General features: G+C 65.1%; 54 protein-coding genes and 1 riboswitch (2 of these 55 running past the window's edge). Of the genes, 38 read left to right on the top strand and 16 right to left on the bottom strand.

Features of this window, described 5'->3' with window-relative positions; translation table 11 throughout:
* The 6 genes from CIK75_RS14155 to CIK75_RS14130 all read left to right on the top strand — a co-directional run.
* Nucleotides 1-381: the end of a DeoR/GlpR family DNA-binding transcription regulator gene (locus tag CIK75_RS14155; RefSeq protein ID WP_096224524.1), read on the top strand. Its footprint begins 411 nt before the window's first position; only the last 381 of its 792 coding nucleotides appear in the window; its start codon lies beyond the left edge, outside the window; it ends in the stop codon at nt 379-381.
* A gap of 46 nt (nt 382-427) precedes the next feature.
* Complete coding sequence (locus CIK75_RS14150) at nt 428-1,207, top strand: type II CAAX endopeptidase family protein (RefSeq protein WP_086996743.1); 780 nt, start codon at nt 428-430, stop codon at nt 1,205-1,207.
* A complete protein-coding gene (locus CIK75_RS14145; protein ID WP_096224523.1) occupies nt 1,204-2,448 on the top strand; it encodes an MFS transporter in 1,245 nt (414 codons plus the stop codon). The genes CIK75_RS14150 and CIK75_RS14145 overlap by 4 nt, the downstream gene beginning before the upstream one ends.
* On the top strand, nt 2,441-3,823 hold the full coding sequence (locus tag CIK75_RS14140) for an MATE family efflux transporter (RefSeq protein ID WP_096224522.1): 1,383 nt from the start codon (nt 2,441-2,443) through the stop codon (nt 3,821-3,823). The genes CIK75_RS14145 and CIK75_RS14140 overlap by 8 nt, the downstream gene beginning before the upstream one ends.
* Nucleotides 3,824-3,904: 81 nt before the next feature.
* Nucleotides 3,905-4,471: a DUF308 domain-containing protein gene (locus CIK75_RS14135; RefSeq protein ID WP_086996737.1), complete on the top strand. Its 567-nt coding sequence runs from the start codon at nt 3,905-3,907 to the stop codon at nt 4,469-4,471.
* Nucleotides 4,472-4,508: 37 nt separating this feature from the next.
* On the top strand, nt 4,509-4,814 hold the full coding sequence (locus CIK75_RS14130) for a hypothetical protein (protein ID WP_086996734.1): 306 nt from the start codon (nt 4,509-4,511) through the stop codon (nt 4,812-4,814).
* 10 nt (nt 4,815-4,824) lie between these two features.
* Here CIK75_RS14130 and CIK75_RS14125 read toward each other — a convergent pair whose 3' ends face one another.
* Both CIK75_RS14125 and CIK75_RS14120 read right to left on the bottom strand, forming a co-directional pair.
* Nucleotides 4,825-5,157 carry a hypothetical protein gene (locus tag CIK75_RS14125; RefSeq protein ID WP_086996731.1) on the bottom strand — a complete coding sequence of 111 codons (333 nt, stop codon included), beginning with the start codon at nt 5,155-5,157 and terminating at the stop codon, nt 4,825-4,827.
* A gap of 52 nt (nt 5,158-5,209) precedes the next feature.
* The gene (locus CIK75_RS14120) at nt 5,210-5,758 is read right to left on the bottom strand and encodes a CGNR zinc finger domain-containing protein (RefSeq protein ID WP_096224521.1); all 549 of its coding nucleotides are present in this window, start codon (nt 5,756-5,758) and stop codon (nt 5,210-5,212) included.
* Nucleotides 5,759-5,886: 128 nt separating this feature from the next.
* On the opposite strand from CIK75_RS14120, the gene CIK75_RS14115 reads away from it, so the two are divergent.
* The 4 genes from CIK75_RS14115 to CIK75_RS14100 all read left to right on the top strand — a co-directional run bounded on the left by CIK75_RS14115 (nt 5,887) and on the right by CIK75_RS14100 (nt 11,690).
* A complete protein-coding gene (locus CIK75_RS14115; RefSeq protein WP_096224520.1) occupies nt 5,887-6,831 on the top strand; it encodes a DMT family transporter in 945 nt (314 codons plus the stop codon).
* A gap of 188 nt (nt 6,832-7,019) precedes the next feature.
* On the top strand, nt 7,020-8,240 hold the full coding sequence (locus tag CIK75_RS14110) for a glycine cleavage T C-terminal barrel domain-containing protein (protein WP_086996722.1): 1,221 nt from the start codon (nt 7,020-7,022) through the stop codon (nt 8,238-8,240).
* A 34-nt stretch (nt 8,241-8,274) separates the two neighbouring features.
* Nucleotides 8,275-10,872: an FAD-dependent oxidoreductase gene (locus CIK75_RS14105; RefSeq protein ID WP_241895471.1), complete on the top strand. Its 2,598-nt coding sequence runs from the start codon at nt 8,275-8,277 to the stop codon at nt 10,870-10,872.
* A 56-nt stretch (nt 10,873-10,928) separates the two neighbouring features.
* Nucleotides 10,929-11,690 (top strand): IclR family transcriptional regulator, encoded by a 762-nt coding sequence (locus CIK75_RS14100; RefSeq protein ID WP_143413355.1) that lies wholly within the window; start codon nt 10,929-10,931, stop codon nt 11,688-11,690.
* 5 nt (nt 11,691-11,695) lie between these two features.
* On the opposite strand, the gene ilvA is transcribed toward CIK75_RS14100, so the two are convergent.
* Complete coding sequence (gene ilvA / locus CIK75_RS14095; RefSeq protein ID WP_096224518.1) at nt 11,696-12,949, bottom strand: threonine ammonia-lyase; 1,254 nt, start codon at nt 12,947-12,949, stop codon at nt 11,696-11,698.
* A 332-nt stretch (nt 12,950-13,281) separates the two neighbouring features.
* Here ilvA and CIK75_RS14090 point away from each other — a divergent pair, with 332 nt between their 5' ends.
* On the top strand, nt 13,282-14,703 hold the full coding sequence (locus CIK75_RS14090; RefSeq protein WP_096224517.1) for an MmgE/PrpD family protein: 1,422 nt from the start codon (nt 13,282-13,284) through the stop codon (nt 14,701-14,703).
* Nucleotides 14,700-15,536, top strand: coding sequence for a phosphosulfolactate synthase (locus CIK75_RS14085; protein ID WP_086996711.1), 837 nt, complete (start codon nt 14,700-14,702; stop codon nt 15,534-15,536). Before CIK75_RS14090 ends, CIK75_RS14085 begins: the two co-directional genes overlap by 4 nt.
* A 122-nt stretch (nt 15,537-15,658) precedes the next feature.
* Here CIK75_RS14085 and betT read toward each other — a convergent pair whose 3' ends face one another.
* The 7 genes from betT to CIK75_RS14050 form a co-directional block, all read right to left on the bottom strand.
* The gene (gene betT, locus CIK75_RS14080) at nt 15,659-17,686 is read right to left on the bottom strand and encodes a choline BCCT transporter BetT (RefSeq protein ID WP_086996709.1); all 2,028 of its coding nucleotides are present in this window, start codon (nt 17,684-17,686) and stop codon (nt 15,659-15,661) included.
* 239 nt (nt 17,687-17,925) lie between these two features.
* The gene (locus tag CIK75_RS14075) at nt 17,926-18,864 is read right to left on the bottom strand and encodes an NADP-dependent oxidoreductase (protein WP_198962453.1); all 939 of its coding nucleotides are present in this window, start codon (nt 18,862-18,864) and stop codon (nt 17,926-17,928) included.
* A gap of 25 nt (nt 18,865-18,889) precedes the next feature.
* The gene (locus CIK75_RS14070; protein WP_086996706.1) at nt 18,890-20,566 is read right to left on the bottom strand and encodes an MDR family MFS transporter; all 1,677 of its coding nucleotides are present in this window, start codon (nt 20,564-20,566) and stop codon (nt 18,890-18,892) included.
* The gene (locus tag CIK75_RS14065; protein WP_086996704.1) at nt 20,563-21,072 is read right to left on the bottom strand and encodes a MarR family winged helix-turn-helix transcriptional regulator; all 510 of its coding nucleotides are present in this window, start codon (nt 21,070-21,072) and stop codon (nt 20,563-20,565) included. The genes CIK75_RS14070 and CIK75_RS14065 overlap by 4 nt, the downstream gene beginning before the upstream one ends.
* 112 nt (nt 21,073-21,184) lie before the next feature.
* On the bottom strand, nt 21,185-23,446 hold the full coding sequence (locus CIK75_RS14060) for a heavy metal translocating P-type ATPase (protein WP_096224516.1): 2,262 nt from the start codon (nt 23,444-23,446) through the stop codon (nt 21,185-21,187).
* A gap of 25 nt (nt 23,447-23,471) precedes the next feature.
* The gene (locus CIK75_RS14055; protein ID WP_086996696.1) at nt 23,472-23,693 is read right to left on the bottom strand and encodes a heavy-metal-associated domain-containing protein; all 222 of its coding nucleotides are present in this window, start codon (nt 23,691-23,693) and stop codon (nt 23,472-23,474) included.
* Nucleotides 23,694-23,712: 19 nt separating this feature from the next.
* Nucleotides 23,713-24,054, bottom strand: a complete 342-nt coding sequence (locus CIK75_RS14050; protein ID WP_096224515.1) for a metal-sensitive transcriptional regulator — start codon at nt 24,052-24,054, stop codon at nt 23,713-23,715.
* Nucleotides 24,055-24,220: 166 nt separating this feature from the next.
* Between CIK75_RS14050 and CIK75_RS14045 the strand changes: the two genes are divergently transcribed.
* Both CIK75_RS14045 and CIK75_RS16370 read left to right on the top strand, forming a co-directional pair.
* Nucleotides 24,221-25,369 (top strand): peptidoglycan bridge formation glycyltransferase FemA/FemB family protein, encoded by a 1,149-nt coding sequence (locus tag CIK75_RS14045; RefSeq protein WP_241895470.1) that lies wholly within the window; start codon nt 24,221-24,223, stop codon nt 25,367-25,369.
* 92 nt (nt 25,370-25,461) lie between these two features.
* Nucleotides 25,462-25,629, top strand: a complete 168-nt coding sequence (locus CIK75_RS16370) for a hypothetical protein (protein ID WP_179204248.1) — start codon at nt 25,462-25,464, stop codon at nt 25,627-25,629.
* A 63-nt stretch (nt 25,630-25,692) separates the two neighbouring features.
* Here CIK75_RS16370 and CIK75_RS14040 read toward each other — a convergent pair whose 3' ends face one another.
* On the bottom strand, nt 25,693-25,992 hold the full coding sequence (locus CIK75_RS14040; protein WP_086996687.1) for a DUF4193 family protein: 300 nt from the start codon (nt 25,990-25,992) through the stop codon (nt 25,693-25,695).
* 194 nt (nt 25,993-26,186) lie between these two features.
* Nucleotides 26,187-27,671, bottom strand: coding sequence for an MFS transporter (locus tag CIK75_RS14035; protein WP_096224513.1), 1,485 nt, complete (start codon nt 27,669-27,671; stop codon nt 26,187-26,189).
* A 118-nt stretch (nt 27,672-27,789) separates the two neighbouring features.
* Here CIK75_RS14035 and CIK75_RS16365 point away from each other — a divergent pair, with 118 nt between their 5' ends.
* From CIK75_RS16365 to CIK75_RS13985, 10 genes are all read left to right on the top strand, one after another.
* Nucleotides 27,790-28,275, top strand: a complete 486-nt coding sequence (locus CIK75_RS16365) for a MarR family winged helix-turn-helix transcriptional regulator (RefSeq protein WP_198962452.1) — start codon at nt 27,790-27,792, stop codon at nt 28,273-28,275.
* Nucleotides 28,276-28,427: 152 nt separating this feature from the next.
* Entirely contained in the window at nt 28,428-29,735 is a 1,308-nt protein-coding gene (locus tag CIK75_RS14025; RefSeq protein WP_096224512.1) for a GAF domain-containing protein, read from the top strand.
* Between the two features lie 133 nt (nt 29,736-29,868).
* On the top strand, nt 29,869-31,392 hold the full coding sequence (locus CIK75_RS14020; protein ID WP_096224511.1) for an aldehyde dehydrogenase family protein: 1,524 nt from the start codon (nt 29,869-29,871) through the stop codon (nt 31,390-31,392).
* Nucleotides 31,393-31,472: 80 nt separating this feature from the next.
* Nucleotides 31,473-32,507 carry an alcohol dehydrogenase AdhP gene (gene adhP / locus CIK75_RS14015; protein WP_096224510.1) on the top strand — a complete coding sequence of 345 codons (1,035 nt, stop codon included), beginning with the start codon at nt 31,473-31,475 and terminating at the stop codon, nt 32,505-32,507.
* Between the two features lie 100 nt (nt 32,508-32,607).
* Nucleotides 32,608-33,012 (top strand): DUF779 domain-containing protein, encoded by a 405-nt coding sequence (locus CIK75_RS14010; protein WP_086996675.1) that lies wholly within the window; start codon nt 32,608-32,610, stop codon nt 33,010-33,012.
* 304 nt (nt 33,013-33,316) lie between these two features.
* Nucleotides 33,317-33,709, top strand: coding sequence for a VOC family protein (locus CIK75_RS14005; protein WP_096224508.1), 393 nt, complete (start codon nt 33,317-33,319; stop codon nt 33,707-33,709).
* Between the two features lie 119 nt (nt 33,710-33,828).
* Entirely contained in the window at nt 33,829-35,040 is a 1,212-nt protein-coding gene (locus tag CIK75_RS14000) for a hypothetical protein (RefSeq protein ID WP_096224507.1), read from the top strand.
* A 169-nt stretch (nt 35,041-35,209) separates the two neighbouring features.
* The gene (ectA, locus tag CIK75_RS13995) at nt 35,210-35,758 is read left to right on the top strand and encodes a diaminobutyrate acetyltransferase (protein WP_096224506.1); all 549 of its coding nucleotides are present in this window, start codon (nt 35,210-35,212) and stop codon (nt 35,756-35,758) included.
* Between the two features lie 89 nt (nt 35,759-35,847).
* Nucleotides 35,848-37,116 carry a diaminobutyrate--2-oxoglutarate transaminase gene (gene ectB / locus CIK75_RS13990; protein ID WP_086996792.1) on the top strand — a complete coding sequence of 423 codons (1,269 nt, stop codon included), beginning with the start codon at nt 35,848-35,850 and terminating at the stop codon, nt 37,114-37,116.
* 56 nt (nt 37,117-37,172) lie between these two features.
* The gene (locus tag CIK75_RS13985) at nt 37,173-37,574 is read left to right on the top strand and encodes an ectoine synthase (RefSeq protein WP_086996663.1); all 402 of its coding nucleotides are present in this window, start codon (nt 37,173-37,175) and stop codon (nt 37,572-37,574) included.
* Nucleotides 37,575-37,640: 66 nt separating this feature from the next.
* Here CIK75_RS13985 and CIK75_RS13980 read toward each other — a convergent pair whose 3' ends face one another.
* The 3 genes from CIK75_RS13980 to CIK75_RS13970 all read right to left on the bottom strand — a co-directional run bounded on the left by CIK75_RS13980 (nt 37,641) and on the right by CIK75_RS13970 (nt 41,224).
* A complete protein-coding gene (locus CIK75_RS13980; RefSeq protein ID WP_096224505.1) occupies nt 37,641-38,069 on the bottom strand; it encodes a pyrimidine dimer DNA glycosylase/endonuclease V in 429 nt (142 codons plus the stop codon).
* Between the two features lie 63 nt (nt 38,070-38,132).
* On the bottom strand, nt 38,133-39,641 hold the full coding sequence (locus CIK75_RS13975) for a DNA mismatch repair protein MutS (protein WP_096224504.1): 1,509 nt from the start codon (nt 39,639-39,641) through the stop codon (nt 38,133-38,135).
* Entirely contained in the window at nt 39,641-41,224 is a 1,584-nt protein-coding gene (locus CIK75_RS13970; protein WP_096224503.1) for a DNA mismatch repair protein MutS, read from the bottom strand. The genes CIK75_RS13975 and CIK75_RS13970 overlap by 1 nt, the downstream gene beginning before the upstream one ends.
* Nucleotides 41,225-41,266: 42 nt before the next feature.
* Nucleotides 41,267-41,328: riboswitch (Fluoride riboswitch) on the bottom strand.
* A 92-nt stretch (nt 41,329-41,420) separates the two neighbouring features.
* On the opposite strand from CIK75_RS13970, the gene CIK75_RS13965 reads away from it, so the two are divergent.
* The 14 genes from CIK75_RS13965 to CIK75_RS13900 all read left to right on the top strand — a co-directional run bounded on the left by CIK75_RS13965 (nt 41,421) and on the right by CIK75_RS13900 (nt 55,469).
* A complete protein-coding gene (locus CIK75_RS13965) occupies nt 41,421-41,945 on the top strand; it encodes a universal stress protein (protein WP_096224502.1) in 525 nt (174 codons plus the stop codon).
* A 102-nt stretch (nt 41,946-42,047) separates the two neighbouring features.
* Nucleotides 42,048-42,746, top strand: a complete 699-nt coding sequence (locus tag CIK75_RS13960; protein WP_143413354.1) for a VTT domain-containing protein — start codon at nt 42,048-42,050, stop codon at nt 42,744-42,746.
* 89 nt (nt 42,747-42,835) lie between these two features.
* On the top strand, nt 42,836-44,047 hold the full coding sequence (gene rlmN / locus CIK75_RS13955) for a 23S rRNA (adenine(2503)-C(2))-methyltransferase RlmN (protein WP_241895486.1): 1,212 nt from the start codon (nt 42,836-42,838) through the stop codon (nt 44,045-44,047).
* Between the two features lie 35 nt (nt 44,048-44,082).
* Nucleotides 44,083-44,922, top strand: a complete 840-nt coding sequence (locus CIK75_RS13950; protein WP_096224500.1) for an oxygenase MpaB family protein — start codon at nt 44,083-44,085, stop codon at nt 44,920-44,922.
* Nucleotides 44,919-46,124: an aminotransferase class I/II-fold pyridoxal phosphate-dependent enzyme gene (locus CIK75_RS13945; protein WP_096224499.1), complete on the top strand. Its 1,206-nt coding sequence runs from the start codon at nt 44,919-44,921 to the stop codon at nt 46,122-46,124. Before CIK75_RS13950 ends, CIK75_RS13945 begins: the two co-directional genes overlap by 4 nt.
* Nucleotides 46,124-47,665 carry a M81 family metallopeptidase gene (locus tag CIK75_RS13940; RefSeq protein WP_096224498.1) on the top strand — a complete coding sequence of 514 codons (1,542 nt, stop codon included), beginning with the start codon at nt 46,124-46,126 and terminating at the stop codon, nt 47,663-47,665. The genes CIK75_RS13945 and CIK75_RS13940 overlap by 1 nt, the downstream gene beginning before the upstream one ends.
* A gap of 121 nt (nt 47,666-47,786) precedes the next feature.
* Complete coding sequence (locus tag CIK75_RS13935; protein WP_096224497.1) at nt 47,787-48,734, top strand: ABC transporter ATP-binding protein; 948 nt, start codon at nt 47,787-47,789, stop codon at nt 48,732-48,734.
* Between the two features lie 38 nt (nt 48,735-48,772).
* Nucleotides 48,773-49,525, top strand: coding sequence for an ABC transporter permease (locus CIK75_RS13930; protein ID WP_096224496.1), 753 nt, complete (start codon nt 48,773-48,775; stop codon nt 49,523-49,525).
* Between the two features lie 11 nt (nt 49,526-49,536).
* Entirely contained in the window at nt 49,537-50,670 is a 1,134-nt protein-coding gene (locus tag CIK75_RS16595; RefSeq protein WP_158225976.1) for a histidine kinase, read from the top strand.
* On the top strand, nt 50,667-51,275 hold the full coding sequence (locus CIK75_RS13920; protein WP_241895468.1) for a response regulator transcription factor: 609 nt from the start codon (nt 50,667-50,669) through the stop codon (nt 51,273-51,275). Before CIK75_RS16595 ends, CIK75_RS13920 begins: the two co-directional genes overlap by 4 nt.
* Before the next feature lie 130 nt (nt 51,276-51,405).
* Nucleotides 51,406-52,446 (top strand): iron-siderophore ABC transporter substrate-binding protein, encoded by a 1,041-nt coding sequence (locus tag CIK75_RS13915; RefSeq protein ID WP_096224494.1) that lies wholly within the window; start codon nt 51,406-51,408, stop codon nt 52,444-52,446.
* A 76-nt stretch (nt 52,447-52,522) separates the two neighbouring features.
* Complete coding sequence (locus CIK75_RS13910; protein ID WP_241895467.1) at nt 52,523-53,503, top strand: iron chelate uptake ABC transporter family permease subunit; 981 nt, start codon at nt 52,523-52,525, stop codon at nt 53,501-53,503.
* On the top strand, nt 53,500-54,645 hold the full coding sequence (locus CIK75_RS13905; RefSeq protein ID WP_241895466.1) for an iron chelate uptake ABC transporter family permease subunit: 1,146 nt from the start codon (nt 53,500-53,502) through the stop codon (nt 54,643-54,645). The genes CIK75_RS13910 and CIK75_RS13905 overlap by 4 nt, the downstream gene beginning before the upstream one ends.
* Nucleotides 54,642-55,469 (top strand): ABC transporter ATP-binding protein, encoded by an 828-nt coding sequence (locus CIK75_RS13900; RefSeq protein WP_096224492.1) that lies wholly within the window; start codon nt 54,642-54,644, stop codon nt 55,467-55,469. Before CIK75_RS13905 ends, CIK75_RS13900 begins: the two co-directional genes overlap by 4 nt.
* Nucleotides 55,470-55,472: 3 nt before the next feature.
* Here CIK75_RS13900 and purB read toward each other — a convergent pair whose 3' ends face one another.
* Nucleotides 55,473-56,689 carry the 3' portion of an adenylosuccinate lyase gene (gene purB, locus CIK75_RS13895; protein WP_096224556.1) on the bottom strand. 193 nt of this gene lie beyond the right edge of the window, so 1,217 of the gene's 1,410 nt are visible here — the last part of the coding sequence; the start codon falls outside the window, past its right edge — the gene reads right to left on this strand; its stop codon occupies nt 55,473-55,475.

The raw sequence follows: 56,689 nt of genomic DNA, 5'->3' as shown, positions 1-56,689 counted from the left end.
CTGGCGGTACGCAACCACGTGAAGGTCATGGTCACCGGAGGGGTGCTCAACCCGCGGTCCTACGAACTCGTGGGGCCCTTCGCCGAGCAGACCTTGGGCCGGGTCACCCTGGACATCGCCTTCATCGGCGTTGGCGGCCTGCATCCGCAGGCAGGGGCCACCGTGGCCGATGAGGGGGAGGCCGCCGTGAACGAACTCATGGGGGCCAGGGCCCTGCGCAGCTACCTGGTGGTCGACTCCACCAAACTCGGGGTGCGCTCCTTCGCCTCGGTCTCCGGTGATGATCTGCGCCACGTCATCACCGACCCGGGGATCACCACGGAACAGCAAAACCGGTTGGAAGAGAGCGGATACAGCATCCTCATCGCCCCCGAAACCTGAGCCGACCGAAGGGGTCGTGAACCCCAACAGTCGCTAGGGTGGAAACATGCATCCCACCACGCAACCGGCCGCGCCGGGACCTTCCCCCCGTGCGCCACGGTCCCGCAGGAACCCGCGGTTCCTTCCGGGTGGCTTCCGGGTGGGGGATGCGGTGATGGTCTTGGCCTACGGAGTGCTCTTCGTCGCCGGGGCCGCCTCGTTGCTGACGCTCTTCCCCGGCTTCACCGACGTCTTCAGCACCGCGGAGACGGCCTCCGCGGCAGTGAACTTCATCGTCTACGCCGTCCTGTTCTGCGGCGCCATGATCATGGCCTTCCCCACGTTGAAGCATTCCTTCGGGACCTTCAAATTCAGCCCCTGGGCCAAGGTCTTCATGATCCCCGGAGCCTGGGTGGCGAACCTGGTGGTCACCACCATCGTCATCATGTCCCTGGGCGGAGGCGTGAAAAGCGAGAACCAGCTCGCCATCGAGGGAATGACCACCACCGTCCCGTTCACCACCATGCTGGTGATGGCCGTGGTGATGGGGCCGTTCGTGGAGGAGTACATCTTTCGGCACCTGCTGATCGGCAAGCTCAGCCGCAAACTCAACGTGTGGGTCTGCGTCGTCATATCGATCATCTTGTTTGCCGGCATGCACTTCCTGGGTTCCGGCTCGTTCGAGTTGATCGCCGCGGTGCCCTATCTCAGCCTGGGCGCCGTCATCAGCGTCGCCTACGTCCTGAGCGGCCGCTCTTTGGCCTATTCCTACCTGATCCACTTGCTCAATAACCTCATCGCCCTGACGGTGGCGTACTACCTGCTTCCGCTGGTGCCCCAAATATGAACGAAACCCTCCAGTTCCCGGGGCACCAGCGTGGTTCGGCCGGCTATCGGCGCATGATCCTGGCGCTCTTCGCGGCGGGGATCGCCACCTTCTCCCAGCTGTATTCCGTGCAAGGCGTCCTGCCGGCCCTGGCCCGATCCGAAGGCATCTCCGAAGCCCGGGCGGCACTCGGCGTCTCGGCCGCCACGCTGGGCCTGGCGGTATCGGTCATTGGCTGGTCGGCCGTCGCGGACCGGGTCGGACGACTCAAGGCCATGCAAGCCGCCGTCGTGGCCGCTGTCATCCTGGGGCTGCTCGTCCCGGCGTCTCCCGGATTCGAGGCCCTGCTGGGATTGCGCTTTCTGGAAGGGGTGGCCCTGGGTGGGATCCCTGCCGTCGCACTGGCCTACCTCAGCGAGGAAATCCACCCCCTGCACTCGGCCATCGCCGCGGGGACCTACATTTCCGGCACCACCCTGGGCGGACTCTCGGGCCGGCTGCTGGCCGGACCACTGAGTGAACTGGTCAGCTGGAGAGTCGGGACTCTCGCCGTCTCGCTGCTGGCCGCAGTGGCCGCGGCGGTCTTCATTGCCCTGGCACCGAAACCACAAGGTTTCATCCCCGTTCCTCGTCGAGAACCGGGGACCGCCGGGTTGGGCCGGAAACTGTGGATGAATCTGGCCAACATCAGGCTGCTGGCCCTCTACGCGCAGGGTCTGCTGCTCATGGGCGGCTTCGTGGCCGTCTACAACTTCCTGGGTTTCCGGCTCGAGGCCCCACCGTTCCTGATCCCCGCTTCGCTGACCTCACTGGTGTTCCTGGCCTACCTCTCGGGGACCTGGTCCTCCCGGCAGGCAGGGCGCCTCGTCGGGAAATTTGGCAGGCTGCCTTCCCTGCTGGGCTCCATCGCCGTGATGGCCCTCGGGTTGCTGGTCACCCTGGTCCCACAGATCGGCGTCGTGCTGGTCGGGCTGGTGATCTTCACGGCGGGCTTCTTCTCGGCTCATGCCATTGCCAGCGGCTGGGTCCCGCTGATTGGGCGCACGGGCCGAGCCCAATCAGCCAGCCTGTATAACCTTGCCTACTACACCGGTTCCTCGCTGTTCGGCTGGGCCGTCGGACTGGCCTTCGCCCCCTATGGGTGGGCCGGCGCCGTCCTGTTCGTTCTCCTGCTCCAGGGGATCGCCGCCGGCGTGGCAGCGATCTTCCTCCGGGCCTCCGGGGCACGCCTGCCCGCAACCGGGGTGCCGACACATGACTGAAGAACAGCGAAAGACCCCAGGTACAGGCGCGAGTCCCGGAGGAACGGTGCGCATCCCGGCCCGACTCGGACGTACCATCCTGGCCCTGGCAGTTCCGGCGCTGGGCGCCCTGATCGCCGAACCCCTCTTCCTGATGGCCGATACCGCCATCGTGGGACACCTGGGGATCAACGAACTCGCGGGAGCAGGACTGGGCACCACCGTGCTGCAAACCGCCGTCGGACTCATGGTTTTTCTGGCCTACTCCACCACCCCTGCCGTCGCCCGGTGGCTCGGCGCCAGGCGTCTGGACCTCGCCCTGGCCGCTGGCCGTGACGGGGTCTGGCTGGCAGTGGTCCTGGGCCTCGTCCTGGCCGTCGCCGGCTGGTTCGCAGGCCCAGTTCTGCTGCGCGCGCTGGGGGCCGAAGGCCAGGTGTTGGGCTTCGCGCTGGACTATCTGCGCTGGTCGATGCCCGGTTTGCCGGCCATGCTCCTGGTCTTGGCCGCCACCGGGGTGCTGCGTGGGCTGCAGGACACGAAAACTCCGCTGATCGTTGCCGGTGCCGGCTTCGGGGTGAACATCGTGCTGAACTTCACCCTCGTGTATGGGGCTGGACTCTCGGTGGCCGGTTCGGCCATCGGCACCTCCATCGCCCAATGGGGGATGGCCGTGGTGTATCTGGCGATGCTGATCCCGCGGTTGCGTGCCGAAGGTGTTCCGTTGCGCCCCCATATCGGCGGGGTCCTCGGCACCGGGAAGGTCGGCAGCTGGCTGATGCTGCGCACCTTGAGCCTGCGCGCAGGGATTCTGGCCACGGTGTGGGTCGCCACCTCCGACGGAGCACTGACCCTGGCCGCACACCAACTGGTGTTCACCATCTTCGCGTTCATGGCCTTCGCCCTGGACGCCTTGGCTATTGCCGCGCAGGCGCTGATCGGCAAGGAACTCGGGGCGGGGGATCGGGCCACCGCTTCGGCACTGACCCGGCTGATGACCCGGTGGGGGATGCTCTTTGGGGTGGGCACCGGCCTCGTCCTGGCTCTGGTGGCTCCCGTCCTTGGCGCCGTTTTCACCTCGGATCCCGGGGTCCAACGGGCGGCGGCCATCGGCTTATGGGTGCTCGCTGCCTCGCAGCCGCTGGCCGGGCTGGTCTTCGTGCTCGACGGTGTTCTGATCGGTGCCGGTGACGCCAGGTACCTTGCCCTGGCAGGGGTCATAGCCCTCGTGCTGTATGTGCCGCTGCTGGCCGGGGCCGCCTGGCTGCCACTGGTGCCGGATCTGCCGATCCTGTGGCTGTGGTGTGCCTTCGGCGTCGGATATATGGCCTTGCGGGCGGGGACCCTGCTGTGGCGGATCCGCAATGACCGTTGGATGACCGTCGGGGCGCCGTCCTGATCCTGCCCCGCAGGGGTGCCGGGCGCGGCACTCAGGCGGTGGGTGGAACTGGGCATCGCCGATTCCTATTAGGATCGTAGGGTGCCTGTCATCACCACACCCCCTGAAGAAGCCTCCGCCGTCTGGAAGCCGGTCATGTTCCGGGCCGTCGTGGCGACGGCCTTCGGAGCCCTATCGGTTTTCTGGCAGCAACCCAGCGAAGCCGTGGTCGCCTATATTTTCGCCGGCTTCCTGGTGCTGACCGCGAAATCCGTTTGGGATTTCGCCGTGGCCCGTATCGTGCCGTTCCCGGTTCGTGGTCTCCTCGGGGGCGCCGCGATCGCCTGGTCGCTCAGCGCGGTTTTCATGCTCGTTTTCGCCAGCACCGCTGCCGCCTCGATCGCCGGAGGCATCGGCCTGGCCGTTGCCGGCCTTCTGGAACTCACCGTCTATTTCCGCCACCGTGGGGATCTGGTCCCGGTGCGGGACTTCCTGATCACCGGCGCAGTTTCCTTGGTCACCGGTGTGCTCCTGTTGGCCTGGCCAGGTCTGGACCAGCATGGGGTCTTCGGCGTCGCCGGTGGCGGCTCCATCATCGTTGCGGTCTTCTTGCTCATCGCCGCCTTTGGGTACCGGCACGATGCACGCGAGCGGGCCACTGAGCGTTAGACTGGAGTCGTTCCACATTCTTTCAGGAGGCATCCCCGTGGGTTCCAACCCGTCCCAGCCGAAGCCCACATGGCAACAGAGCATCAAGTCGCCGTTAATCTTCTCGCTGATCGCAGGGATCATCGCCGCCGTGGTCGCGTCGATTTCCGCCACTGGCGGTGGAGACAACCCGTTGCGCGTGGATATCGGACTCATTGCCTTTGGGGTGGCGTTCGTCGCCAGCCTGGTGGTCATCTCGGTGCTGGCCATGGCCAGCAAAGAGAACCCGCGTGAACTCAGTGAAGGTTCGGGAGTGAACCGGGCCTCTGATCAGCCGACCCAGAAGCAGCCCGGCCAGAAGTAGCCCTCGGGGCTCAGTCGGCGGTCTCCACGCCGTCCTTGCCGTTCCATTCCTCCAGGAACTGTTCGCGCGTCATCTCCGCCAGGTCCTTGCGCAGCAACGCTGCCAAGCCCTCTGCCTCGTCGATATTGTTCCCGGTCACCCGCAGGATCTCGGCATCGTTGTCGAGGCGACGCACCACCGCAGTGGCGCCCATCACGTCCGATCCGTCCCCGCCCAGAACCGCGTCCGCCAGTCCGACGAACCAGCGTCCGGCCGCCTTCAGCGTGCCGTCCGTGGCATGCTCGAGATCTACTTCGTAGTTCTCCGAGGCGTGGTGCTCCTGGGGTTGTTCAGAGGTGTTCACGATCTCTTCCTTTCCGACGCCGATGCCTGCGACCGTGCAGCTTGTGACCAGTCTAGGGCCGCAGGGCCGCCCGGCGCTGGCGGTAGGCGCGCACATGCTCGCGATTGGCACAGTTACCCGTCTGGCAGTAAAGCTTGGACCGGTTGCGCGAGAGGTCCAACACCGCTGCCTCGCAGTCCGATCCCGCGCAGATTCGCAGGCGCTGCTTCTCCCCCGAACGCAGCACATCCACGATGGCCATGGCAGCTTCGACGGCCATCCGTTCGGCGAGGGGTGCCGCCGGGCTGGTGGCGTGCAGGTGGTAGTTCCAATGGTCGTGCTTGACCAGCTGCGGCAAAGCACGGGCATTGCGCAGGATGTTGTTCACGATGACCACCGCCTCGTCCTCCCCGGCGATCCAGAGCGCGCGCAGAGTCTCGCGCAGATGCCTGACGCTACGTAGTTCGGCCTCGTTATGGGTCCGGGCGCCGGTGTATTCCTCGCGAGCTACGAATTCATCCAGGTCGGCCCCGGTGAGGAGCCCGTCGACTTCGGACAAAGCGGTATTGAGTAGGTGCACGACTGTCTGCAAAGACGTCTCAGTGTCAGGGGCAAACTTCATGTGACTCCTTCTACCACCCGCCATTCCTGCGGCGTATAGTGAGTCACTAGTATAGCGAGTTTCACTCATGACGCGTTTGGTGGGGAACGCAGAATTTCCAACCGCCCGATATCATCCCGAGGAGCAGCATGACCGAGCAGGTTGACAGCCGGCCACGGACCTTGGCGCACCCGGGGATTCCGGGGCTGTGGATCGCCTTATTCTCTTCGGCGGTCTTTGGGATTTCCGGTTCCTTTGCCAGCTCCCTGCTGGAGGCGGGGTGGAGCAGCGGTGCTGCCGTGGCGGCGAGGATGTTCGGTGCCTTCTTGGTCCTGTTGGTTCCGGCTGTCCTGGCCCTGCGTGGGCGCTGGAGTTCTGTGCTGAGCAACTGGAAACCCATCCTGCTGTTCGGGGTTTTCGGTGTCGGCGTGTGCCAATTTGCCTTCTTCCAGGCAGTTGGCCGCTTGAGCGTGGGGGTGGCTCTGCTTCTGGAGTTCATGGCTCCGGTGCTCATCGTCCTGGCCCTGTGGGCCAACAGCCGGCGTATGCCCAAGCCCCTGACCATCACCGGCACGCTGCTTTCCCTCGGCGGGCTGATGTTGGTCCTGGACTTGGCCGGGCCGCAGAAGATCGACGTCATCGGAGTGTTGTGGGGGCTCGGCGCAGCGGTCGGCTTGGCCGTGTACTTCTTCGTCACGGCCAAGGCCAACGAGTCGCTGCCCCCGCTGGTGCTGGCCACCGGCGGACTGCTGGTGGGGGCCCTGCTGATGCTGGTGTTCGGGGTGACCGGCCTTTTGCCGTTCACCGCGACCTTCGGCGCGGTGGGTTTTGCGGGGTTCGAAACCTCTTGGTGGGTCGCCTTGGCCGGGCTGGTCCTGCTGTCCACGGTGTTGGCCTATGTCTCGGGGATCATGGCTGCCCGGGCGTTGGGTTCGAAGGTTGCCTCGTTCATCTCGCTGACGGAGGTCCTCTTTGCCGTGGTGTGGGCCTGGCTGCTGCTGGGTCAGCTGCCCGCGCCGATTCAGCTTCTGGGAGGGGTCGCTATCGTCGCCGGCGTGCTGTTGGTGCGCGCCGACGAGCTCAAATCGCCCTGACTTAGTCTTTTCCGTCGATCCCGGTTCCTGTGCTCCACGGGGCGAGGAGTCCGTGTTTCGAGGCAGTGAGCAACCCTTGACCCCGGCCTGATCTCGGGTCACACTTGTTGCATATAGCGCAGTGTTGCGCATCATGCGCAACAATCGGCAATGGGGCCGGCGCCGGGGGGCCAGATCAAGGAGTGATCATGTCCGAGAGCATCGACACCGGCACCATCGACACCATCCACACGGGTTCCCTCGTCAATCCGCATCCTGCGGTGACCCTGTATACCCGACTACGCAAGTCGCCCTATTTCTGGAAGTCCCGCGAACACGGGGTGGCTGCCTACAGCGTCTACAACCACACCTACCACCCCCGCCACTACGGCGATCCCGTCTCCGAATACTGGTCACTACTCAATGACGTCACCCTCTGGGACGTCGGGGTCGAACGCCAGCTGGAAATCAGTGGTCCCGACGCGTTTGCCTTCACCAACTACCTGATCCCGCGCGATCTGCACCAATGCGCCGTCGGGCAGTGCAAATATGTCTTCATCACCGCAGCCGACGGCGGGATCATCAACGATCCGATCCTGCTGCGGGTCGAGGAGGATCGGTTCTGGCTCTCGCTGGCCGATAGCGACGTCCACCTCTGGGCGATGGGTCTGGCCCATGCCGGCGGCTGGGACGTCTCGGTGAAGGAAGTCGACGTGGCCCCGATCCAGATCCAGGGCCCGAAAGCCAAGGGCCTGATGGTGGACCTCTTCGGTGAGGACATTCTTGACTTGGGCTACTACTACCTGACCCGCAGGACCCTGGGGGATCTCTCCGTCGTCGTCTCCCGCACCGGGTACACCGGGGAAACGGGATACGAAATCTACCTGGAGAACGCCAGTCGCGACGGCGGCAAACTCTGGGACCTAGTCTGGGACACCGGGCAGGCCCATGACCTGCGCGTCATCGGCCCCTGCCATATTCGCCGTATCGAGGCAGGAATGCTCGCCTACGGATGCGATATCACCCTGGACACCAACCCGCTGGAGGTCGGCTACGACTACAACTGGATGATCAACCTGGATCAGGAAGCGGATTTCGTGGGCAAGGAGGCCTTGCGTGGAATTCGCGCTGCTGGCGCCACGCGTCTGATGGTGGGCCTACAGATCGACGGGCCTCCGCTGGGCAGCTACAACGACGGTTCCATGATCGAGCCCTTCCCGGTATCCGAGGCAGGCGGCGACGAGCTCGGCCAAGTCACCAGTGCCTGCTTCTCGCCGCGGCTGGAACAGAACATCGGCTTGGCGATGGTCCCGATCGGCCTCAGCGCCGAGGGGACCACCATGGTGGTGCATACTCCCGAAGGCGCCCGGCGGGGGACCGTGGTGCGCAAACCCTTCATCGACCCGACCAAGGAGACTCCGAAGGCCTAAACGCACCCCGAAACAGGAGCTGACAGGAGCATCAGTGAACCAGCCGACGCAACCGAAACCACCGCCGGGTGACGGGACGGTCCGCCCCGTCGCACCGTCCTGCGGGGGCCTGCCAGGCACTGCCGACGTCGTCATCATCGGCGCTGGCATCGTGGGCAGTTCACTGGTCAAGCACCTCGCCGAGGCCGGGTGGCGGAACATGGTCCTGTTGGACCAGGGCCCGCTACCCGATCCGGGCGGATCCACCGGCCATGCCTCGAATTTCATCTTCCCTGTGGACCACCAACGCCATGTGACCGCACTGACCGTGGAGTCGATGAACCAGTTCAGGGACCTGGGCACGCTGACCACTTGCGGTGGCATCGAAGTCGCCCGCAACGACGCAGGCCACAACGAACTGCGCCGCCGGCTGGCTTCGGCCAAATCCTGGGGTGTCGACGCCGAACTCATTGACCCCCGTCGTATCGGCGAACTCGCCCCGCTCATCGACACCTCGCTGCTCACCGGAGGATTCCACACCCCCTCCGCAGCCGTCGTCGACCCCCTCGCCGCCGGGGAGCTGATGCGCCAAACAGCGTTCGACGCCGATGCGCTGCACGTTTTTCCTGACACCGAAGTCACCGGGTTGCTCACCGAGCCCGCGGCGAGAGGTGGACCGGCACGTATCGCCGGGGTGCGCACTAGCGTGGGGGACATCGCCACCGACACCGTCGTCATCGCTTGTGGGGTCTGGTCCCCAAAGATCGGCGCGATGGCCGGTGCCGCCCTCCCGCTCACCCCCGCAGTGCACCAGATGATCAACCTCGGTCCCATCCCCGGGTTCGAAGCCAGCGGAGTGGAGATCGACACCCCGATCATCCGCGATATGACCGCCAAGATGTATGAACGCCAACGCTGGGACGAACTGCAGATCGGCTCCTACGCCCACCGGGCCATCCTGCATGAGGCTGAATCGCTGGCCCGCGTCGGCACCGCCGCATGGTCCCCGACCCAGCTTCCGTTGAGCGAGGCGGACTTCTCCGAACCGCTCGAACACGCCCGGCAGTTGTTCCCGATGCTGCGCGAACCCGGGCTGGAGCGCACCCTGGCGATCGATGGGCTGCTCTCGCTGACCCCCGACGGAGGGGCCCTGCTGGGGCCCACTCCCGAGGTCGAGGGGTTGTGGTCAGCCGCGGCGGTGTGGATCCGCGAGGCGCCAGCGGTGGGGAAGTACCTGGCCCAATGGATGAGCGACGGCTCGGCCGAGGTCGACCTGCACGCCGATGACATCGCCCGGTTCCACCCCTCCCAACGCACCCGCTCCTATGTGCGGGCCCGCGCCGAGGAAGGGTTTCCGAAGACCTACGGGATCGTGCACCCGCGCGAACAGTTCCTCAGCGCCCGCGGCCTGCGGCGCTCGCCGATCCACGGGCGGCATATCGATAACGGTGCCGAGTTCTTCGAAGCTGCCGGATGGGAGCGCCCGCAATGGTTCGCCTCCAATGCCGATCTGCTGGCCGAATTCGGTAACGCGGTACCGCAGCGGACCCACGAGTGGGATGCCCGCTGGCATTCGCCGATCAGTGTCGCCGAACACCTCTGCCTGCGGGAGCGTGGGGTGATGATCGATCTCTCGGCTTTCGCCCAGTTCGACGTCGCCGGGCCCGGTGCCATGGACTTCCTGCAGTCGCTGGCCATGGCCCAGGTCGATCGACCCGTCGGGCGGGTCATCTATACCCCGTTGTTGGATCCCCGCGGTGGATTCCGATCCGACCTCACCCTGGTCCGCCTGGGGATCGGCCACTATCGCGTCATCACCGGTGCCACCGATGCGGGACGTGATATCGCCTGGCTGCGCAGCCACCTTCCCACCGATGGTTCCGTTCATCTCGCGGATCTGACGGCGGCTACGGCGACCATCGGGTTGTGGGGGCCCAGGGCCCGCGACGTCCTGGCCTCGGTCAGCGCCAACGACGTTTCCGATGCCGCCTTTGGCTTTGGCAGCGCGGCCCACATCAGTGTGCGCGATATCCCGGTACTGGCTGTGCGGATCTCCTATGTCGGGGAACTCGGCTGGGAACTGCATACCGACGTCGACCAGGGGATGCGACTCTGGGATGTGATCGCCGACGCCGGCCGGCCCTTCGGCGTCCGCCCGGCAGGAATCGGCGTCTACGGGGGCTCAGCGCGACTGGAGAAGGGCTACCGGCTGATGGGCGCCGAGCTTTCTGCCGACTACAATCCGGTGGAGGCAGGACTGGCGTTGCCACGGGTCAAGGACGCCGGGTTCGTCGGCAAACCGGCCTACCTGCGGGCGCGTGAGGCCGAACCCGTCACCGTGTTGTGCACGCTGGGAATGGACGCCCCGGTAGCCGGTGAAGGGCCAGCAAGGTACCCCAGCGGCAGCGAACCAATCCTCACCCTCGAGGGGGAAGCCATCACCGACGCCGGAGGCCGGCGATCCTTCGTCACCAGTGCCGGTGACGGACCCTCGGTGGGCCGCTACCTCCTCATGGCCTACCTCCCGCCGGAACAGGCACAGGAAGGCAACCACTTGCTGGTCGAGTATTTGGCAGAGCATCACCGGGTGACCGTCCTCAGTGCCGGCCGCACCCCGGTGTTCGACCCCGAAAATCTGAGGATGCGGACGTGAGTGATGAAGTTCCCAACCAGCCTTCAGCCGAAAACCGTACTGGTAGCGTGAGCGCCATGACGGCACCGAGCGAACGCATGGCCAGAGGAAGCATCCAGTCCGTCGACCGTGCCGCCATCGTCCTGGAATTCCTCGCCAGTGAAGGGGCTAGCACCGTCAGTGCCGTCGGCCAGGAACTCGATGTGCATAAGTCGACGGCCTTCCGGATCCTGAACACCTTGGCCGACCATGGTCTGGTCGAACAGCGCTCGGACAGCTCGGAGTACCAATTGGGCCACGGCCTCGTCCGACTGGCCCAAACCGTCCCGACGACCGCCAGTTTCAGTCCTCAGGTGCACCAGGCGTGTGTCTGGTTGGCCGGCGAATGCCTGGAAACGGTCACCCTGAACGTCACCGAGAGTGGGGAGTCGGTGACCATCGACCAGATCCTGCCCGCTTCCTCGGTGGTCGGACGCAGCTGGCTGGGTCGCCGAACCCCCCTGCACTGCACATCGCCCGGCAAGGTGTCGCTGGGCTTCCAGCCCTCCTCAATTCGTGAGCAGCTACTACGCAGGACGTTGAAACGCTTTACCGCCTCCACCATCACCGACCGCAAGACACTGGCCTCCGAAATCACGACGACGGCGCAGCGCGGCTACGCCCTGTCGCTGGAGGAGTTCGAAGCGGGACTGACCTCGGTAGCGGCACCGGTCTTCGGTGCCGACGGGGTCATGATCGCCCAGATCGGTGTCGCCGGCCCGTCGTACCGGCTGGGTGGGGAGGCGTTGGAAATGACGATCGCCCTGGTCCAGGAAGCCGGCCGCCGGGCCTCTGTGTAGGGGCCTCAGGCGTTTTCGAAAGCGGGGTAGGAAACCTCGTAGCCAAGCCGTTTGAGTTCCGCAATGATCTCCGTCTTGTGTTCCTGGCCTTTGGTCTCGACCTTGACGCCGATCTGCACTTCACTAGCCGCCAACCCGCTGGTCGTTCGGTCATGTTCGACGTTGACCACATTGCATTCGGTGCGTGCCAGTACGGTGAGCAGCTCGACCAGGGACCCCGGCCGGTCGGGTACGCGGACGATCATCTGCATGAAGCGCCCTGCAGCCACGAGACCATGCTGCAGGACCCGGTTCAGCACCAGGGTGTCGACGTTTCCGCCGGAGAGCACAACGACGACGGGCCCCTCCAGTTCCTTGGCACCTTCGAGCACGGCAGCAACACCCGCGGCCCCGGACGGTTCGACCACCATTTTGGCCCGCTCGCTCAACAACAGCATCGCCTCACCGATCTGCTCCTCAGTCACCGTCCGGATCTCGGCAACATGATCACGCACGATCCCCAGGGTGAGTTCACTGGGCGACGGCACCGCGATCCCGTCGGCAATGGTCGACATCTTGGCCAGTCGGACTGGCGCACCCTCGAGAAGTGACGCCGGGAAGGCGGCAGCCCCTTCGGCCTGCACCCCGATGACCCGGGCTCGGGACCCGGAGAGATGCACGGCAGTGGCGACCCCGGCCAGCAGGCCTCCGCCGCCGGTGGGGACGATGATGGTCCCGACGTCGGGGACCTGTTCCAGGACCTCGAGACCCAGGGTGGCCTGACCGGCCACGATATTGACGTGGTCGAACGGTGGGATGAAAACACGTCCGCTGGTCTCCGCCTCGGCTTGGGCGTATTCGATGGATTCCGCGAGGTCACCACCGGCCAGACGTACCTCGGCACCGTAGGCACGAGTGGCTGTCACCTTGGGAAGGGCTGCCCCCATGGGCATGTAGACGAGGCAGTCGATCCCCAATTCGCGGGCGGCCAGTGCCACCCCCTGGGCATGGTTGCCCGCGCTGGCGGCGATCACCCCGCGACGGCGTTCGGCTTCGCTGAGCGCCGAGAGCCGGGTGAACGCGCCGCGCAGTTTGAAGGAACCAGTCCGCTGGAGGTTCTCGCATTTGAGGAACACCTGCACCCCGGCCAAGTCGCTGAGCGAGGAGCTGGTTTCGATTGGCGTGCAGGCAGTGACGTCGCTGAGTAGTTCCCTGGCCTGCTCGATATCGGAAAGAGTAATCGGCGAAACGCCGTCGTTGTCCGGGGCCGATGCGCACATGATGAAACTCCTCCAGCTCAATGAACGGTACTCCCGAGGGGAAAAAGACCGACTCGTTCGCGTGGACCTAGGTGCTGAATGCTCGAATTCTCGACACCCGCACCATGTCCACCGTGAATCCGCCCACCTCGTTCGGGAGTAATCTCCTTCACCATAAATCAAATATTTGGGGTGCGCGAGGCCTCCCGCCCCTGCTCCATCGTTGGGCGCCGAGGGGATGGCCGTTCAACATCACACACCCCTTCTCTTGATAGAACACAAAAGCATGATTAAACTAAGTAAGGTAAACCTAATAAATATTAAGGGTTTCGTTTCAACAGTGAGGAGTCCTCATGACTGAGGTCCAGGAACTAGCAGCCTTCGTCCACCAGGCAGATTCGGCCACCATGTCGGCCGCAGCACGGGAGCAACTGAAAATCCATGTCCTGGATACGCTCGGGGTCGCGATCGGAGCCCTCGATGCCAAGCCCATCTCCTCGATCCGGAAACTGCTGAAGGATCTGGGAGGCACCGAGCAGGCCACCATGATCGGAGGAGGCAAGTCCACTGCCGAACGGGTGGCCTTCTTCAACTCGGCGCTTTCACGGTATTTGGATTTCATGGACTCCTATCTGGCACCCAAGGAGACCAACCACCCCTCAGACAACCTGGGAGCGGCTCTGGCTGCTGCGGAAATGGCAGGGGCCAGCGGCAAGACCTTCCTGGATGCCTTGGCAGTCGCCTATCAAGTCCACACCCGCCTCTCCGACGTCGCCCCGGTCCGGGACAAGGGGTTCGACCACACCACCCAAGGCGCGTACGCGGCCGCCGCATCCGCTGCCAAGGCGATGAGTCTTACGGCGGAGCAGACGGCCAACGCCATCGCGATGGCGGGCACCGCCAACAATGCTCTGCGCGTGACCCGGACCGGGGACCTCAGCCATTGGAAGGGCCTGGCCTACCCGCACGTATCCAAAGAAGGTACGTGGTCGGCCATGCTGGCTTCGCGCGGGATCACCGGCCCGGCACAGGTTTTCGAGGGCAATAAGGGTTTCAAGGAATCCATAGCCGGTGATTTCTTCATCGATTGGTCGAGCGAGGATCTGGAGAGCGTGCTGCGCACCATCATCAAGAAGCACAACGCCGAGATACATTCCCAGTCGGCCTTGGAGGCAGCTCTGGACGTCCGCAGCCAGGAGGGCTTCGACGCCAGCTCGGTGCAAACGGCTCGGCTCCGTACCTTCGATGTCGCTTGGAACATCATCGGGGGCGGCGAGGAAGGCGATAAGCGCAACATCTCCGCCAAGGAGGAAGCCGACCACTCCCTGCCCTGGATGCTCGCCGCGGCCCTTTTGGACGGTGAGGTGACCCCCCAGCAGTACACCCCCGAGCGCATCGTTGCCCGGGATGTCCAGGATCTGATGGGCAAGGTGGAGATCAGGGAGGATCCGGAATTTTCCCGGCGTTTCCCGCAGCACATGCCAGCGGATCTGGAAATCACCCTGGCCGATGGCACACGGTTCCACTCGGCCCGGGATTCCTATCAGGGGTTCCATGACGACCCATTGGATTGGGAGGGGGCACGGCGGAAATTTGATGCCCTCACTTCACCCTTCGCCAGCCATGAGCTGCGCGAGAAGATCGCCGAGACGGTGCACACCATCGATGAGCATCAGGTCTCGGACTTGACCGTCCTGTTGGCCCAGGTCGGCACCCGGCGGTCCAGTACACCCTCGAGCCCGAATCGGCGCGAGTTTTCTCAGGAGACAGTATGACCCACCAGATTGCTCAAGACGTTTCATTCAACTTCGTTCCCCGGGCGTACCGCCCGTCGAAACCGCGCACCACTGGACTGACCGAGATTCGTGCGCCCTACTACTCCACCTTCGGCACCCGTCACCTCCAGGACGTCTTCGACGTCGCGGGTCCCTGGGTGGACGGCATCAAATGGGCAGGAGGTTCGTTTGCCCTGGTTCCGCCCGAGCAGGTCAAAAAATTCAGCGATATCGCCCACGACAACGGATCCTACGTCTCCTCGGGAGGGTGGATCGAGACCGTGCTGCGCTACGGGAATGACGCGGTGGACCAGTATTTGAAGGAGGCCAAGGACGTGGGGTTCGACACCATCGAAATCTCCACCGGTTTCATCATGCTCAACACCACCGGGCTGCTGCGTCTGGTCGAGAAAGTCACCCAGGCGGGGCTGAAAGCCAAACCGGAGTTGGGCATCCAGGTCGGTTCCGGAGGGGACTCCGGGGAAGCCGAACTGGCTGCTGAGTCGATGAAGGACATCGGCGACCTGACGGATCGTGCGAAACGATGCCTGGACGCCGGGGCCGACATCATCATGATCGAATCCGAGGGCATCACCGAGAACGTCGATGAATGGAACACCGGCGCCGCAGCATCCATCATCAACTCGGTCGGTTTGGAAAACGTGATGTTCGAGGCCGCCGACGGACCGGTTTTCGAGTGGTACATCAAGAACTACGGGAACGAAGTGAACCTGTTCGTGGACCACTCACAGATCCTTCAACTGGAGGGTCTGCGCCAGAACATTTGGGGCAATAAGTCCACGTGGGGGCGCGTGATCAACCCGGCCCCCTAGGCGCCATCGGGTAAGCAACACCGCCGTGCGCATGGCCTAGCCCATGCACCGGCGGTGCTTTTTTGGCCCGGACGATCTCCCAGACCCCCTGGGGTGCCGTTCCGGTGGGGTCTATCCGGAAACTAGTCCGCGATCCTCAGGAACTCCACATGTTCCTCGTAGTGGTCGAGGCAGTCGTGGATCAGCTGGGTTTTGGAGAAGCCCATCACGTCGTAGTCTTGCCCACCGGCTGAGAGGTGGACCTCGAGGCGGGCGTATTGGTCCCTGCTTCCGACCATGCGGCCACCGTAGGCCGGCACCGGAACAAGTTCGAATTGCACCCGGTAGATGAACGGATCCGACGAGGCGTTGGTGGTTAGCTGGACTGCCGGTCTCTCGCCCTCTTCCATCGCTACCCGGGCCGGGACACCGCGCTCGTTGAGCTCGTTGGAGACCTCCTGCAAGGCAGGGAACACCAGGTCCTGGAGATCTCGTCGGGCATCGTCGGGGCTCACGAAATTGGTGACCCTGGACAGTCTCGTCTTCCAGGTTTCGCGGTTTTCAAACCGTGCCGCCAGGATATGGGCTCGGGTGCCGGTACTCTTGTCGGCCCGGCGGCCCTCCACCCGCAACGCCTTCCACAGACTGATCATCACCAGGATCAAGACGATCGAGAATGGCAGGCCCATGATGATGGTGGCGTATTGCAGTGCGGTGATTCCACCGACCAGGAGCATGCCCATCGTCAGCAGGCCGGTGGTCCCGGCCCAGGTAATGCGCAGCCAGGGGGCACAATCCTCCTGGACGCTCCGCAGACGAGAAGACAGGTTGCCCATGACCAGGGCGCCGGAGTCGGCGGAGGTGACATAGAACAGCAGGCCGACCAGGACCGCGACGGCAATGACCACCCCGGAGAGCGGGTACTCCTGCAAGAGGTTGAAGAAGCCCAGACCGCTGCCCGATGCTGCCGTATCGGCGAACTCCGTATCCCCGCCGCGAACACGGGACAGGGCGGCGTTTCCGAAGATCGATACCCACATCACGATGTAACTGAAGGGGATGACCATGGTTCCGAGGACGAACTGGCGAATCGTTCGACCGCGCGAAATGCGGGCCAGGAACATGCCGACAAAGGATGCCCAGGCGACCCACCAGGCCCAGAAGAACAGTGTCCACAGTGACATCCACTCGTCGACGTCGTTGAAAGCGAAGGTTTGCAACGTCATGCCCGGGAACATGCTGATGAAGTCTCCGACATTCATCACGATCGCATCGAGCAGGAAGCGGGTGTTTCCGGTGACCAGAACCCAGCCGGCCAGTGCGATGGCCAGGATGACGTTGAGTTGGGAGAGGAATCGAATGCCCTTGTCGACACCTGTGGTCGCCGAGATGGCTGCCATGATCACGGCCAGGACCACCAGTCCGACTTGCGCCGCCGTCCCGATGGCGATGCCGAAGATGATGTTGAGTCCTGCGTTGAGCAGCACCACGCCGATCCCCAGGCTGGTCGCGACGCCGAAGATCGTCCCGAGCACGGTTGCGGTGTCCACCGCGTGACCGAGGACGCCGTTGATGCGTCGCCCGAAGAGCGGGAAGAGGGCCGAACGGACGGCGAGTGGCAGATTCAACCGATAGGCAAAGTACCCCAGGGCCATACCCATCAGCGCGTACATGCCCCAACCGGTGATCCCGTAATGGAACAGCGTCCAGAACGTTCCTTCTCGTGCGGCGTCGACGGTTTCGGCCTGGCCCACGGGTGGGTTCAGGTATTGCGAAACCGGCTCGGAGACGGAGAAGAACATCACGTCGGTGCCGATGCCTGCGGCGAAAAGCATCGCGGCCCAGGCAAACGTCGAATACTCGGGTCGAGAATCGTCGGGTCCCAGCCTGATGTGCCCGAACCGGGACATCCCCAGGTAGATCACGAAGACCAGGATGACGGTGGCCAGCAGGATATAGAACCAGCCGAAGCTGGTGGAGACGAAGGCGACCAGTTCACCGATGACTGCCTCGGCTTGCTTTGGCGCGGACAGGGTCCAGATCGCGACGGCAAGGACCCCGACGAGCGATGCGATGAAAACCGGCCACCTGACCGGTGCGGAACCCTTGGGTGACTCATCACCGGATTCGCTGTCGGCCTGGTCTGCAGGTGCCGGATGTAGATCGCTCATCGCGTTTTTGGCGCTCCTCGTGTCGGATTAGTCGATAGATCACGCGCCCCATGGCCCGGAGATAGCCCGGGCCGACGCTATGGACACGTTAACACGGGGGTTTGTCACATATCCACAAAGCGGCATACGTGCGGTCCAAAAACATGCCTTCCCCTGCCGGGCCAATTTGCGCAAGGTTATGGGTTCGGCAGGGGCTGGGGCCCGGCCGAGGGCTCCTGAAACGGAGGGCTCCAAGGCGGCTATTCCAGCTGGAGGACGACTTTTCCGCGGGCCCGACGGGTCTGCACCTTCGCCAAGGCGTCCAGGGCTTCGTCGAACGGGTACACCCGTTCGAGCTCGAGGTGCACCTGCCCTGAGGCGATCTGTTCCATGAGTTTGCCGAGCTCTGCTCCGACATCGAGCTGGTAGGGGAGCCCGGTCAGGTGGGCCCCGCGCTCGGATACCAGCGGGTCACCGGAAATCGAGACCAGGGTCCCGCCGTCCCTGAGCACTGGCAGACTGTCCGCCGTCGTGCCGGGCTGGACCGCCATCACGGCCGAAACCCCTCCGGGCATCCAGGCCAGCACCTCTTCGCGCCATCGGGAGTCGTGGTAGTCGACGGCCTTTTCAACCCCGACCGACTGAAGGTAGTCGTGGTTGGCAGCCGATGCCGAGGCGGCGACCCGCAAGCCCCGCTGACGGGCCAGTTGGATGGCGAACGTGCCGATGGCCCCGGATCCGCCGGCGATAAAGAGCGACCCACCTGCCGGGACATCGGCCACGGTGTGCAGCGCCTTCAACGCAGTGTTCCCGGCCACCGGAACAGCCGCTGCCGCAACGAAACTCATGCCCTGCGGTATCGGCAGGATCATCGATTCCGCCTTCACTGCGGTCCACTGGGCCCACGTGCCTCCGCCCGGCTGCATGGCGCTGACGAAGGACACGCGGTCGCCGACGGCATGGCTTGTGACGTCGTTGCCGACTTGCTCGACGACGCCGGCCGCCTCGATCCCGATGGGGTAGGGGTACCGGGCGTCCCCGGGCAGGAAGTACGAATCATGGATTCCGACGCCGATGGCGTGCACACGCACTAGCAGTTCGTCGGAGCCGATCCGTGGAACCGGCACGCGGGCCGGTTCCACGGTCTGGGCATCACGGTGTGGAAGGACGAAGGCCTTCATCGTTTTGATGTCCTGCATGTTCGACTCCTGTTTCTCCGCGTTCTCAGTCTTGGTGACCTGAGGGTGGTGGTGTTGTGGGCGATGTCCCCGGCTGGGGCGCGCCGTCGGCCTCCAGGGTTCCGTCCTCGTCCTGAGTCCTGTCGGGCACCGGGGTCCTGGGCGAGGGATTCATGGCCACCGTGGTGCGCAGCGGGGCGCCGCGCACGATGGCGATGGCGATGACCGAGACGGCGGCGATCATGGCGGCGATCATGAAGATCGGACCGAACGCATCGGCGTAGGCATTGTGGAACACTTCCTGAACCGGTGCGGGCAACCCGCTGATATCCAGTTCGGTGTCCCCGCCTCCTGCTGACATGGCGCCGGCGGGAATGCCTAGCTTTTCCAGGCCTTCGGAGATGTTGGTGCTGACGCGGCTCGTCAACACGGCGCCGAGGATGGAGACGCCGATGGCCCCGCCCAAGGAGCGGAAGAAGGCGATGGCCGCTGAGGCGGCACCGACCTCGGTGACGTCGACCGTGTTCTGCACGGCCAGCACGACGTTCTGGACCAGAGTGCCGATGCCCAGACCCATGAGGGCCATGAAGATCGCGACGTAGAGGTAGGAGGTGTCGTGGTTGATGGTGCCCAAACCGACGAGGCCGATGAGCATGATGACGCTGCCGATCATCATCACCGGCTTCCACCGTCCGATCCGCGTGACGATGAGTCCGCCGACCATGGCTGAGAGCGTCTGGCCGAGGATCATCGGAATGGTCATCAGGCCGGCAGCGGTGGGGGTGCGTCCGTCACCGAGCTGGAAGTACTGGGTCAGGAACACGCCGGAACCGAACATGCCCACACCGGCACCCACGCTGGCGACGATCATCCACGCAGCGGTGGGGTTGCGCAGCACCCGGATGGGGATCATCGGCTCGGGGGCCCGCAACTCGACGATCACCGCCAAGACGGCGGCGACGAGGAAGGCGGCCAGGAAGACGCCGGACTCCCAAGAAATCCAGTCATACTCGCTCCCGGCGAAGGTCACCCAGAGCATCGGAATGGCGGCCGATACGGAGACCAGGATGGCGCCGAGGTAGTCGATGCTGAGGTTGGCACGCTTGATGGTCGGCAGATGCAGCTTGAGTTGAAGCAGGATCAACGCGACGACGGCCAAGGGGACGCTGACGAAGAAGGTCCAGCGCCAGTTCAGGGAATCGGTGATGACCCCGCCGATCAGCGGCCCGGAAACCGTGGCCACGGCCATGACGGCACCCATGTAGCCGGCGTAGCGTCCACGTTCACGAGGGGCGATGATGGAGGCCATGATCGACTGCACCAGCGCCATGAGCCCGCCCATGGCCACGCCCTGGACCGCGCGAGCGGTCATCATCAAGGTGATGGTCGTGGAGAGTCCTGCGGCGATGGAGCCTGCCACGAACATGATGATCGCGATCTGCGCCAGGGTCTTTTTGTTGAAGAGGTCCGAGAGTTTGCCCCAGATCGGGGTGGCGATTGTCATCGCCAGCAGGCTGGCGGTGATGACCCAGGTGTACTGACGCTGGGTGCCGTCCAGATCGGCCATGATGGTGGGCAGTGCTGTGGACACGATGGTGGTGGAGATCATCGCGGTGAAAAGTGCGGCGAGCAGACCGGTCATCACCTGGAGGATTTCGCGATGCGAATACTCCCGTGGTTCTTCGGTGTTGATTGCCGCGGTGGTGGAGGTGGAGGACGTCATCCCATCAACTCGCTTCCGGTATCGGAGGTGGTGGCTAGCTTGTCGGCCCCGTGGGGTCCATGAAGTTCGGGGTCCCTGGTGATTTCTTCCAGGTGCAGGTTCAGTCGTTGCAGGAGGTTGATGGCCTGTTCGGCGTCCTCCGTGGACCAGTCGGTCAGGGAATCGGCGAACCGGCGCACGGCGTGCGTCTCACTATCTGTGAGCTTCGTCAGTCCGCGTTCGGTGATGGAGATGAGCTGGGCTCGGGCATCTTCGGGGTCCGGTCGGCGTCCGACCAATCCGTCGGCCTCCAAGCAGTCCACGGCACGTGAGGCCACGGGGGCCGAGACGAAAAGCTGGGTCGCCAACTCACCCAAACGGGCGTCACGGTGGCGCAGATGCTGCAGGAAGCCGAACCTGGTCCCCGTGAAGCTCTGGTCCTTATTGCGTTGGCCGGCTAAGCGGAAAGTCCGACTGGTTTGCACCATTTCCGAGAGAATCTGGCCGGCTTCTTGGTCATTGATCACTATTGGCTCCTTGCGTTGCTACCTGACAACGCTAACTTACTTACTTAGGGTAAGCAAGTAAGTGGCCGAGTGAAGGAAAGCCGGCCAGAGGCCCGAAACGAGCTGGCCCGAACTACTTCGCGAAGCTGCGCAGGCGCAGGCTGTTCAGAACCACCAGCACCGAACTGGCAGCCATGGCGCCGCCGGCGATCATGGGGTTGAGCAGCCCCAGGGCGGCGACCGGAATGCCGATCGTGTTGTAGAGGAACGCCCAGAACAGGTTCGTCCTGATAATGCCCAGGGTTCTGCGGGAGAGCTCGATGGCCTGCGGAATCTGGGCCAGATCGTTGCCCATGACGGTGATGTCCGCGGCCTCGATAGCCACGTCGGTTCCCGAACCCATGGCCAGGCCGAGGTCGGCACGGGCCAAGGCTGGGGCGTCGTTGACGCCGTCGCCCACCATCGCCACCACGGCGCCAGTGGCCTGCATTTCTGCCACCTTGTCGACCTTGCCCGCCGGAAGAACCCCGGCGAAGACGTCGGCCGGATCGATGCCAACCGCTGTGGCCACCTGGGCGGCCACCTCCTCGTTGTCGCCGGTCAGCAGCATCGGACGCAAGCCAAGGGAACGTAGGCGCTCGATGGCTGCCGGGGAGGACTCGCGGACGGTATCGCGCAGCCCGATGACCCCAATAGCGGCGCCGTCCACTGCGACCAGTACCGCCGTCGTTCCTTGTTTTCGGGCCGCGGACAGGGCGGTCAAGGAGGCGCTATCGGGTTCGGTGCCGTTGTCACTCAGCCAGGCGGGCGAACCGACGATGACGACGGCGGAACCCACGGTGGCCCGGACGCCGCCACCGGGGGAGGAGGTGAAAGCTGAGACGGGGTCGGCGTGCCGACCGGCGGAGGTGATGGCCTGGGCGATCGGATGCTCAGACCCCGACTCGGCGGCGCCAGCGAAGGCCAGGATCATTTCCTGATCCACATCGGCGGTGGCGATGACATCGGCCATGGCGAGTCGGCCTTCGGTGACGGTTCCCGTCTTGTCCAACAGAACGGTGTCCACCCGACGGGTGTCCTCGAGGACCTGAGGGCCGCGGATGAGGATGCCCAACTGTGCACCACGTCCGGTGCCTACGAGTAGGCCGATGGGGGTGGCCAGGCCCAGGGCGCAGGGGCAGGCGATGACCAGGACGGATACGGCTGCCGTGAAGGCTGACTGCAAATCGCCGGAAATGGCGAGCCACAGGATGAAGGTGAGCACGGCGATGGCCAGCACGATCGGAACGAAAACCGCGGAGATCCTGTCGGCCAGCCGGGCGATCGGAGCCTTGCCGGTCTGTGCGTCGGAAACCATTCTGCCCATCTGGGCCAGGGTCGTCTCCGCGCCAACCCGGGTGGCACGCACCAGCAGCCGGCCCGAGGTGTTGATGGTGGCGCCGGTCACGGTGTCGTCCGGGCCGACGTCGGTCGGCGCGGATTCGCCGGTGATCAGCGAGGTGTCGATGGCCGATTCGCCCTCGAGGATGTAGCCGTCGGTGGCGATCTTCTCTCCGGGTCGCACCACGATCTCATCCCCGGGGACCAGCTCGGAAGCCGGGATGCGTACTTCAATGCCGTCGCGCATTACGGTGGCGTCCTTGGCCCCCAGGCTCAGCAGTGACTGCAAGGCATCGCCTGCAGAGGTTTTGGCGCGGGCCTCGAGCCAACGGCCCAATAGCAGGAAGGTGGCCACGACGCCGGCCGTTTCGAAGTACAGCTGGTGGTCGGACATGCCCATCCCGGTGCCGGCGGTCATGGCCGGGTCCAACAGCAACTGCCACAGCGAGAAGAGGTAAGCGGCCAATACGCCGATGGAGACCAAGGTGTCCATGGTGGAGGAGAAGTGGCGGGCGCTGGCCAGGGCGGCGCGGTGGAAAGGCCAGGCCGACCACCAGGTCACCGGTGTCGCCAAGGCCAGGGCCACCCAGCCCCAGTGCGGGAACTGCAGGGCGGGAATCATGGAGATCAGGAACAACGGAATCGTGAAGATCGCACCGACGATCAGGCGCGGACGCAGGTCCTCGGCGCTTCCACCATGGTTCAGGTGATCGACGTGCTCGCCGGGCTTTCCCCCGTTATCCTGCGGGCTGCTGTCGGGGTGGTGATGCGGATCCTGCCTGACCGAGGCACCGTATCCGGCGGCCTCGACCGCCGTGAGCAGCTCGGTGTCACTCACCGATGCCGGGGCGGTAACACGCGCCGATTCCAAGGGCAGGTTGACGCTGGCTTCCACGCCCTCGATTTTGCCCAGCTTGCGCTCAATCCGCGAGACGCACGAGGCGCAGCTCATCCCCTGGATATCCAGATCGAGGATCCGGCCTTCTGCGACGGTCTGTTCGAGGTGCTGTTCCATGCTGCTGCTCCTGGCTGGTGGTGCCTTAGGTGTTGGTGGGGACGATCGTGTAGCCGGCCTCGGAAACTGCCTCGTTGAGGCTGGCTTCGCTCAGGGGTTCGGAGGAGTCGATGTGGGCCGTGGAGACTCCTCCGGCGACGAGATCGATATTTACGCTGGTGACGCCGTCAATCTCCGAGAGTTCCTCGGTGACTGAGGCAACGCAGTGGTTGCAGGTCATGCCGTCGATGCTGATGGTGGTGGTCATGTTTGCTCCTTTTTAGGGGTCAGCGCAGGAGGCGGCCGATGGCTGCCGAGGCCTCGCGGACCTTGTCGTTGACGATCTCTGGGTCACCGGTCTCTAGTGAATCCTGGGCGGCACCGACGACACAGTGTCCGATGTGCTCCTCGACCAGGCCGAGGCTGACCTTGTGTAGTGCGGCGTTGATCGCTGAGATCTGCGTGAGGATATCGATGCAGTACTTCTCTTCGTCCACCATCCGTGCGATCCCGCGGACCTGCCCTTCGATGCGACCCAGCCGTTTGAGCAGGGACTGCTTATCGGCGGTGTACCCGTGCTCGCGGTGCGCATCGGCTGGTTGATCAACGGTCGGCAAGGTGGTGTCCATAACGTCAAGTTATACCCCCCTAGGGTATGTCGTCAAGTACCCCATAGGGGTACGAAGGCGAAAACGTGATGGTGGTGTCCCCACTCCGCGGAGTCTGCAATCCTGGTGCCGCTCGATGCGGGGTGGGGCCGCGGCCGCGCGGGCCCGCGTTGCTACACTGGTCGGCGTGACATCCACCCAGCTCTCGGTCCGCCAGATCCCCGCAGCCGACCACGTTGCACACCTTGCCCGACACTCCGAATCCAGCTTTATGCAGCTGCCCGCGTGGGCCGGGGTCAAAAGTGAATGGCGTGCCGAATACCTTGGCTGGTTTGACCAGCAAGGCGCCCTGCGGGCCTCTGTTCAAGTACTGCATCGGCCGGTTCCGGTCCTGAAGTACACCTTGGCCTATTTGCCCGAAGGGCCCGTCGCCGAATGGGGCACCCTCAACCCCTCAGATGTCATGGCCCCCATGCTGGCCCATTTCAAAACCCGCAGGGTCTTCCTTGTCCGCATGGGACTGCCGGTCATCACCCGCAGCTGGGCCGCCGCAGCCGTGCGTAAGGCGCTCTCGGCCGGCGGGCATTCGCTGATGACCGAGCTGGACCCGCTGCACACCGATGACCGGGCGACCGCGCTCGCCGATCAACTGCGTGAACTCGGGTGGACGAAGCAGGAAGTCAGCGAAGACTTCAACACCGGCCAGCCCGAATTTGTGGCTCGCATCCCGCTTGTCGGAGCCGATGGCCAGGCCCTGGATATCGACGGGGTGTTGGGCCAAATGAACCAGAACGCCCGCCGGGAGACCCGCAAGGCGGCCTCCGGCCCGCTCGAGGTTCAGGTCGGCGGGATCGAAGATATTGGACGCTTCCACGCGCTGTACCGGCAGACCGCTGAACGCGACGATTTCACCGGGCGACCGGTGGGGTACTTCACCACCATGATGCAGGCGCTGAACGCGCACGCTCCCGGGACCTGTAGCGTCTACTTCGCCGTCCACGAGGGGCAGGACCTCGCTGCGGCCATCAGGGTTTCCCGTGGTCAGGGTGCCTGGTATGTCTATGGTGCCTCGTCCACCATCGAGCGAAAACTTTTCGCGCCCAAGGCCCTGATCCACCGCATGATTGCAGATTCGCTGGCCGAAGGGTGCACCTTCTTGGACCATGGCGGTGTTTCGGCGACGTTGGATAAGGGACACCACCTGGCTGGTCTGACCTTGTTCAAGACCACCTTGGGCTGCAACGTCGTGCAGGAGCTGGGGGAGTGGGATTACCCGCTGAACAAGGCTGTGACCGGGGCCTTCAACCTTTATATGCGCCTGCGCGATCGAGGCTAAGCACCGAACTGTGCCGCGGCGGCGGGAGGGCTACCGTCGCCTCGGCTTCGGGCATAGAGTGGCGCCATAGGGACCGATACCTGGAGGCAGCAGTGGGCGATTACCGTGCATATACCGATGAGGAAAAGGCTGCCTACGTGGCCCCGGCGTGCGATTCCTGCGGACAGCATCGACATGTCGTCTGGGAGGACACCGGCTCCGCCGATGCCCACTGGGTCCGGAGGGACGCCGGCTGCTCCAACGAGGCCTGCACCGCGTGACCGGCAGACGCTAGCGAGGGGTGTGCGACCGTTCGCGGACGGTGGAATTTCTTCTCGTCGGGATTAGCTGTCGCATTCCTTGCAGATCATCATGCCGTCCTTCGTGCGGGAGAGCTGAGAACGGTAGCGAACGAGGAAGCATTCCCCACAGGTGAACTCGTCCTGGGCCTGCGGGCGCACCTGGACGACGAGTTCCTCGTCGATGATCGCACCGGGCAGTTCGTCGCCATCTAGGGGCTCTTCCTCGTCCAGCTCCTCAACGGCGGTCTTCTTATTGGGAGCGTCAATTTGCTTGACCTGCTTGAGGGTCTCCTCGTCGCGCTCGGCAACGTCCGGGCGGACCTCATCGTATTCAACAGCCATGTGATTCTCCTGAGCATTCAACGGATCGAAAGCGACATGCTAGGCGACGAGAAGTGGCAGACACAAACCGAGTCCCGACGAGCAAAACGTTTTGGTGGTCTTCGCGGGCCCGCAGCATCGCAAACAGCGCATCCACAGCCCCCGCCGCGCCTGTTCCTTGGGTCACCAGGAGCCGGGCGGCGGAGGCTCCGGGTTCAGGATGCGGCGGGTTCCAAGACCCTCTCGGGCTCCTCGACCATCGGTTCGGTCAGGCGACGACGACGGATGGTCAGGGTGACGGCACCGGCGGCAATGGCGGCGAGAGCGCCGATCATGAAGCAGAGGCTGAAGGCGTCTTGCGTGGGGACCGGGGTGGTGCCGGGCGACAGCGGGACCGAATTGCTGGTCAGGACGATGGCCATCACCGCAGCGGCGCTGGTCGTGCCGATGGAACGCATGAGGGCGTTGACGCCCACGCCAGACCCGGCTTCCGCTGCCGGTAGGTTGTCCATGACCAGGATCGGCATGGCGGCGTAGCCGATGCCGATCCCCGCGCAGGCAATGCAGGAGGCGAGCATCAGTTCCCAGGGGGCGTCGGTGAGAAGGAACGCGAAACCGTAGCCGGCGGCCATGACAAAGGCCCCCAGGGCCAAGGTGTTGCGGCCACCGAACCGAGTCATCAGTGCCGCTGAGATCGGTGAGAACAGGAGCATCATCAGCCCTGCAGGTGCCATCCAGAGGCCGGCTTCCAGGACGCTCTGTCCCAAGCCGAAGCCGGTGGAGGTAGGCATCTGGAGTAGCTGTGGAATCACGATGGACTGGGCCATCATGCCAAAGCCCATGAGGACCGCAGCGATGTTGGTCAGCAGGACGGGGCGCCGGGCCGTGGAGCGCAGATCGACCAGTGGTTCGTCATGTCGGAGCTCGTAGACACCCCAGAGGGCCAGGATCAGCAGGCCCCCAAGAATCGAGCCGAGGGTTCCCGCGGAGAGCCAGCCCCAGTCATTGCCCTTGGACACCCCGACGAGAATGCCGACGATGCCGGCCGCCAGACCAAGGGCGCCGACGGCGTCGAAGGTCGCGGGGTGCTGGATGGCTCGGTGGGGCAATGCCGTGGCCGAAAGTATGGTGACGACGACGCCCAGCCCTGCCGTGAGCCAGAAGAGGGCGTGCCAGTCGTATTCCTGGGAGATCCATGCGGCCAGCGGCAAGCCGAGTGCACCGCCAACGCCCAGCGTCGCGCTGATGCCGGCGACTGCGGCATTTCTCATCTTGGGAGCCGACAACTCACGGGCGAAACTGATGGCCACGGGGATGTACCCCATGGCGAGGCCTTGGAGGATCCTGCCGATCACGACGAGGATGAATGCGCTGGACACGGCGGCAACGAGTGAGCCGAGCAGCAGGACGAGCGCGGAGACCACCAGAACGGGCTTCCTGCCCTTGATGTCGGCCAGGCGGCCCGCGACCGGCATGGCTACCGCCCCGCCGAGGAGCGTGGCGGTCACGACCCAGGCGGCATTGCTCCCCGAGGTGTCCAGCAGGTCGGGTAGGTCCGGCTGGATCGGGATGACCAGCGATTGCGTGAGTGCTGCGCACAGGCTCGAGAAGCCGAGCACGACGACCGCCAACAGGGGATGTCGGGCTGTGCCCGTGGACACTTCCTGCGGGGGGTTGGCGGTTGACGTTGTTTCTTCCATGTACTTCTTTCGTTGCTTGGACCCGACCCAGTCTGGGTGTGTAAGTTACATAAGGTAAGTTGTGCAGACTACACACGTTGCGAGAGACGTACCTAATCGACGAGACACGGAGACGCGCATGGGCGAGCGGTGGCCACTGCCCGAAGTTGCGGATGTTTCGCGGGCCCGCCTTCTGGCCAGTTACCTCGCCAGCCTCGATCTGCAGCGGCGAGCGCTGGAGACCCATCTGCATTTGAGTACCTCCGAATTGCGCATCCTGTGGCTGTTCTCCGATGGGCAGCTTCGAACGCTGCGCGAGATCGCAGAGAACCTGAGATTGGAGCAATCCACCGTGAACCGTCAGGTCAATGCGGCGCATGCTGCCGGATTGCTCGGGCGTTCGCGCCCTGAAGGTGGGAACGCCTACGTCTTCTTCGCGACCCAGTCAGGTGTGGCGGCCTTCGAGAAGGACCTGGTCACGAGTCTGGGCGCCTATGAAGCGGCACTTCAGAAGCTGGGGCCCGATGATGCTGCCGCCTTCCTCCAGACGATGCGTCGCTTTCTTGATGTGTACCCCGACACCCTAGGGACTCCCGACGACCTCGACGGCTTTTCGTCGGAGTAGGGGCCGCGGCCGTCGGCTGCACTGCTATCCAATCTCCGGGCCCTGACCCTAGACTATGTGTCATGGGCCACAAACGTGGTTCTGTTTCCCGGTGCCCGTGGCGAGGAATGGCTCGACGCTCACGTTCATCGGATGCAGGGTGGTGTTGCCTCATGGCTTGGAATTCACCGGCATCGCCGGCGCTTCAGCAGTATGCCGAGCTTGCCCACGCCCGTCTCTCATCGGGAGGATCGTCGCTGCCTGCGCTGCAGGGACCCGACTTCCCCCGGCTGCGCCCCGTCGTGCACGACTCCTGGGTCCGTTCGCTGGGCTTTCACCGGGACCCGGCAGGGGCCGGTGCGGTCAGCGGCTTGAACGACCCAGAGCTGGCCGAAGCCCGACGCAGCCATCCGCTGGTGTCACTCATGCCCGTCTTTGACCGCCTCCTGATTCAACCGGCGAAGGACACCGGACTACTCGTTGCGGTAGGGGACGACGCCGGACACCTCCTCTGGGTCGAAGGGGATGCCTCTGCGAAGAACGCCGCAGAGCGCATGGCGTTCGTTCCTGGTGCCGACTGGTCGGAGAGTTGTGTAGGAACCTCCGCTCCCGGGACGGCGCTGGTCACCGGCGGTGGAGTCCAGATCAGCGGGGCCGAACACTTCAGCCCGGAAGCCCACCGCTGGAGTTGTTCCGCAGTGCCCATTCACTGTCCGTTGACCGGCCGGCTGCTCGGCGTGGTGGACTTGACCGGGCATGACGACGCCGTCGCCAGCCACTCACTGGCCCTGCTGCAGGCTGCTGTCGCCGCCGCCGAAGCCCAACTGCATGTCGAGGCGTTGAAGGGCGCTGCCCGCGGACGGCGCCTGGCCGTTCCGGTCGCCACGGCCGCCGCCAGGTTGAGGGTTCTCGGCCCAGACGCCGGAATGCTCGACGGCATGGCACCTCGCAAGTTCCTGGGCGGTCGTCATGCCGAAATCCTGGCCCTGCTGGGCTGGAGCCGCGGCGGCCTCGATGCGGCGGAATTGGCCGAACTTCTTTTCGGCGATGCCGGCCAACAAGTCAGCGTCCGGGCCGAAATGGTCCGCTTGCGCAAGGCCTTGGGTCCCGAAGCACCACGGATTGGCTTGGAATCCCGTCCCTACCGCATCGGTCCGGCCGTCACGATGGATGCCCGTGATGTCCTGCGCCACCTTGGGGCCGGCCGGCTTCGCGAGGCCCTGGCCGCCTATGCCGGGCCGGTCCTGCCCCGTTCGGAAGCCCCCGGGGTGATCGACATCAGGCTCGAGGTCGCCGGCGCCCTGCGGGAAGCCATGCTCAATGACGCGGACCCTGACACGCTGCTGGACTACCTCGAGCTGCCCGAAGCCGGCGCCGATGTTGAAGGCCTGCGCACCGCCCTGCAGGTCCTTCCGGCGCGTTCACCTCGGCGTTCGGTCGTCGTGGCCCGCCTGCAGCGGCTGGAAGTCGAACTGGCCTGAACGCCGGACGGTGACGGTGCAACGTGGGTGCAACCTCTCCTTATGTAACGTGATCCACATCACGCAGAACCCGCCATCGTGGCGCCGGGCCCTCGGCCCGGCAGTGCCACCGGCAGCCAACAAAGGAGTTGTCATGACCGTCTATGCCGCCCCCGGAACCGATGGGGCACTACTGGACTTCAAGCCCCGTTACGAGCACTTCATTGGCGGTGAATGGAAGGCCCCCGTGAAGGGCGAATACTTCGAGAACATCACCCCCATCACCGGAAAGGTCTTCTGTGAAGTCGGCCGAGGTACGGCCGAGGACATCGAAGCAGCCATCGATGCGGCCGAAGGGGCGGCACCAGCCTGGGGCCGGACCAGCCCCGCCGAGCGGGCCGCCGTGCTGAACAAGATCGCCGACCGCATCGAAGAGAACCTCGAAATGCTTGCCGTCGCCGAAACCTGGGACAACGGCAAGGCCATCCGCGAGTGCCTCAATGCCGACCTGCCGTTGGCGGCGGACCACTACCGCTACTACGCCGGGGCCATCCGCGCGCAGGAAGGCCGGCTCTCTCAGATCGACGAGAACACCGTCGCCTACCACTTCAACGAACCGCTAGGTGTGGTCGGACAGATCATCCCCTGGAACTTCCCGATCCTGATGGCGACCTGGAAACTGGCACCCGCGTTGGCCGCGGGCAACGCCATTGTGCTCAAACCCGCCGAGCAGACCCCGGTGTCGATCCTGGTGTTGATGGAGTTGATCGCGGACTTGCTCCCACCGGGCGTGCTCAATGTGGTCAACGGATTCGGCACGGAGGCCGGCAAACCGCTCGCCTCCAATAAGCGGATCCGCAAGATCGCGTTTACCGGTGAGACCACCACCGGTCGGCTGATCATGCAGTACGCCTCGCAGAACCTCATCCCCGTCACCCTCGAGTTGGGCGGGAAGAGCCCGAACATCTTCTTCGAGGACATCGCCGCGCAGAACGATGCGTTCTACGACAAGGCCCAGGAGGGGTTCACCATGTTCGCGCTGAACCAGGGTGAGGTCTGCACCTGCCCCTCACGCGCCCTGGTGCAGGACTCGATCTACGACAAGTTCATGGGCGACGTCACTGCACGGACCGAAGCCATCAAGCAGGGCCACCCACTGGATACCGACACGATGATGGGTGCCCAGGTCTCCAACGACCAGCTGGAAAAGATCCTTTCCTACATCGACATCGGCAAGCAGGAAGGCGCCAAGGTCCTGACCGGCGGTGCCCGCGCCGACCTCGGGGGCGAACTGTCCGGCGGCTACTACGTCCAGCCGACGATCTTCGCCGGCGACAACTCGATGCGGATCTTCCAGGAGGAGATCTTCGGACCCGTCGTCTCCGTGGCCCGCTTCAGCGGCTACGATGACGCGCTGAAGACCGCCAACGATACGCTCTACGGCCTTGGCGCCGGGGTGTGGGCCCGTGACGGGGCCACCGCCTACCGCGCCGGACGCGAGATCCAGGCGGGCCGTGTCTGGGTGAACAATTACCACACCTATCCGGCGCACGCGGCCTTCGGCGGGTACAAGTCCTCGGGCATCGGACGGGAAAACCACCTGATGATGCTGGACCACTACCAGCAGACCAAGAACCTCTTGGTCTCCTACGCCCAGGACAAGCAAGGGTTCTTCTAAACCACTCATTTCCCTATCCGCAGTCCACGGATTCCGGCACCGACGCCGGAACCTGCGAACCCCGAAAGGCAGGAAACACCATGAGTACCATGAATGCAGCCATCGTCCACGAGTTCGGCAACGAGATCGACATCGCCACGGCAGAAATTCCAGAGCCGGGCCCCGGCCAGGCCCTGGTGAAGCTGATCGCCTCCGGCGTCTGCCATACCGACCTGCACGCGCTCGGTGGCGACTGGCCGGTCAAACCGAAACTTCCGCTCATCCCGGGACACGAAGGCGTCGGCTATGTCGAAAAGATCGGAGAAGGCGTCACCGAGGTGAAGGTCGGCGATATGGTCGGCAACGCCTGGCTCGCCAACGCCTGCGGGAACTGCGAGTTCTGCCGCACCGGCTGGGAGACACTCTGCGAATCCCAGACAAACGGGGGATACTCCGTGGACGGATCGTTCGGCGAGTACATGCTGGTGGAGGCCAAATTCGCCACCCACATTCCGGAAGGCTCCGATCCCCACGAGATCGCCCCGGTCCTGTGCGCGGGAGTCACGGTCTACAAAGGACTCAAGCGCTCTGAGGTCAAGCCAGGCCAGTGGGTCGTCATCTCGGGGATCGGCGGGCTCGGGCATATCGCCGTGCAGTATGCAGTTGCCATGGGCATGCGGGTCGCCGCGGTCGACGTCGCCGAGGAAAAGTTGGCCCTGGCTCGCAGCCACGGCGCCGAAGTAACGGTCAACGCCTTTGCCGCCGATCCAGTGGAAGCCATCCAGGAAGCCACCGGCGGAGCCCACGGGGTACTGGTCACGGCAGTACATCCCGACGCGTTCGGTCAAGCCATCGGCATGACCCGGCGTGGCGGTACGATCGTCTTCAACGGACTGCCGCCGGGGGATTTTCCCGCTCCTATCTTCGACATCGTGCTCAAGGGACTGACCATCCGGGGGTCCATCGTGGGCACCCGGCAGGACATGATCGAAGCCCTGGAGTTCTATGCGGCAGGGAAGATCAAGCCCACGTTCCAGACCCGTCCGCTCGAGGACGTGAACGCGGTCTTCGACGAGATGCGTCATGCCAAGATCGACGGCCGAGTGGTCATCGACTACACGGGGACCACCGTCTAAACGGTTTCCGGGAAGGAACACGGCCGTCATGCCCCGGCCCGGAACCGCAATCCAGCGGTTGCGGGCCGGGGTCTCGGCCCCTGAGGAGAAGGAGAACACCGTGGATACCGTGCTCGATGCCCGCCCCGACATCGAAGGTGAGGACTTCACCCGCGTCCGGCTCACCGCCGACGCCCAGGTGCTGCTGCGCAGCCTCTGGGCCCGCCATGGGCCGCTGATGTTCCACCAGTCGGGTGGATGCTGTGATGGTTCATCGCCGATGTGCTTCCCGGAAGGGGACTTCATCACCGGCGACGCCGATATCCGCCTAGGTGTCTTCGGACTGAAGGACGACGACGGCACCCCGCTGGGTGATATCGATTTCTGGATGTCGAAGGAACAGTTCGCTTACTGGAAACACACCCTGCTCACCGTCGATGTCGTTGATGGAAGGGGCGGGGGCTTCTCTCTCGAGGCTCCGGAAGGCAAGCGTTTCCTGATCCGCAGCGAACTCATCGACGGCTGAGGCCCGACCTTGCAAGCCGGTGGCCGACCCGTGGCGCAGGGAGCCTGGGACCATCGGCCACCCGGTACCCGCGCTCCTTGGCGAGGACAGATCACTCGTGCCAGGGAAGTCCCCGGCGGGTGGCCGGCAGGCCACAATTGCGAGATGTTTCGTCAGGCTGGGGTTCCTGCTGAGACAACCCGGCCAGTATGCTCACCTCTCCAGTCGCCTGGGCTGGAACCAATTTCCTTGCCTCACTTACCGTCAGACCGGATCCGACGGCTGGTATACGAAGCTGCCCCCATCAACAAACTAAGGAGTTCCCATGACTTTTCCTCCCATCGCCCACGTCGCGTTGACCGTGACAGACCTGGACCGCAGCTCGGCCTGGTACGAACGGCTCCTGGGTGTTTCGCCCGTGTTGGATGAGGACGCTGGCGGTTTCTGGCACAAGGTCTATCCGTTGGACGGTGGGATGCTGCTGGGGCTGCACTTCCACCCGGGGACGGACTCCAACGACCGGTTCGACGCCCGACGAGCAGGGATGGACCATGTCGGTTTCGGATGCGCCGACTATCAAGAACTCGTGCGCTGGCGGGATCAGCTGGACACCTGGGGAATCAAGCACGGCGAAATCGTCGAAGCCCACTATGGTTCGGGGCTTTCGTTTGTGGATCCCGACGGAAACGCGCTCGAGTTCTTCGCACCCGCTTCCTGATCCCCAGCGAACTCATCGGCCACTGAGGCACCCGGACGCGTCCTCCCCGCAGAGGCAACCATGACAGAATCGAGGTGAACACCCCCGCCCCGTGGTAGCCGTCAGGAGGCCCCCGACCGATGAAGGACCAGGGAACGCCCGGCGCTGCCCGGCGCCAACTGGACATCGAATCCCGGTCGATCTGGGCCGGTGTCGTCGCGGGGATCCTGGCCGTCATCGTCGGTGCCATCGCGTTTCGTGGATACCGGCCACCTTTGGCCGGGGACGGGTCGGTGGCGATCTATGCCTCGGTGGTCTCCGGGGTGATGGCCGGTGCCGGATTCGTGGCCGGATACGTCCAGAACATCCGTACCGTCCATCTGTGGCTCGGTGCGCGTCCGGTCATCCGGCAGATCCTCGACGTCGCAGCCCTGCTGGTGGTGCACGCCTCGATCGCGACGATGTCCGCCCTGGTGCTTTTCCGCCTCTTCCAGCAGGCATTCTCGGGCCTGACCGTGGATCCGGTGGCCGGAACGGTGATGTTGGCTGTTTCCGCTGGTGTCGCTGGCTACTTCGGATATATCTCCGGGGCGCGTATCACCGCCATCGCCCTGTCGGTGATGCTGGCGGTCTTCATGTCCTCCGGGATGCTGGTGAGCATGCTGTATGCGGAGAACCCGCTGTGGTGGCACTCCATGTTCAGCGAGCTGGGCACCGGGCAAGCCGGATTGACGTCCTTCTGGACGTTCAACACCACCATCACGACCTCAGGGATCATCCTCACCACACTCTCCGCGTTCATCACGCGTGACCTGAAGCAATGGGCCGACGTCGTCGCCGCCGCCAAACGCCACGACGAGTCGGGTGCCCGGCGCTGGCACCGGACCCTGGGCGTTCACCGGCTCATGCGCCCCCGCCCCGGGGTGGTGCGTACCTGCCTGGTCGCCGGCGGGGTGTGCATGGTCGGCATCGGACTGTTCCCCGTCAATACATTCGAGCCGGTGCATACATTCTTTGTGCGGGTCCTCGCGGTGTTCCTGCTGGTGTTGCTGGCCGGGGTTCCGCTGTGGCTACCGGGGTTCCCCAAGGCCTTCTTTCTGCTCACCTATCTGGCGGTCGGCGCGCTCGTGGCGGCAGCGGCCCTGTGGCGTCCGCTGCAGTACTACAACCTCACGGCTCTCGAGCTCGCAGCGGCCGGAATCGTGTTCGCCTGGCTCGTGGTTTTCATCCGCAATACCACCGCCGTGGTGGCCTCTGCCGGCGTCGAGCCCGCGGTCCCCGGTCTGCCCGCAGGCCCCCTGGAGGACGAAAAACCCCGCAACGACGGCTCCGGTCATATAACGAACAGGTAACGATAGCTAGCGGGTCAAAACAACACGGGGTGCTCGGCGGCATCCCTTGGCAGCTTTGGGATGCCTCCGAATGGGGTCGGTGCGGCGAAAGTGTCCTCTCGGGCCGAATCCGTGTCAAATCGCCACACCCCGGCTTGATCGAAATCCTGAGCGCGTTAGGTTTGTAGGGATGGAAAATGAACTCGCAAACACACAGTCCGAGGCTACATTTCGCCACCCAGCCACCGAGGACGGAGCAGCCATGTGGAACATGGCCAAAGATTCCGAAGTGCTGGACTTGAACTCTTCCTACTACTACCTTCTCTGGTGCCGCGACTTCGCGCAGAGCTCGCTGATGGCCGTCATTGACGGCCAGCCAGCCGGCTTCGTGATCGGCTACATGCGCCCCGACGAGCCCGGAACCCTGCTGATCTGGCAGGTCGCCGTCGGCGCTGGATTCCAGAAGCGTGGCCTGGCCGCCAAGATGCTTGATGAGCTGGCCGAGCGCACCCATGCCGATCGTCTGGAAACGACGATCACGGCAGACAACGGTGCGTCGAACCACCTGTTCCAGCGCTTTGCCGAACGCCATGAGGCCGAATGCGAGCGCGAGCCGCTGTTCACCCCCGGCATGTACCCGGACGGCCACGACACCGAGTACCTGTACCGCATCGCCCCGTTGGGACTGGATGCGGATCTGCGCACGCTGAACCTGGCGTCCAGCAACTCCAAGGGCTAGTACCCACCACGACTTCCGGCGCCCCGGGCATCACCGCGATGCCTTGCGCCCTCCTGAAGCCTGTCATCGACCTCTGAAAGGGAATGACCATGACTGACATTTTTGAAACCCGCGAATCCGAGGTTCGCACCTACAGCCGCAGCTGGCCCGCAGTGTTCGCGACCGCTTCCGGCGCCACGCAGACCGCCGAAGACGGTAAGGAATACCTGGACTTCTTCGCCGGTGCCGGTGCACTGAACTATGGGCATAACAACCCCGCCCTGACCCAGCCGCTCGTAGAGTACCTGACCAGCGGTGGCGTCGTCCACTCGCTGGACATGATGACCCCGGCGAAGCGGGACTTCCTGCAGACCTTCCAGGACCTCATCCTCGAGCCGCGCAAGCTCGACTACAAGGTGATGTTCCCCGGCCCGACAGGCACCAACACCGTCGAAGCCGCGCTGAAGCTGGCCCGCAAGGTGACCGGCCGCCAGAACGTCCTCTCCTTCACCAACGCCTTCCACGGCATGACGCTGGGTGCGCTGTCGGTGACCGGCAACTCGATGAAGCGCGCAGGCGCCGGCGTTCCGCTGGCCAACAGCTCGCGGATCCCCTTCGACGGCTACCTCGAAGGCGAACAGGCCGATTTCGTCTGGCTCGAGCACCTGCTCGAGGACAGCAGCTCCGGCGTCGACAAGCCCGCTGCCGTCATCGTGGAGACCGTTCAGGGTGAAGGCGGCCTGCGTGCCGCCCGCGCCGAATGGCTGCGCAACCTGGACACGCTGCTCAAGCGCCATGACGTCCTGCTGATCGTCGACGACGTCCAGGCCGGTTGCGGCCGTACGGGCACGTTCTTCAGCTTCGAGGAAGCCGGCATCGAGCCGGATATCGTGTGCATCTCCAAGTCGATCTCCGGCTACGGCATGCCCATGGCCCTGACGCTGTTCAAGCGCGAACTCGATATCTGGGGCCCGGGTGAGCACAACGGCACGTTCCGTGGCAACAACCCGGCCTTCATCACCGCGACTGCCGCGCTGAAGAAGTACTGGGCCAACCAGGACTTCCAGAACGAACTGGCCGGCACCATCACCGCCCTGCGTGATGGCCTGTCCGAGATCGTCGCCCTGGTCGATGGCGCTGAGCTCCGCGGCCGCGGCCTGCTCTCCGGCGTTGTCTTCCCGGACCACTCGATCGCCTCGAAGGTCGCCGCCGAATCCTTCGCCAACGGCCTCCTCGTGGAGACCTCCGGCTCGGAGGACGAAGTCCTGAAGATCATGCCGCCGCTGACCATCACCGCCGAAGAACTCCAGCGTGGTTTGACCGTGCTCGGCAACGCCGTGCGCACCGTGACCGGCCAGCCGGCCCTGGCCGCCGTCTAAGCCTTCGCTCCCCGAACACCACACTCTTTCCCCAAACTTCCCCAGGAGGACAACACATGCAGGTAATCAACCGCAATGACCTGAACGACACCGAGCGCGACATCAAGTCGGAGACCTGGCGCAGCCGCCGCATGGTGCTGGCCCGCGAAGGAGTCGGCTTCTCCTTCCACGACACCGTGATCTACGCCGGAACCACCTCGACGTTCCACTACGCCAACCACATCGAAGCCGTGTACTGCGTGCAGGGTGAGGGAACGCTGACCAACGAGGAGACCGGCGAGGTCCACGATCTGGCCGACGGCACCATGTACCTGCTCGATGGCAACGAGAAGCACACCGTGCGCGCCACCTCCGAGCTGCGCATGGCCTGCGTCTTCAACCCGCCGGTGACCGGCCGCGAAGTCCACGACGAGAACGGCGTCTACCCGCTGGTTGTCGAAGATCCGGCCCAGGCCTAAGGCCCCGGCAGATTCCCGCGAAGCGCGGCACACACGTTGGTGTGTGCCGCGCTTCGTTATGTCCGGCTACGGAACTTCCCACGGTTCGATCGGGCCGGGAATCGTTGAAAAGAGCGGATGAGTCTCGGGTGGCATCGGGACCGTCTGCACGAGCCCGACCGCGCGGACCGCGAGCTTGGCCAGCAGATGCTCGCGCTCGTGCTCCAGCTGGCCGGCGGTCACGGTCAGGAGCGGCGTGAGTGGGGCGTGCGGCTCCAGGATGAGGGCACGGTTGAATCGGTAGCCGCGGGAATCGGCCTCGGCAGCAACGCCCTCGAGGTAGGCGCCGATCAAGGAGATCGGGTCGCCGCCGGTACGGAACCGTGTCAGTTGGGGGTGGTTTCGGTAGCCAACGGTGTCGCCACCAAGGACCTTTTGCGCCAGCAGGGTTTCGCGCCAGCAGGCAACCAGACCCTTGGAATCCAGATACCGGGGGTGCAGGGACCAGAGGCGCATGGGGGTATCCTATCCACTTTCTCGCTCGAGCCCACCTGCCCCCACAACTCAAGGGATCGAACATCATCGCCCGGGTTCCGATCCCTCCTCCGTCGTTGTGAAGATCCTTCGGTACAGATCATCGCCGTAACTGCTGGGCAACGGCGCGCCCTCGACGATTTTGAAAGTACTTCCCCGATCGGCCCGCAGGAACAGCATGGACTCGTCGTCCTGCTCGGCCATCACCCCGGCCAAGTCGTACATGTGGGTCACGAAGACGACCTTGATGCCCGCCTTCAGGAGCGCACGGACCACATGCCGACCGATTTCGGAGCCTTCACGCTCGTTGGTCGCCCCGAAGGATTCGTTGAACAGCATCAATGCTGAGGGGGACAGGCGGTCCACGAGCCCGTCCATCCTCGCTAGTTCTTCGTCGAGTTTTCCCTGGGTCTGTCCGGTGTCCTCCTCGCGTTTGAAATGCGTGAACACCCCCGCGGCGACATTGGCCGTCAAGCTGTCCGCGCCGACGAACATCCCGCATTGCATCATCAGTTGGGCCATCCCCAGACTCCTCAGAAGCGTCGACTTTCCGCCGCGGTTCGCCCCCGTGATCATGATCAATCCGATGTCCCGGGCCGAGATGTCGTTGCCGACCACTGCTGCCGTGGACAGCAGGGCCAGCGAAACGTCGTAGAGACCGGTGCATTCCAGCTGGTGGGCGGTGCCCGACGTCGGGACCGGGAACGCAGTCTTGGCTCCCCGGCCGGCCAGTGTCTCTTGAAGCCGCAGGCAACCCATGTAGAAGGCGAGCTCGGTCCTGAGGTTCCTGAAGAAGTCCAGGATGTGGTTCGTCGAACGCGACATGGCGGCGGCTACCGGACTGATGGCCCTGCCGCGCAGATCACCCAGCTCCTTGGCACCGGTTTCGTCGCGGTCCGAGATCCGGAACGATGGTGCCGATGCATGCCGCGTCTCCATCCGGTGTCCCAGGAACTTGCGGGGTTCCACCGGCCTTTGCAGGAGCAACTCAGTGCTCTTGCCCCCGGGATCCAGTCGGGCCGACATGCTCACACCGCCGGGGAAGTCCAGGTGCGCCAGCTGTTGTTTGACGGTGGGGAAGAAATCCCCACCCAGCTCCTCCAGGACCATCCCGAAGAATCTCGAGAACCCCTCGGAATCGAAGGCGGGGCCGTGTTGGCTGGCCGTGGTCCGTAGTTCCTGCAAGACCGGGACCAGGATCCGCAGAATCCCGAGGGCCTGTTGCAGGGCGGCCACGGGATTGCGGGCCGTCATCCACCCGCGGGCCTGGTGCGCGCGTTCCAAAGCGGTCCCGGCCAAGTCATAGAGGCCGCGCACCGTTTCGGGGTGCTGGAAGGCATCGCGCAGGATGGCTTGTCGATAGGTGATGTCCACGGGATGGGTCAGTGGACACAGCAGGGCCGTCCGGACGACGGCCTGCACGAGTTGGTCCTCTCCGGCCATCTCCTCGATGAGCGTGGGCAGTTCGAGGTCCTGGACCAGATCGTCGGCGTGGGCTTCGGCAGCGGCGCCAGGGTCGAAGTCCTGCTCCCGGTGCATCAGGAAGACACGCATCAGGTCCTCCCTCCGGAGGTCTCCACAGGACCGGATGACAAACGCAACCCCAACTGTTCCTCGGTGAGCCCATGCTTTGCCGAGATGGCCAGGGCATAGGCGAGTCCATCGGCTGGGCGTGGTTCGAGTCTGAAGGTCCGCCGGTCGGCATCCTGGGGGTCGACGGCGGCCACCAAGGACACCGTGGTGTCGCTGAGGGTGGAGAGCTCATCAACGAAGGTCACGCAGACGCAGACAATATCGCGTTCGATGATCGTGCGCAGAATGGCGGTTCCCAGACTGATGGCGTCCTGGAGTGCTGTGGAGGCAAAGACCTCGTTGGCGATGATGATGCTTTGCCCTGTTGCCTCGTCGAGAATGGATTTCATCCGGATCAGCTCGTCCTCGAGCTTTCCATGGAGATCGTGGAGATTCTCCTCGTGCTCGAAATGGGTCAGCAGGCGGTCGAAGAGGTGGAGGTGGGCCTCGTTTCCGGGGACTGGGTAGCCCAGCGCGCCAAGGTAGTGGAGTTGGCCGAAGGTCCGGGCGAAGGTCGTCTTACCGCCCTGATTGGCCCCGGTGACCACGATGATCCTGTCCCCTGAGGACATGGTGAAGTCATTGGTGACCACGGCCGTGCCGTGGGCGGTGAGTCGCCCTGCCAGAACCACGTCGAAGCCCGCCCGGACCCGGGATTCCTTGCGGTCGGTGACCAGTGGCAGGCAGAAGGGCAGGCCGGCGTTCTTGAGCGGATCGATCAGGTCCGCGTACGCCAAGTAGAACTGGATTTCACGGGTGAATCGCTCGACGACGGCGTGACGTTCGGCGATCTGGGCGTCGACATAACCTTGGAGACACTCGAAGAACCCTGGATTGAGCTCGGCCACCAGATCCAGGATGGATGCTTCCACATGGTTCATGTCCGGATAGTTCGTGTTGGCGAACCTTCGGGGGGTCGAGGGGGCCTGCCGAAAGCGCGCAAACGTGGCTTCGATCTCCTCGCTGTAGTCGCCCTCCCCAGGATCCGGGGTGACGGTGACTTTGGGGCCTTCGATGTGGATGGCATACCTGAGTGCGCCCAGCCCTGCCTCCAGTGCCTCACGCTCATCCCAGGCAACGGTGAAGGCCTTGCCCTCCACGAGGGCGCGCAGATCATCGGTGACTCCGGTCAGTGCGGCCGAGGCAGGGCGGTCGGCGGAAAGGTCGGTGGCGAGCTTTCGCACCGCCCGCTGGTAGGCGCCCAGAGCCGTCAGGCGTCGAACCCGTTGCTGGATGAGGTGACGGAGCCCTCCGGCCTGGCTGAGTTCCTTGCGTGCCCGCCGCATCCCCTCGGCGAAGTCCTGAAGGTGGTCACGGAGTTCCGGACGGAGTAGATCGGTGACCACTGCCTGGCGATAGATGATGGCTTCGGGGTCCACTAGGGGTGTGTAGAGAAAAGGACCGAGGTCGTACTCCTCACGGCCGAGCATCAGCGAGGCAGCCAGTTGGTCGAGCATGAGGTCGTGGAAACACGACGGCGGTTCCTGATTCAACGGCTCATCGGCCATATCCGGTGGGAAGAGCACGCTGGCCGGTCGCCGCGGTGTCGTTGCGGTGGTCTCCATGGCGCACTCCTCTACCCGTTTCCGGGCGTTCTGCGCCCGGTACTGCCGGTAGGAGCCATCAGCGGAATTCCGCGGTTCTGGCGAGCTCCATCGCCATTTCCAGTCTGCAACTGTTTCCGGGAAAGGGCAGTCACTTCACGCGGGTGTCCCGGGTCTGGGATAGTGGGCAACACATTCGCCGAAGTGGAGGACCGTCGTGACCATCCCACCATCCACCGGATCGTCGAGCAGGGCATGCATCGTCGTCGGGGTCCCTCCTCGACCACGGGAAGAACTGATCCGGGCCGGGGCCGACGTCGCCCGGCAGTATGGTGCGTTGGCACTGTTTGCCACCGTGGATCCCAGCCGATATGCCGTTATCGGCGCCGACGGCTCGACGTGGTCCGCACCGATCGATCCGGACAGCGATGAACCAGCCGAACCCACCTTCGACCCTGAAGTACGCCGCAGGATCGAAGGCCTCATGAGCGGCCTCGAGGTGGAGTGGTCCACCCAGTGCCTGGTCGGGGATACGGCGGCGGCTTTGGCGGCCTTCGCCGAGGAACGGGATGCGGCGATGATCGTCGTCGGCACGCGGGAACCGAGTTTCGGCTCGGGCTTTCGGGAGTTCCTGGGCGGATCCGTGGCGGTACATCTGGCCCACCGACAGGGACGCCCGGTCCTGGTGATCCCGCTGCATCCGCTGGCGAAGGAAGCTCCGCTGCCGTGGGAGGCATCCTGATCGAGGTACCGGTCCCGAGCGGCGCTGCGGTGTAGTCACGGCCACTGCACTAGGATCGTTGTTCGTCCGGGGAGCCAACACGCGCAATGCGAGGGAGCATCAGTGAATGAAGTGGGCGAGGGACTGCGCTCCCTCGACGGGATGTGGGTCTACCTCTTCGGTGCGGTGATGGTTGCCCTCTCAGCGTTGATTCCCCCGGTCCCCAGTACGACGCTCTATGTGGCGCTGGGGGCCCTAGCGGCGAATACTGACTCATTGAATCCCTTCCTGCTCGGCGCTTCCATGTTGGTCGGTGCGCTCGCCGGGGATGCGGCGACCTACGCGCTGGCTGTGCGCTTTGACGTCGTGAACTGGCGCATCCTGGCCGGACGGCGGTGGCAGGCGGCCTTGGCGGCGACCCGCAGCCGACTGAAATACAACGACCTGCCGCTCGTGATGACCTCGAGGTTCATCCCCATGGGCCGGCTGACGATGAACATCGGCTCCGCCCTGGTTCCGCATACCTGGCGGGTCTTCCTCCAGCACTCACTTATCGCCGGGGTGGTCTGGTCCGTGTACTCCGTCGGGGTGGGCTTGCTCTCCGGCGTCTGGGACGGTTTGTCCACCGAAGTCGCCGTGTTGCTGGCCATCGTCGTCTCGCTGGTTCTGGGCCGGGCCATCAACAACGTGATCAGTTGGTGGGAAACCCGTAACCTGCCCGCGCCCTCCGTTCAACGCAAGCCGAAACTTCGTCGTCGTGCCGTCCAACGGGCCGAAACGAAACGAGAAACCACTCAGGAAAACCCGGCCCCCGAGGCCTGAATGGGCGCCGGGTGGACGCGCATGGGACAATGGGTGTAATGAGTACCCCTGAAGAGACCGCAGCCCCCGATTCCACCGAGCGTTCCCGCATGTCGGAGAACCGCGCCCGGCAGGAAGGTCGTGCCCAGGTTCGCCCTACAGCAGAGGGTTGGACCCAGGCCATGGCCCCCGACGGGCGGCCGAAGCTGGAGTTCAAGTCCAAGGCGCGCGTCTCCCAGCCGCCGGTTCACCTGGCCGACCTGACGCTGGCCGAACGCCAGGCCAAGCTCGTCGAACTCGGCCTGCCGAAGTTCCGGGCCAAGCAGCTCTCCGTGCACTATTTCCAGCACTACACCACCGACCCGGAGCAGATGAGCGATCTGCCCAAGGAGCGCCGCCAGGAACTGGTTGACGCCATGTTCCCCCCGCTGCTCACCCAGGTGAAGCGTCTGACCACCGACAACGGGGACACTGTCAAGTTCCTGTGGCGGCTTTTCGACGGCTCCCTGGTCGAGTCAGTGCTGATGCGCTACCCCGGCCGGGTGACCCTGTGCGTGTCCAGCCAGTGTGGCTGCGGCATGAACTGCCCCTTCTGCGCCACCGGCCAGGCCGGGCTGACACGGAACATGTCTGCCGCTGAGATTCTGGACCAGATCGTCCAGGCCAACCGGGTGATCGCCGAAGGCGGGCTCGGTGGAGGCCGCCGCGATGGGGGGTACGACGCCGAACGTGTCACCAACATCGTGTTCATGGGCATGGGCGAGCCGCTGGCCAACTATAAGCGGGTCATGAACGCCGTGCACCGGATGATCGACGACGCCCCCGAGGGGCTGGGTATGAGTGCCCGCAACATCACCATCTCCACGGTGGGTCTGGTCCCGGCCATCAACAAGCTGGCCGCCGAGGACATCCCGATCACCTTCGCGTTGAGCCTGCACGCCCCCGACGATGAACTGCGTGATGAACTCATCCCGGTGAACTCGCGGTGGAAGGCCGATGAGGCCATCGACGCGGCCTATAACTACTACAAGGCCACCGGGCGACGGGTATCGATCGAATACGCGCTGATCAAGGACATGAACGATCACGCCTGGCGCGCCGACCTGCTGGCGAAGAAGCTCAATAAGCGCGGCCGTGGCTGGGTGCACGTGAACCCGATCCCGTTGAACCCCACCCCGGGCTCGGTCTGGACGTCCTCGGAGCCGGAAATCACCGACGAGTTCATCAACCGCCTGATCGACGCCGGGATCCCGACCACGCTGCGCGATACCCGCGGCAAGGAGATCGACGGCGCCTGCGGCCAGCTCGCCGCCTCGGAGTAGGACGGTGCCCGTGAAAGGGCACTAGCATCTCTGTCATGGGGATCTTTAGTCGCAGCACCACCTCGCCACAGTCGATCGCCGACATGGCCCCCGAATCTGTCATGCTCGCCGGGGCCGGCCGGGCGATTCTCTTGCAGTTGGCCTATCCGCCGGTCGGGCACGGGGTGTCACGTCATTCGGGGTTCGTCGAAGACCCCTTGGCCCGACTACACGGCACCCTGACCTACATCTACGCCCTCACCAACGGCACGCCGGGCCAGGCCGCGGCCGCCCGTGCGTGGGTCGAACGGGCCCACGCCCCGGTGTACTCACAGGCCGCCGACGACGGCAGCCACCCCGCCTACGACGCCCACGACCCGCACGCCCAACTCTGGGTCGCCGCCACCCTCTACGACTCCGCCATGATCGTCTATGAGGCGGTCTTCGGTCCGTTGCCGGGAGAAACCGCCGAGAAGATCTACCGTGAGTACTCGGTGCTGGGCACCGCACTGCGGGTGCCGGAAGGGGCCTGGCCGGCCACCCGCTCCGACTTCGCCGCCTATTGGCAGGCCATGAACGACGAGCTGGTGGTCGATCGGACCATCATGCGTGTGGGCCGGGCCCTGCTGGCAGCACGCAATGCACCGGCCTGGGTCCGGCTATCGATGCCCGTGGCCAGGATCCTCACCGCAGGACTGCTGACACCTCAACTGCGCGCCGCCTACGGGCTGCGCTACGGGACGGGGCACGACACCGCCTTCCGGGCCCTGATACGCGGTCTGGCTCTGGTCTTTCCCCGCTTACCGGCCAAGATCCGCCACGCACCGATGCACTACTACCTGGCCCGGCTCGACGGCGCAGCATCGAGCACCCACGACACTGAAGGAGCACCATGAACCAGCCCTTGACCGTTGCCTCCCGGGCCCAGGTGCCCTCCTTCCAGGTCATGGACATCTTGTCCCGGGTTGCCGACCTGCGCGCAGCCGGACGTGACGTGATCTCCCTCTGCGCCGGCGAACCCAGCGGCGGAGCGCCGTCCGAGGTGTCCGAACGGGCCACCGCCATCCACGCCTCGGCCATGCCGCTGACCTATACCCCGGCTCTGGGCATCGCCGAACTACGTCAGGCCATCGCCGGTCACTACCTGCGCTGGTATGGCCTCGAGGTCCCTGCGGCCAACGTCGCCGTGACCACCGGCTCCTCCGGGGCGTTCATGCTTACCTTCCTTTCCGCCTTCAACCCCGGGGACCGGGTTGCCCTGGCCCGCCCGGGCTACCCGGCCTACCGGAACATCTTGCGCACCCTGGGCATCGACGTCGTCGAACTCGACTGCGGCCCGGCCACCCGGTACCAACCCACCCCCGGGCAGCTTGATGCCGCAGTCGCAGAACACGGGCGGATCTCCGGACTGATGCTGGCCTCCCCGGCCAATCCGACAGGCACCATGGTCTCCCGGGAGGAGCTGGCGGCACTGACCGAATGGTGCGCCACCCGCGGGGCCCGGCTGATCAGCGACGAGATCTACCACGGCATCACCTACCCCGCCGCCGATGCTCCAGACGCCCGGGGCGTCAGCGCCTGGGAACTGGAGCGCACCGGCGTCGTCATCTCCAGTTTCTCCAAATACTGGGGGATGACCGGCTGGCGTCTGGGCTGGGCGTTGGTGCCCGATGACCTGCTGCCCGCCATCGAGGCGCTCGCCGGGAACGTGGCACTCTGCCCACCGGCACCAGCACAGATGGCAGCCGTGGAGGCCTTCACCGAGGAGTCGTACCGGCAAGCCGAGGCCTTCGTCGCCGAGTTCGGGGCCACCCGTGAGGTCCTGTTGGAAAACCTGCCGCGGCTCGGATGGGGGCAGGCCGCCCCGGCCGACGGGGCGTTCTACGTCTACGCGGACCTGGGGGAGGCCCTAGAGGGTTTCGCCGATTCCACGGCCTACTGCGCCGCCCTGTTGGAGCAGGAAGGGGTAGCCCTGGTGCCCGGCGCCGATTTCGATGCCGTTGGTGGACGCCGGGCGGTGCGGTTGAGCTTCGCCGCCGGCCAGGAAGCCGTCGCCGAAGCCATCGAACGGATCATCCGCTTCCAGCAGGGACGCTGATGCTCCGTCGGGGTGGACGTCCACGCATCGGTGTGGGCGGAATGTCCATCGAGTCCTCGAACTTCTCCCCGCACCGATCGGGGTTCGAAGCCTTCAGATTCACGCACGACGACGAATTGCTTGCCCGCTACTCGGTTCTGCAGTCCGACGGCCCCGGCGACGATCAGGCGGTGGCCGAAGAAGCTGACTGGGTACCTTTGGTCCACGCCCGATCCCTTCCCGGCGGCATGGTCCTGGAGGAGGTCTATGAGGCGTTGAAGACCGAGCTGCTGGACATGATCCGTGCCGCAGGGCCCTTCGATGGTTTCCTGCTGGACATCCACGGGGCCATGACGGTCCTCGGGAGGCAGGACGCCGAAGCCGATCTGGCCTGCGCCGTCCGCGCCGCCCTCGACGCGTCCAGTGCGGCGGCGGGAACACCACGGACATTGATATCGGCCCCGATGGACCTACACGGCAATGTTTCGGCGGAACTGGTGGAAGCCTGCGATCTGATCACGTGTTACCGCATGGCCCCGCATGAGGACGAGCAGCAGACGAAGACGCGGGCCATGGTGAATCTGACTACCCGGTTGCTCGAGGGGACCGGGGCCCCGGCGAAGGCCTACGTGCGGATCCCCGTCCTCCTGCCCGGAGAGAAGACCTCCACCCGACTGGAACCGGCGCGGGGCATCTACGCGGCGATCCCGGGCATTGAAGCCCTGGAGGGCATCGTGGATGCTTCCCTCTGGGTCGGCTACGCCTGGGCCGACGAACCACGGTGCTCAGCGTGCGTGGTCGTCACCGGCGACGACGCCGATCTTGCGGCAGCCCAGGCCACCGAACTGGCCCGCAGGTATTGGGAAGCACGGGCCGACTTCGTGTTCGTCGCCCCCGCAGCCCCCTTGGCCGACTGTCTCGAGGTGGCGCTCGCTCACGACGCGCCCCGCCCCTACATGCTGTCTGATTCCGGGGACAACCCGACGGCTGGAGGCTCAGGGGATGTGACCTGGACGTTGACCCGACTGATCGAGGATCCGAGATTTCGTGCGGGAGGGCCACGCACCGTGGTGGCATCCCTTTTCGATGAGGCGGCGGTGGAGGCATGCCACCAGGCCGGTGTCGGGGCACGCATCAGGGTTTCGGCCGGAGCAGCGGTCGACCATCTACACTCCGGACCGGTTCTCCTGGACGGGGCAGTGCTGCAGGTCAGCGCCGGGGATGACACGTCGGGCCGTGTCGCCGTGGTCAAGGTCGGCTCGATCGAAGCGATCATTACCGAACGCCGCAAGCCATACCACCGGATCACGGATTTCGAAGCGGCCGGGCTGGACGTCTCGGAGGCGGACCTGGTCATCGTGAAGATCGGCTATCTGGAACCTGAACTCTTCGAATTGGCCGCCGACTGGATGCTGGCACTGACCCCCGGAGGCGTGGACCAGGACCTTCTGAGACTGGGCCACCGGAACATTGAACGCCCCCTGTTCCCCTTCGACCCAGATATGCCCGACCCGGATCTCACCGTCACGCTCTTCCCGCCCATCGGGAGGAATCGGGCCTGAGCCCCGGGAACCCGGGAGGGTGCAGGGGCCGGGCTCCTCGGGCGCGGCCATGACAACGGTCATGGTCAGAAGGTGATCACTGCCAGAGGTGCCACAGACCGCCTGCGGGAAGACTGGTCTCATGGACACCACGACAGCAGCCCTCGAACTCCAGGATGTACGCAAGACCTTCTCCGTCGACGGCGGCCGACTCAACGCCGTTGACGGCATCAGCCTGCGTGTCGACCCGGGAGAGATCGTCGCCCTGCTCGGCCCCAACGGTGCGGGAAAGACCACGGCCATCGACATGGCCCTGGGACTGACCGATCCCACCTCCGGGACGGTCGGCATCTTCGGCAGCAAACCCCACGAAGCGGTCCGTGCCGGACGGGTCTCCGCCCTGCTGCAAACCGGTGGCCTGCTCCGGGACCTCTCGGTCCACGAGACCGTCCTGGCCATTGCGTCCCTGTACGGAGCCAAGAACCGGGTCCAAGAGGTCATGGAGGCCACCGACATCGGCCGGTTGGCCCACCGCAAGGTGGTCAAGTGCTCCGGTGGCGAGCAGCAGCGGCTCAAGTTCGCCCTGGCCCTGCTGCCGGACCCTGATGTGCTGATCCTCGATGAGCCGACAGCCGGCATGGATGTCAACGCCCGCCGGGCCTTCTGGGCCACCATGCGCCAGGACGCCACCGCGGGACGTACGGTCATCTTCGCCACCCACTACCTGGAGGAGGCCGAGAGCTTCGCCCAGCGCATCGTGTTGATGAACGCCGGGAAGATCATCGCCGATGGAACCACCGCCAACGTCAGGGCGCTGGCCTCCGGTCGCACCGTTGCGGCGACCCTGCAGGAACACGGAACCATCGCCTCGGCCGATCCACGGCTGGCCGAACTCCGAGCCCTGGGCGGGGTCACCGAGGTGATGGTGAACGGTCCACGCGTGACCATCACCGCCACGGACTCCGATGCCGTCGCCCGGCATCTATTGACGCGCGGTGGCGGAACCAACCTGGAAATCTCGGCCCCCAGCCTGGAGAACGCCTTTGTGCAGATGACGAATCAGCCGGCCCCTGAAACGGCCGGCGCCTGAACCTCGCCCCGCTACGCCCCCACGACAGAGGAACCATCATGAATGCCACCTTTATCCGCATCGATCTGACCCGCCAGCTGCGCGACGTCATGAACCTGATGTTCGTCCTGATCCTTCCGGCCCTGATGTACGTGATTTTCGGTCTGTCCTTCGGCTACGGTGATCAGGCCTCCGGCCACGGCAACGTGAAGTTCTACATCATGGCCTCGATGGCCGCCTACGGCGCCTCGGTGGCAGCCACCGCCGTCACCGGTGTCGCCGCCGTCGAGCTGATGCAAGGCTGGGGCCGGCAGATTGCCCTGACTCCGCTGCGTCCGGCAGGCTTCGTCGCCGGCAAGGCGGTGGTCGCTTTAGCCATCACGGCGCTGGCCATCGCCGTGGTCTTCGTGGTCGGTGCCCTCACCGGTGCCCGCGTCGATAGCGCGTGGATGTGGCCGGTCACCTTCGTCATCGCGTTGATCGGGTCGGTCCTGTTCTCCCTCTTCGGGTACGCCATCGCGATGCTCTTCAAAAGCGACTCGGCCATGGGCGTCGCCTCCGGCGCCTTGGTGCTGGTGGCCTTCCTCGGGAACGTCTTCATCCCGTTGACCGGAACCCTGCTGCAGGTCGCACGCTTCACCCCCATGTACGGGTATGTGGGGCTGGTGCGGTGGCCGATCCTGGAGGGCGCGCAGGCCCAGTCGCCCGACGTCGACCCATTATGGGGGTTGATCGCTAATCTGGTGGCATGGCTTCTCATCTTCGGAACCGTCGCGGTACTGGCCGTTCGCCGCGGCCAGGCACGCCGCTAGGAGACGGCGAGATGACCATCCCCGAAACCCGGGCCGCAGCCCGCATCTCGGCCGCGGCCGCCGACGGGGCTTCTGCCCGGAGCGGTTGGGAACGCCACGGCTGGCTCCTCTCGGCCATCTGGCTTATTTTCCTGGGCTATACCGTCGCCGCAGTGATCCAAGCCGACCTCGGCCCCGGATTACTGACCCTGGCTCTGCTGCTGATTGCCGTGTTCATCGGCGTCTACCTGACCGGCTTCATCCTGGGCAACCGGTTGGACCCGGAAGCAAAGTGGGTTCGTTGGACTCCGCTGGGCTTGGGCGCCCTGGTCGCCATCATGCTCGGGATGGGCGCCATCATCGGCCTGGACACGATCTACATGAGCCCGTTCCTGATCGCCTATGCGTGTTTCCTGCTGCCGCGGGCCGGGGCCTGGGTGGTGGGCATCGCCAGCATCGGGTTGACCCTCCTGTTGTCGGCGCTTGCCGGGGACGTGACCGCCTACCTGTACATCGTCGCCATCCAGGCGGGGATCTTCGTGCTGAACATGGTGACGTTCGCCTTCATCGAGGCCGGGACACGCAGTGACGAGATCCGGGCCGACCTCGCAGTGGTCTCCGAACGCGAACGCGTCGCCCGGGATGTGCACGACGTCCTGGGCCATACGCTGACCGTGGTGGCCGTGAAGGCCGAACTCGCCGAACGGCTCATCACCGACGATCCCGAACGCAGCCGTGCGGAAATCGCTGAAATCCGTTCGTTGGTGCGTGGAGCCCTCTCAGATGTCAGGACCACGGTGGGTGGCCTGCTGGGGAATGACCTGCCCAATCAGCTCGAGGCGCTGCGGATCACGCTCACCGGGGCAGGGATCGACGTCGACATCGAAGGCGAGCCCGCCGGGCAGGTCCCGCAGAAGTTCCATGGGCCGCTGGGCTGGCTGCTGCGCGAGGCGGGCACGAACGTACTGCGCCACGCCCACGCCACCCGCTGCGTGATCCGCTTCGGCCCCGACTCGCTGACCGTCGAGGACGACGGCGTCGGATGGGGGGCCAGCACTGCCGGGAACGGGGTCTGTGGAATGAGCGAGCGCATGGCCGAAGCGGGAGCGGGTTTCCGCATCGGAGCGGCAGAGCTCGGCGGAGCCCGAGTGGAGGCCAGCTGGTGAGCATCAGGATCCTCGTCGCCGACGACCAGGCGCTGGTGCGCGGTGCCCTGGTGGCACTATTGGGGCTCGAAACCGACCTGGACGTCGTCGCCGAAGCCGATAACGGGTTGGCCGCCGTCGAACTGGCAGCGTCCCGGGAGGTCGACGTGTGCGTCCTGGATATCCAGATGCCGGTTCTGGACGGGATCGAAGCCGCCCGCCGGATCCACCAGGAGGTGCCCGGCTGCCGGACGTTGATGGTGACCACCTTCGGCAGGACCGGCTATCTCCGCGAAGCGCTGCAGGCAGGAGCCAGCGGGTTCGTCGTCAAGGACACCCCGGCAGCCGAGCTGGCCGAGGCCATCCGCAAGGTCCATGCCGGGTTGCGGGTGGTGGACCCCCAGCTGGCGGCCACCTCGTTATCCGAGGGCCGGAACCCGCTGACCGAACGGGAACGCGAAACCCTCGCGCTGGCCCGCGACGGCAAGACCGTCGCGGCGATCTCGGAGGCTCTGCACCTCTCCGCGGGGACCGTGCGGAACCACCTGTCCGCAGCCATCGGCAAAACCGGGGCGGTCAACCGGATCGAGGCCGCCGGTATCGCCGCGGAGCGGGGCTGGCTCTAGGAACACCGACAGATAATTAGGTGATGAACTCGTGACGTTGTACAGAGGATGTTAGGTTGGGGTAACCTAACTCTGTACATTTTTGGAGTCACGTCGGACCCCTGCGGGGCCGCATCACCTAAGGATATTCATGCCCTTTTCACCTCTGCGATCCCTCGGTGCGACCGTGGCCCTGACTGCCGCATCGGCCCTTATGCTGACGGGCTGCGCGGGAGGCGAGTCGGCCGCTGGAGACGCCCAGGAGGCTTCCTCCGGCGATTCCGCCGGCTTTCCCGTGACGATCGATAGTGCCCTGGGCGAAGCAAAGATCCCCGAGAAACCGGAGCGGGTCATCACCCTCGGCCAGGGTTCCACGGAAACCTCGATCGCCCTAGGCACCATCCCCGTCGGGATGGAGGAGTACGCCTGGGCTGCCGATGACACCGGCTACCTGCCGTGGATCCACGAGGCGGTGGAGAAGGATGGTGGGAAGCTACCGGAACTCGTCGGGGCCGGGGAGAAGCTGGACATGGAAAAAATCGTCGATTTGGAACCGGACGTCATCCTGGCCCCTTGGTCGGGCCTGACTCAGGAACAGTTCGACACTCTCAACGCCATCGCCCCGACCGTCGCCTACCCGGATCAGGCCTGGAGCATCGACTGGGATGAGCAGATGGACATCGTCGGCCAGGCGCTCGGAGAGGAAACCGAGGCCCAGGACCTGGTCGCAGATCTGGAGCAGCAGCTCTCTGCCGTCGCCGAGGAGCACCCCGGCTTTGCCGAGCACACCTTTTCCTATATCTACACCACCCCCGACACCTTGGGGGTCTTCAAACCCACCGAACAGCGCGCAGCCATGGTCGAGGCCCTGGGGCTGAAGGTCGATCCCGCAGTGGAAAAGATGAAGGAGACCGAAGGCACCGATTCGGCGGTCATCGGCTACGAAAATGCCGACCAGCTCAATGACAGCGACCTGATCTTCACGTTCTACTCCGACGCGGCAGCCCGCAAGCAGGCCCTCTCGAATAAGCTCTACGCCCAGATCCCCGCCATCAAGAAGGGCGCGGTGGTCGCCAGCGATGACAACGCCTTCGTCACGGCCTCCTCGATGATCAACCCGCTGACGGTCCCGTACGCCGTGGACCGCTACCTCCCGATGATCGACGAGGCCATCGACCAGGCCGGGAAGTAACCCAGCCATCAGCACCCTCGGCACCACCACCAGCGGCACGCGGCAGGCCCGGACGCCCCGTCCGGGCTTGCCGCGCGTGCCCCCCGTGTACCTGGGCTGCCTGCTGGTGTTGGCCGTCGTCGTTCTGGCGAGCCTGACCCTGGGCTCCAAGCCCACCACCCTGGCCCAGGTTTTCGACGCCCTCGGCGGTCACGCGGACCCTTATTTGGCCGCCGTATTCGACGCCCGCTACCAACGCACCCTGCTCGGTGTCGCCGTCGGCGCCGCCCTGGCCGTGGCCGGGACCCTGATGCAAAGCGCCACCGGCAACCCGCTAGCCGACCCCGGCCTGCTGGGCATCAATGCCGGTGCTGCGGCGGCCATGGTCACCTGCACGGCACTTTTCGGCCTGACCTTGGGATCCCCGGCGGCGGTCTGGGTGGCCCTGGCCGGGGCCGGGATGGCAGCGGTAGCCGTCTACGTCGTGGGCACCGCGGGATCCGGCAGCGCCAACCTGGTGCGACTGATTCTGGCCGGCGCCGTCGTCACCGCGGTGCTCACCGCCTACGTCCAGGGGATCGCGCTCAGTCTGCCCCAAACCTTCGACAACTACCGTTTCTGGGTCGTCGGATCCCTGCACCACGGCGCCTCTGCCCAACTCTTCTCCGTCCTGCCGTTCTTGCTGCTGGGTCTCGTCATGGCGTTCGCCGTCGCCGGAGGAATGAACGCACTGGCCCTGGGCAACGATGCCGCCACGGGGCTCGGCGTGCATACTGGGCTTATCCGTGCCGGTGGGCTCGGAGCGGCGACCCTGATGAGTGCCGCCGCCACCGCCGCCGTCGGGCCAATTGCCTTCATCGGATTGGCCGTACCGCATATCGTCCGGGCCCTGGTCGGACTGGATATGCGCCGTCAACTCATCGGATCCCTTCTGGTCGGGCCCGTCGTCCTGCTCGCCGCCGACGTCATCGGCAGGGTGTTGCTGCGCCCGCAGGAACTCATGGTGGGTGTGGTCACCGCGTTCGTGGGGGCCCCGGTCCTGCTGCTGGTGGTCAGGAAACTCGGGGACCGCTCATGAGTGATCTGACCACGCGTCCGGCACGTCCGGGGCACGACGGTGGGGCGGACCCGGCGTCTCCGATGCGCGATGCAGCCCCATCCGCGCAGGTGTCGGCATCGTCCCGGATCGTCGGCCCGGTCCTGCGCCTGGGCGCCGGCATCGCCCTGCCACTTTCACGACGGTCTCTGGCCGTCGGGTTCCTGCTGGTGGTTGCTGTGCTGGTGGGGGGATGTGCGACTCTGACGATGGGCGGGCTCGGGATCGAACCGTCCAGACTCTTCGTGGCGCTCCTCGGCGGGGCCGAGGACGGTAAGCAGGCCTTCGTGCTCGGGACATTACGCGGCCCGCGTTTGGTCGTGGCCGTCGGCGCGGGGGCGGCCCTGGGCCTCTCGGGTGCCCTGTTCCAGTCGGTGACCCGCAACCCGTTGGGCAGCCCCGACGTCATCGGTGTCAGCGCCGGAGCCGGTGCGGGTGCCGCCCTCTTTGGTCTGCTGCTGCCCGGGGCTGCCTCGATCCCCATGGGTTCGGTGCTTGGTGCTGCTGCCGCGGTCGGGCTCGTCGCCCTCGGCACCGGAACCGGGTTCGGCAATCCGCTGCGCATGATCCTGGCCGGCATCGGTGTCTCGGCGATGGCCGCAGCCTTCACCCACTATGTCGTCTACCTGGTGGCCCGTGATCAGGCGACCATGCTCTCGGCTTACCTGAACGGAAGCCTCGAAGCGCGTTCGTGGGAGCATGCAGCGATCATCGGAACCGTGCTGGCCGTCTGTGCGATCCCGCTGGCCCTCCTGAGCGTCCCGCTGGCCTTGAGTGAAATGGGGGACGACGTCGCCCAAGGTCTCGGCTCCCCGGCGGTGAGCACCCGCCGTCGTGCCGTCCTGCTCAGCGTCATCCTCGCCGGTGGGGCGGTCGCCGTCGCGGGGCCGATCGCCTTCATCGCCCTGACCGCCCCGCATATCGCCCGGCGCCTGGCCGCCAGCGGCCGACCCCAATTGCTGCTCTCCGGGCTGACCGGTGCCGTGCTCCTGGTGGCCGCCGACCTCGTCGCCCAACAAGCCCCCTGGGCGAAGGCCCTGCCGGTCGGGATCCTCACCTTGGCCATCGGCGGGGTCTACCTGGGCCTTCTGCTCGTCCACGAATTCAGAAAGGGGCAGGCATGAGCCGCCCAACCCCCGAACCCCCGACCCGTGATCCCGTCCTGCGGGCAGAGGCCCTCCGCCTGGGCTACGGGAACCGCACCATCGTGGAGAACCTCGACCTGGACATCCACGCAGGGGACTTCAAGGTCATCGTGGGCCCGAACGGTTGCGGCAAGTCCACGCTGCTCAAGGCCTTCGCCCGGGTCAACCGGCCCGCCGCCGGAAGGATCACCCTGGACGGGGAACCGGTGGCGCGCCTGCGCGGGCGGACCATGGCCCGCCGGGTGTCGTTGCTGCCGCAGGGGGCGATGGCCCCGGAGGGGATCACCGTCGGGGAGCTCGTGGCCCGCGGCCGGCACCCCCATCACACGCTGCTGCGCCAATGGTCCCCTGCCGACGACGTGGCCATCGCCGGGGCCTTGGAACGCACCCGGCTCCTCGGGTCTGAAAAAACGCCCGTGGCCTCCCTTTCCGGCGGTCAACGCCAGCGTGCATGGTTGGCCATGGTGCTGGCCCAGGACACGGACATCATCCTGCTCGACGAGCCGACGACGTTTTTGGACATCGCCCACCAATACGATTTGCTGGAGCTGTTTGCCGAGCTCAATCGGGAGGGCCGGACGATCGTGGCCGTGCTGCACGACCTGAACCAAGCGGCACGTTTCGCCTCGGACCTGGTGGTGATGAAGGACGGGGCGATTCGGGCGCAGGGATCCCCACGGTCCATCCTGACCTCGGAGCTGGTACACGGGATCTTCGGCCTGCGCGCCGAGATCATGGACGACCCGCAATCGGGCACCCCACTGGTGGTCCCCCACCTCCGTGCCGGCGTGGGGGACCCCTAAGAACTACCGATCCAGGTGGTCCACCAGTTCGGCGGCAATCCCGTTATAGGTGCCCGGGGTCAGCTCCTTCAGGCGATCCGCAGCTTGTTCGCTCAAACCCAGACCCGACACGAATTCCTTCATCCGGGTCGCGTCCACCCGGTGTCCACGGGTGAGCTCCTTGAGTCGCTCGTACGGGTTTTCCATCCCGGGTACCCCGGCGATGGCCTCGGCACGCATGACCATCTGGATTGCTTCGCCCAGGACCTCCCAGTTGTGTTCCAGATCGTCCGCCAGGACCTCCTCGGCCACGTCGAGGCGTTCCAGGCCCTTGGCCACATTGGAGATGGACAGCAACGAGTGGCCGAAAGCGGTGCCGATATTGCGCTGCGAGGAAGAGTCGGTGAGGTCGCGCTGCCACCGGCTGGTCACCAGGGTCGAACCCAGGGTGTCCAGCAGGCCGTTGGAGATCTCCAAATTGGCTTCGGCGTTCTCGAAGCGGATCGGGTTGACCTTATGCGGCATCGTGGAGGAGCCGGTGGCTCCGGCCACAGGGACCTGGGCGAAGTAGCCGATGGAGATGTAGCTCCACACGTCGGTGCAGAAGTTGTGCAGAATCCGGTTGTAACGGGCGACGTCGGCGTAGAGCTCGGCCTGCCAGTCGTGGGATTCAATCTGGGTGGTCAGCGGGTTCCAGTCCAAGTCGAGGCCCTCGACGAACGTGCGGGAGATGTCCTGCCAGTCGGTGTCGGGGACCGAGGCGTAGTGCGCGGCGTAGGTGCCGGTGGCGCCGTTGATCTTGCCCAGATATTCGGTGCGTTCGATCCGGTCCAGTTGACGGGCCAGCCGCCAGGCCGTGACAGCGAGTTCCTTGCCCAGCGTCGTCGGGGTGGCCGGCTGCCCGTGGGTGCGCGAAAGCATCGGCACGGCGCGCGTTGTCTCGGCCATGGTACTGATCTGCTCCACCAGGGCCCGGGCCGCGGGGAGCCAGACCTTCGTGACGGCATCCTTCACCCCGACCGCGTAGGAGAGGTTGTTGATGTCCTCGCTGGTGCAACCGAAGTGGACCAGCGGGGTCAGTTCCTCGATGCCGATCCCCGGCAGGCGGCGGTTGATGTAGTACTCCACGGCCTTGACGTCGTGGACGGTGATGGCCTCGATCTCGGCGAGTTCGGAGACCGAGTCGATGTTGAAATCGGTGACAATCCGCCGCAAGGCAGCGATGTGATCGGAGCTCAGCG

Source organism: Glutamicibacter sp. BW78 (assembly GCF_002332245.1).
Classification (GTDB): Bacteria; Actinomycetota; Actinomycetes; order Actinomycetales; family Micrococcaceae; genus Arthrobacter_H; species Arthrobacter_H rhombi_A.
Note: the sequence above shows the minus strand (reverse complement) of the source record. Positions and strands in the feature narration are given on the sequence as shown.

Excerpts from the sequence above, each read along its gene's own strand:
- CIK75_RS14150 (WP_086996743.1), top strand. The coding sequence starts at position 428 with ATGCATCCCACCACGCAACCGGCCGCGCCGGGACCTTCCCCCCGTGCG.
- CIK75_RS14145 (WP_096224523.1), top strand. The coding sequence starts at position 1,204 with ATGAACGAAACCCTCCAGTTCCCGGGGCACCAGCGTGGTTCGGCCGGC.
- CIK75_RS14140 (WP_096224522.1), top strand. The coding sequence starts at position 2,441 with ATGACTGAAGAACAGCGAAAGACCCCAGGTACAGGCGCGAGTCCCGGA.
- CIK75_RS14120 (WP_096224521.1), bottom strand. The coding sequence starts at position 5,758 with ATGAAGTTTGCCCCTGACACTGAGACGTCTTTGCAGACAGTCGTGCAC.
- CIK75_RS14115 (WP_096224520.1), top strand. The coding sequence starts at position 5,887 with ATGACCGAGCAGGTTGACAGCCGGCCACGGACCTTGGCGCACCCGGGG.
- CIK75_RS14110 (WP_086996722.1), top strand. The coding sequence starts at position 7,020 with ATGTCCGAGAGCATCGACACCGGCACCATCGACACCATCCACACGGGT.
- CIK75_RS14100 (WP_143413355.1), top strand. The coding sequence starts at position 10,929 with ATGACGGCACCGAGCGAACGCATGGCCAGAGGAAGCATCCAGTCCGTC.
- ilvA (WP_096224518.1), bottom strand. The coding sequence starts at position 12,949 with ATGTGCGCATCGGCCCCGGACAACGACGGCGTTTCGCCGATTACTCTT.
- CIK75_RS14090 (WP_096224517.1), top strand. The coding sequence starts at position 13,282 with ATGACTGAGGTCCAGGAACTAGCAGCCTTCGTCCACCAGGCAGATTCG.
- CIK75_RS14085 (WP_086996711.1), top strand. The coding sequence starts at position 14,700 with ATGACCCACCAGATTGCTCAAGACGTTTCATTCAACTTCGTTCCCCGG.
- betT (WP_086996709.1), bottom strand. The coding sequence starts at position 17,686 with ATGAGCGATCTACATCCGGCACCTGCAGACCAGGCCGACAGCGAATCC.
- CIK75_RS14075 (WP_198962453.1), bottom strand. The coding sequence starts at position 18,864 with ATGCAGGACATCAAAACGATGAAGGCCTTCGTCCTTCCACACCGTGAT.
- CIK75_RS14070 (WP_086996706.1), bottom strand. The coding sequence starts at position 20,566 with ATGACGTCCTCCACCTCCACCACCGCGGCAATCAACACCGAAGAACCA.
- CIK75_RS14060 (WP_096224516.1), bottom strand. The coding sequence starts at position 23,446 with ATGGAACAGCACCTCGAACAGACCGTCGCAGAAGGCCGGATCCTCGAT.
- CIK75_RS14055 (WP_086996696.1), bottom strand. The coding sequence starts at position 23,693 with ATGACCACCACCATCAGCATCGACGGCATGACCTGCAACCACTGCGTT.
- CIK75_RS14050 (WP_096224515.1), bottom strand. The coding sequence starts at position 24,054 with ATGGACACCACCTTGCCGACCGTTGATCAACCAGCCGATGCGCACCGC.
- CIK75_RS14040 (WP_086996687.1), bottom strand. The coding sequence starts at position 25,992 with ATGGCTGTTGAATACGATGAGGTCCGCCCGGACGTTGCCGAGCGCGAC.
- CIK75_RS14035 (WP_096224513.1), bottom strand. The coding sequence starts at position 27,671 with ATGGAAGAAACAACGTCAACCGCCAACCCCCCGCAGGAAGTGTCCACG.
- CIK75_RS16365 (WP_198962452.1), top strand. The coding sequence starts at position 27,790 with ATGGGCGAGCGGTGGCCACTGCCCGAAGTTGCGGATGTTTCGCGGGCC.
- CIK75_RS14025 (WP_096224512.1), top strand. The coding sequence starts at position 28,428 with ATGGCTTGGAATTCACCGGCATCGCCGGCGCTTCAGCAGTATGCCGAG.
- CIK75_RS14020 (WP_096224511.1), top strand. The coding sequence starts at position 29,869 with ATGACCGTCTATGCCGCCCCCGGAACCGATGGGGCACTACTGGACTTC.
- adhP (WP_096224510.1), top strand. The coding sequence starts at position 31,473 with ATGAGTACCATGAATGCAGCCATCGTCCACGAGTTCGGCAACGAGATC.
- CIK75_RS14005 (WP_096224508.1), top strand. The coding sequence starts at position 33,317 with ATGACTTTTCCTCCCATCGCCCACGTCGCGTTGACCGTGACAGACCTG.
- CIK75_RS14000 (WP_096224507.1), top strand. The coding sequence starts at position 33,829 with ATGAAGGACCAGGGAACGCCCGGCGCTGCCCGGCGCCAACTGGACATC.
- ectA (WP_096224506.1), top strand. The coding sequence starts at position 35,210 with ATGGAAAATGAACTCGCAAACACACAGTCCGAGGCTACATTTCGCCAC.
- ectB (WP_086996792.1), top strand. The coding sequence starts at position 35,848 with ATGACTGACATTTTTGAAACCCGCGAATCCGAGGTTCGCACCTACAGC.
- CIK75_RS13985 (WP_086996663.1), top strand. The coding sequence starts at position 37,173 with ATGCAGGTAATCAACCGCAATGACCTGAACGACACCGAGCGCGACATC.
- CIK75_RS13980 (WP_096224505.1), bottom strand. The coding sequence starts at position 38,069 with ATGCGCCTCTGGTCCCTGCACCCCCGGTATCTGGATTCCAAGGGTCTG.
- CIK75_RS13975 (WP_096224504.1), bottom strand. The coding sequence starts at position 39,641 with ATGCGTGTCTTCCTGATGCACCGGGAGCAGGACTTCGACCCTGGCGCC.
- CIK75_RS13970 (WP_096224503.1), bottom strand. The coding sequence starts at position 41,224 with ATGGAGACCACCGCAACGACACCGCGGCGACCGGCCAGCGTGCTCTTC.
- rlmN (WP_241895486.1), top strand. The coding sequence starts at position 42,836 with ATGTCGGAGAACCGCGCCCGGCAGGAAGGTCGTGCCCAGGTTCGCCCT.
- CIK75_RS13950 (WP_096224500.1), top strand. The coding sequence starts at position 44,083 with ATGGGGATCTTTAGTCGCAGCACCACCTCGCCACAGTCGATCGCCGAC.
- CIK75_RS13945 (WP_096224499.1), top strand. The coding sequence starts at position 44,919 with ATGAACCAGCCCTTGACCGTTGCCTCCCGGGCCCAGGTGCCCTCCTTC.
- CIK75_RS13940 (WP_096224498.1), top strand. The coding sequence starts at position 46,124 with ATGCTCCGTCGGGGTGGACGTCCACGCATCGGTGTGGGCGGAATGTCC.
- CIK75_RS13935 (WP_096224497.1), top strand. The coding sequence starts at position 47,787 with ATGGACACCACGACAGCAGCCCTCGAACTCCAGGATGTACGCAAGACC.
- CIK75_RS13930 (WP_096224496.1), top strand. The coding sequence starts at position 48,773 with ATGAATGCCACCTTTATCCGCATCGATCTGACCCGCCAGCTGCGCGAC.
- CIK75_RS16595 (WP_158225976.1), top strand. The coding sequence starts at position 49,537 with ATGACCATCCCCGAAACCCGGGCCGCAGCCCGCATCTCGGCCGCGGCC.
- CIK75_RS13915 (WP_096224494.1), top strand. The coding sequence starts at position 51,406 with ATGCCCTTTTCACCTCTGCGATCCCTCGGTGCGACCGTGGCCCTGACT.
- CIK75_RS13905 (WP_241895466.1), top strand. The coding sequence starts at position 53,500 with ATGAGTGATCTGACCACGCGTCCGGCACGTCCGGGGCACGACGGTGGG.
- CIK75_RS13900 (WP_096224492.1), top strand. The coding sequence starts at position 54,642 with ATGAGCCGCCCAACCCCCGAACCCCCGACCCGTGATCCCGTCCTGCGG.